The sequence below is a fragment of the Bacillus sp. JJ1503 genome (assembly GCF_036965125.1).
GTDB lineage: Bacteria > Bacillota > Bacilli > Bacillales > Cytobacillaceae > Cytobacillus.
Genome location: NZ_JBALOZ010000013.1, coordinates 1 through 53,474 on the forward strand (window position 1 = coordinate 1; position 53,474 = coordinate 53,474).

The following is a 53,474-nucleotide window of genomic DNA, read 5'->3' on the forward strand; positions in this document are numbered from 1 at the left end:
CAACTAACAATCAGTGGGAGATGAGGCAGACTATGAACGCGATGTCCTGTTGCGATGTGTGCACTAGCTTGTACTGAGCGTTGAACCACCCCACTGATTGAAGTTTCACTTTATGTGCTTAGTTCTGTCTTCGGTTTAGGTAAAAAATTGATATGTTGTTGCCTTTTAGATATGATGTTAACTGAATGAGAAAACGGATGATGTAACTTAAAGTTTATTAATAGGATGATGGGTATGAAAAGAGCAAGAATTATTTATAATCCAACTTCCGGTCGGGAAATTTTTAAAAAACATTTGGCGGAAGTATTACAAAAGCTGGAAACAGCAGGTTATGAGACATCTTGCCATGCGACAACAGGACCAGGAGATGCAACAAAGGCTGCACGAATGGCTGTCGAACGTAAATATGACCTTGTCGTGGCTGCAGGGGGAGACGGTACGATTAATGAGGTTGTCAACGGACTGGCAGAACAAGCTTACCGGCCGAAGCTCGGAATCATTCCAGTAGGTACAACGAATGATTTTGCACGGGCTCTGCATATTCCGAGGGATATTGAAGCTGCAGCAGATATCATCGTTAAAGGTGATAGGATCCCTGTCGACATTGGACGGATTAATGATAAGTATTTTATTAATATTGCCGGCGGTGGCAGGCTGACAGAGCTTACTTATGAAGTGCCAAGCAAGCTGAAAACGATGCTTGGGCAGCTCGCCTATTATTTAAAAGGGATTGAAATGCTTCCATCCATTCGATCAACGGAAGTGAGTATTGAGTATGATGGGAAGCTTTTTGAAGGGGAGGCGATGCTTTTCCTTGTTGGGTTAACCAATTCAGTCGGTGGATTTGAAAAGCTCGCTCCAGATTCATCGATTAATGACGGCTTGTTTTCCTTATTAATTTTGAAAAAGACAAACCTAGCTGATTTTATCCGAATTGCAACACTGGCAGTCCGCGGTGAGCATATCAATGATCCGCAAGTCATTTATACACAAGCGAACCGGATAAAAGTACAGTCTAGCGAAAAACTCCAACTAAATCTTGATGGCGAATTCGGCGGATTGCTGCCAGCCGAATTTGTGAATCTTTATCGCCATTTAGAAGTCTTTGTACCAATTGATCAAATCCGTGATGAGGACCGCCCGAGGGATTGGGCAAGTTCCTTATAAGAAAGAGGAGCTCGTTCCTATTGGGGGCGGGCTTTTTGCATACTAAGCATATGAAATGTGATAAACTTTAAGAGAATTTTATAAAAGGGGTGATGTTAAACATGAGTATTAGTGAAAGGATTGTGAACGAACTGATCGAAAAGATGAATCAAATGAATCAAAACCACAGTGAAAGTGAAATCTTTGTCCCTGGAAAGGGGAAATTCAAGATTATTTTACAGACAGAAAATGAAATGTCAATAAACGAAGAGGTAAATGCTGATCCCACATTGGCGGAAAAGTTTGAGAAGAGTCGAGATGCCTATCGTCATCAAAGATTTATGACATCCAAAGAATTAATAAACAGGATAAAAGAAACGGACTTTAATGATGAGAAATAAAAGAAGAGTCATATGGCCAGAACCTATCTTGAAAAACTTTTTACCCTTCAAAGTATTCATTTTACACCGGAAGAAACCAAAGATTTTTTAATAAACCTCGTACTAGAAGTTGAAGACCTGTTATTAAACCCAATACTATCTAAATCATATATGGAGGAATTCGGACGATTCATTGGCATCTCAAGAGTTATTGTCAGGAAGTTTTGTATTTATTATGAGTTTCATGGCTCTGACATTGTTATATTGAACATTAAATTCCCAGGTGAATACTCCGGTTAACTTTTTATCTTATTTTCTTCGTTTGTTAATACCCCTCAAAAAACTAACGATAATATCCTCTTTTGTTTCTAACACAAAAGGTTCGTCAGTATTTCGTATTCCCCCAATAATATGATACAATTTCCCTTATTAATGCTGAAAAAAAGGACGAAACGAATGAGTAAAACATTACCAGTACAAAAAAACGATTATATAGATGTGATTTTTGAAGATTTAACTCATGATGGGGCTGGGGTAGCTAAGGTTGAGGGCTATCCGTTATTTATTCCGAACGGGCTTCCCGGTGAAAAGGCAAAAGTTAAAGTAATTAAGGTGAATAAAGGCTATGGATTCGGCCGGATTGTTGAAATGTATGAAAAAAGCCCATATCGGGTTGAGGCGGCATGCCCTATTTACAAAGAATGCGGCGGATGCCAGCTTCAACACTTAAGCTATGAAGGGCAGCTGAAAGCGAAGGAAAAGCAAGTTAGGGACGTGCTAGAGCGGATTGGAAAACTCGAAAATGTTAAGGTTCACCCTGTCTTAGGCATGAAAGAGCCTTGGCGCTATCGCAATAAGGCCCAGGTTCCGGTTGGCGAGCAAGAGGGAGGCCTCATCGGCGGCTTTTATCAGCAGCGTACCCATCAAATTATTGATATGAAAGAATGCATCATTCAGCAGGAAAAAAATGATGAAGTTGTTCAGACTGTAATTGATATCTGCAGTCGTTACGGTGTTCGTGCATACAATGAGGGCAAGCATAAAGGAGATCTACGCCATATTATGGCCCGACACGGTCTCGTAACTGGAGAAGTAATGGTTGTGCTCATTACCAGAACGAATGACCTTCCGAATAAAAATAAGATTGTAGAGGAAATTGCTTCACGAATAAAAGGCATCAAATCCATTGTTCACAACGTCAACTCAAAGAAAACGAATGTCATCTTTGGTGACCATACAAAGGTTCTTTGGGGTGAGGAAGTCATCTATGATTTCATCGGAGATATTAAATTTGCAATCTCTGCCCGTTCCTTTTATCAAGTCAACCCAGAGCAGACAAAGGTTCTATATGATAAAGCGTTGCAATACGCAGATTTAAGCGGTGAAGAAAACGTGATTGACGCTTATTGTGGGATCGGAACCATTTCTTTATTCCTTGCTCAAAAGGCTAAGAAGGTTTTCGGTGTCGAAATTGTGCCGGAAGCAATTGAGGATGCAAAGCGGAATGCGGAACTCAATGGGATTACTAATGCAGAGTTTGCTGTTGGGGAAGCGGAAGTGGTGATACCTAAATGGTATGAGCAGGGCAATTCTGCAGATGTGTTAGTCGTTGATCCTCCACGAAAGGGCTGCGATGAAGCACTTTTGAACACAATTATTGAAATGAGGCCGAAGAAAGTCGTTTATGTCAGCTGCAATCCGGGGACGTTGGCGAGAGATTTGCGGATACTGGAGGATGGCGGGTATAAGACAGTGGAAGTGCAGCCGGTGGATATGTTTCCGCAGACGATGCACGTGGAAGCAGTAGCAAAATTAACCTTGATATAACAAGGTTTTGATGCAAGGTATGTTGGCATTGACCACATTTTAACCACATACCTTGCAAAATCCTTAATTTGAAATGTATTTTTCGAACAAATCAACTGACTTTTCCTTCATTGATTCAGTTACGTGAGCATATACATCACCAGTTGTTTTTATACTGCTGTGGCCGAGACGATCTTGCACCTCTTTCAAAGACATTCCAGCTTCGAGACACATAGTAGCGTGTGTGTGTCGCAAATCGTGGAAACGAATTTTTGTTACATTGGTGTTTTTTATTGCTCTGTTAAAATCAGAAGTTAAGCTTCTAGGGAAGATCGGCTTACCAGTATGAGTTGAGAAAATTATATCAATATCTTCAAAAACATTACGATATGCCATTTTAATTTTATTTTGATGGGCTTTCCATTCTTTTAATTCTTTTATTAGTGAATCTCCAATTTTAATTTTTCTAATAGAGGATTCAGATTTAGGAGTAGTAAACCGAAATCCATCTTTGTCATATACAAGAGTTCGTTCAACAGTGAGATTTTTGCTTTCCTCATCTAAATCAGACCATTTTAAAGATAAGATCTCACCCCTTCTGCAACCAGTGTTAAGCGCTAGGTTAACAATTGAGTGCGTTCTAAAATCATTTAACCTAGTAGTCAGTAAAAAAAGGTTCATCTCATCAATCGACCATGTTTTTTGTTCAACTCTCCTTGGTCGCGGCTTTTCGACATCTACTAGAGGGTTAACTTGAATGACTTTCCACTTACGGGCAGTTTCTAAGGCTCCATACAATATTGTACTAATGTATTCAACGTATCTAGGTGATAAGCCTTCGTCTGATAGGTCGTTTACAAACTTTTGTAGGTTAATAGGGTTTAATTGAGTTAATTTAAATTTACCTAAGACAGGTTTAATTCGATAATTATAAGCGTTAGTATACTCTTTGAATGTAGTTTCTTTTACTTTTCTCTTCATAATTAACTCAAACCATTTTACAAATAAGCCTTCGACTGTGATTTCGGCAAGATCGCTTGAAACTCCATTTGCATCCTTTGCCTTTATCTTTTCAATTGCCGCATCTACTTTCTCTTGTGCTTCTTTTTTTGTATCAGCTCTTCTTGTAACTTGTCTCCTCTTACCTGTAATTGGATCACGAGGTCCATCTTCTGTACATTTCCATTTGTATCCTTGTTTATTTTTAGCAGGGACCTTTTGAAAATAAGCCATTATGTTTCCTCCTTAATAATGAACATAACTACTGCAATTTTTTAGTTTAATTTTGTATTAACAGAGTCATATTTCTTTCCTTTGACAGCAAAGGAATAAATTCATCTAATTCATTTGCAGAGATAATTAATTGACGAACTATATACGGATCAATTCCATTTCTTTCAATCCTCTTTCGAATAGTACTTAAATGAAGACCAATTTTATCTGGAAGGTCACCATTAATAACTAAATCTGAAAGATAAATCGGCATGCTGATGATTGATTCATCAAATTCATCCCTTCCTATATATTCAAAAGGTTTAATTGCGTTGTAGTAAAATACATGCTTGTCCCAGTTTAGTTCACAAGAGGAAAAAGTAAGGACATACCAATATGGAACGAGTTTTCGGTCAACATATTCATAATAAAGTCGCTGCTGCGGCATTGAAGCTCAACTCCTTACTAAATAGTGAAAGACTTTCTTCGATATCAGACATTAAAAATATTAGTTGACGAACTTGAAGAGGATTAGCTTCATGTTCAATTATTCGTTTTTTAATATTTTTCAACGTGATTCCTAGAGTTGAGATATGAGTATTTGATCGGATAATATCAGCGGAATCAATAGACACCCCCATCAGATATTCATCAAAGTCAAATCTACTAAACTTTTCAAATGGGGCCTTTACCTCAAAATAAAAGGTATCATTATCCCAATCTATTTCTCCGTTTTCAACAGTAATTACAAACCAATAAGGATATTCATTTCCGTCAATTTCTTCGTAATAAACAGCCTGTCTAGACACTTGTTAGCACCCTTTCTGTTTTCTTTTGTTTCAGTTGATTCTCTAATTGCTGTAAGAGTGTTTTTGTTTCCTCTGACCAGTCCTGAGCAACCTTTGAGTACCTGTTTTGTTCTTTTTCAATTATTGCTATATCAATTTTGTTCCTTAATACTCTCTGCTTAATTTGTTCCATCCTTTTTGCAGCCAAAGAAAAAGGAATATTAAATATTTCTTCTATTGCTTTTATTGCATAAAACTCATTATTCGGTAGTTCAATAGAATTCAACATAAAAGAAGGTATTGCTGCGTAAAGTTGGAATTGATTTGCTTGAGTTTCTTGTAGATCAATAAACAATTTACACTCCATTTCTTCTTGAGCTCCTATATGCCTAAAGGGATGACCAATTTCATGAAAAAAAATGGCTCGTTGTTTTTTTTCGGGTAATGATGGGTCCAAAAAGATCATTGCATCTTCCTCATCCCATAAAGCTCTAGAAGGAATTTTTTCTATGTATTTAATATGAAAATTAAAAGACTCACTTATATTCTTTATTGATAAATCAGAAGGAGTAAGAATGTCTTTGTCCTTATATAGTTTTTCTATCAGCATTTCTAAATCAGTTTTTTTATACAAAGTTAGCAACTAAATCACTCCAATGATTATGTTTGCGAATGTATGTTCTGTTTTTATCTAAAAATAAATAAGGCTTTGGCCTTTATTTATTTTTCTTCTTTTTCATATCTCTGAATAATTCTAGCTGCATGTCTAGAAACTCTTTTTCTTCATCGGTTAATTTTTCATAATTGTAAAATGCAGAATTGATTTCTTCCTTTTTAGAAGACGGCTGTGGATCATTGGTCCTTCCTAGTAGAAAATCGATAGTTGTATCAAATAAATCTGCTATTTTTAATAGCGTTTCCTCTCTGGGAGTCCTATTTTTCTCTTCTGATTCATAACCGGCAATTGTAGGACGCGATAACCCTAATTTTTCAGCGACATCTTCTTGAGTCCAACCCATTTTTTCCCTAAGGTATTTAAACCTTTGAGCAAATGTTTCCATAAAAATCACCACCGGAACAATATACCTCAATTGTACAAAAATATGTTCCTAAAAGAAACGTAGATTTTCGGAACAAAATGTATTGACATAGTTCCGTATAGGAACTATAATGAAAGCAAATGTAGTTCCTAATCGGAACTAAAAGGAGGGTTAGTAATTGTCTCATCAAAGAAAAGACCTTATTAATCGAAGAAATGAACTTAAATTAACACACGACTCTGTTGCTTCTAGAGCAGAAATATCAAGAGCATACTATACAAATATTGAAGCTGGAAGAAAAGATCCTTCTATGAAGGTTATGAAACGAATTGCGGATGCTCTTGAGACAACAGTAGATGCTATTTTTTTTACTTATCAAGTTCCGAAAGGGAACAAAGAGAAAACGGCCTAAAGTACCAAATCAAACAATAGAGGTGAACCTATGAAAGCAAGTATCAGCTTTATAAATGCAGAAGAGTTTCAAAAATTGTTAGAAAGAGCTGCCACTCTATCTGAGCAACTACAGGAAACTCTTCAGCAAATTAATGATTTTGAACTAGATATAGAAGTGAACAAAACAGCCACCGCGACAATGGAGGTTGAGATGAACAAATACTCGAATCCAAAAACATTTTTCGAGAACTCTAAATTAAGTAAATCCGAACGTGCATTTTTAGTTGCTGCTAATCAAGTTCGTCAATATTAATTCCGTGTTTTTTTAACTTTTGAGTTAACTCTTCATGATAGAGTTTTACAGTTTCAATAGCGACTTGTGCACTGAACTTTTGCATTAATTTAATTCCTTGAACCTCATCGTAAAGCTCTGGATCACTTAACTTTAACTTTTCTGACTCTGAGCTATCTTTTTCAAAGATTGATTGAATTGATTTATTGATGGCCTTACTTAATGATTCGCTATAAATTTTCTCGAAATCCAAAATTTCCACCTCCTTCCATAGTCACATTTCGACAGGAAGAGAGGAAAACCTTCTAGGAGGTAAATCAATGTACGTTTTCGATTTCGTCAAACAAGAAAGAGAGAAATTGGGATTAACTAGGCAACAACTAGCTGACAAAGCAGACGTCTCAATCTACGTTGTGAAAAGAATCGAAACAAACAAACCTTATAATCCATCGGCATTAAAAATTAGCAAAGTTGCCAAAGCGATAGGCTTTGATTGGGATTACTTAAATGATCACTGCTTATGGCCATAATCTTTGAACCCAGGAGGTGCAGTCGTGCTCAAATTAGACATGTTGGTTAGTGATGATTTTGTTGATGCAATTGCTCAAAAGATTGCAGATCGGGCAACAGATATTATTACTGAAAGAATTAGCTCATTAAATAATTTGCCTCTTGTTTTAACAAGGGAAGAGGCAATGAATATTCTCAGATGTGGACCTACTAAGATGGCGGAGTTAATGGCTAGACCAGACTTTCCGGTAAATCGCGAATTTGGCGTTAAAATTCCAACTCACATGTTAATGAAGTGGATTGAAAAGAACACCAACTGGATAGAGCAAAACACCAACTATTTTAGTAAGGAGGCAATTTAATGAACGAGTTACAAAGAGTATTTGATTTTAACGGTCAAGAATTAAGAACAATAATTCATGAGAACCAACCTTGGTTTGTTGCAAAAGATGTTTGTGAAATCTTTAGTCAAGTCAGTAAGGCGGTCGAACGCTTAGATGATGATGAAAAGCTGATGGGAACATTATTCCTATCAGGTCAAAACCGCCAAACTTGGTTTGTTAATGAAAGTGGCCTTTACGAGTTAATTCTTACTAGCCGCAAACTAGAAGCAAAGATGTTCAAAAAATGGGTGAAACAAGAAGTTCTGCCATCTATTCGAAAACACGGTATGTATGCAACTCCACAAACTATTGAAAATATTTTAAACGATCCAGACTTCGGTATAAAACTACTTACCACTATTAAAGAAGAACGGTTGTTACGAGAACAAGCTGAACAGCAGAGAGATAGAGTGATTGCTCAACAGCAAGCAGATCTTCCTTATACCAATTTCGGAAAAGTGGTGTCTAATTCATCTGGTGCGATTAGTATAGGAGTTTTCGCAAAGATGATGTACGACAAGCACGGTATCAAAATTGGCCGCAACAAAATGTTCGAATGGCTTCGTGAAAATGGTTACTTAATCAAACAAGGCCGTGAGTATAACAACCCTAAACAGATTTATATCGAGCAAGGTCTATTTGATGTAAGACTAACCATTGTTGCCAGAACAGAGGGGGATGTAGAGAAATTAACCACACTGATTACTGGTAAAGGCCAAGTAAAACTAGCAGAAATTCTATTAAAAAACGTAAAGGTAGCAATTTGAAAGAGACTTGCATCGAAGAAGCCGCCAAGCAAAAAAATCGGTGCTAGTTCCTTCATATATAAATTTTAAATCTATTTATTCATCAATTCTGTTCAATGCTAGAACATGTTCTAAATTAGAACATTTGAAAGGGGGTGATGATCATGCAGTTGGGTTCAATTTTTAGAAAAACTCGTATGTTATCAGGTTTAAGTCAAGAAGCGTTAGCTGAACAATTGTACATGCCACGTAGCACAATATCAAAAGTTGAAAACAACAAGATGGAATTAAAAATATCGGATGCAATTAGATGGTTTCAAGTTACTCAAGCCCCAGAGGCATTGGCTGCTCTTCTGTGTGGAGTCGATATAACAACAGTTGTCCATACACTATCAAAGCTAATCGGAGGGTTTATAAGCTATGTAGCTTAATTGGAGGGAAGCAGATGTTTGGACTAACACCAAAGCAATATTTTTTATTCTTATCAATTCACGTAAAGCATCTAAAGTCTATGGGATTTGAAATACAAAAAGAATATTGCCTATCAAAAGTAAAAGAAGTTGTTTGGGATAAGCAAGAGGATTGTCTAAAAGTCTACTATGACGACACTTGGTGGCATTACGACAAGAGTGGTCGTTGGTACTAAAAGGAGGATGAAAACGAATGAGAATTAAAGCTGGAGTATGGCTAATGCTACCTAGCAATTCAAAGCATGAACTACTAAAATTGTTTGCTAATCAAACCAGAAAAGAAAAAGCAGCAAGCTAAGCTGGCACTTAACTTACTGCTCAGAATCAACAACCAATACAACGTTTAACTATATTTTACCTCAATTAGAATATAGCGGCAAGAACTTTTGTTCTTACCGTTGAGGCTAGGAAGGTTTCCCCTCCACATCTACCTTTACCTTTCTAGCTTCAACGGTGCGAATGAAAGCACCAACTGATCTTTGAAAAATACATAGGAAGGAGGTTTAGATCATGGTTGAAAATCCTATGGTCGTAGATCGTCTTTGGAATGATCAACAGGATCCAGAAGTTGTTGGTGAATGTGAAGGTTGTCGTGAAGATATTTATGAAGGTGACGACATTTACGAATTTGATGAGGGTTGGGTCCATCAAGACTCTGAGTGTTGTCAGCAATACATTGCGAATATGTCTATGTGTAAAGTAGCTGGGTAATGAAAAAACTCCTGCTGGGAACAGGAGTTAATGGATTTGAAAATCAATTAATTACCGTCATTGTAGCATATCAAATTGTGGCGGTAAAGGGAGGATTAAAATGCAAGCACAAGTATTAACACTAACAGTTGATATGTCTCGTGAAGAATGGTTGAAGGCTCGAAAAGCTGGTATCGGTGGATCAGATGCAGCTGCTATTGCTGGTCTTAATAAATGGAAGTCTCCAGTAGGTGTTTATTTAGATAAAACGGGACAGGCTCCGGATGTAGATATGGCAGGGGAGGCTGCATATTGGGGCAATATGATGGAAGATATTGTTGCTCAAGAGTTTTCGAAGCGTACTGGCCTGAAAGTCCGGAGAAGAAACGCCATTCTAAAACATCCAGAACATCATTTTATGCTAGCTAATGTTGATAGATTGATTGTCGGTGCAAGAGAAGGACTTGAGTGCAAAACGGCTTCGGAATACCTAAAGGACTTATGGGAAGGCGAAGAAATACCGGCTTCTTATCTCTTACAATGTCAGCACTACATGGCTGTCACAGGGTATGTAGCTTGGCATATAGCAGTTCTAATTGGTGGAAATAAATTCGTTTATAAAAAAGTCGAACGGGACGAAGAGTTAATTCAATACCTTATCGATATTGAAAAGAATTTTTGGGAAGAGCATGTATTAAAACAAATTCCTCCTGCGTTCGATGGTTCTGATGCTTCTGTTGATCTTTTAAAGGTTATGTACCCGGAATCAATTCCAAATACAGAGATAACCTTACCTCCTGAAACAAGTACTTATTTAGATGCACTTGATCAAGTAAATGAGGAATTAAAGGAACTGGAAACTCAAAAGAAAGAGTATGAGAACAAGATAAAGGTGTTAATGGGTGAGAACGAAAAGGCAATTGCTGGTGAGAGGCTAATTACTTGGAAGTCTATTACATCCAACAGATTTGATAGTAAACGCTTTTCATCCGAGTACCCTGACTTATTTAACAAGTTCACCCAACCATCAAGCTATCGCCGTTTTGCGGTGAAATAAGGAGGAATCTATAAATGGCTACTAATCAAGATGTTAAAAATCAATTAGCAAACAAAGCTAATAACAAACCAGCTTCGCCAGCAACCACTATTGCTGCATATCTAAAGAAGATGGGACCTGAAATAGAGAAGGCTTTACCTAAGCATATGGACGCGGACAGGCTTGGAAGAATTGCTCTTACCACAATAAGAACTACCCCTAAGTTGCTAGAGTGCAATGTTCCTTCTTTAATGGGTGCGGTCATGCAAGCTGCACAATTAGGCCTTGAACCAGGTCTTATCGGTCACTGTTATATCATTCCATATGGAAAAGAAGCCACTTTTATTATTGGCTACAAAGGAATGATTGATCTTGCTAGGAGATCTGGACAGATTCAAAACATTTACGCTCATGCAGTTTATGAAAATGATGAGTTTGAATACGAATTAGGGCTTGAACCCAAGCTTAAACACAAGCCAGCAACAGGTGAGCGAGGAAAGATGCAATATGTATATGCAGTTGCTCATTTTAAAGATGGTGGGTATCAATTTGAAGTAATGGATATGCAGGAAATTGAGAAGCGAAGAGGACGTTCAAAAGCTTCAAAAAACGGCCCATGGGTAACAGATTTTGAGGAAATGGCCAAGAAAACTGTTATTCGTCATATGTGGAAGTACTTGCCTATAAGTGTAGAGATCCAGCAGCAGGCAACTCAGGATGAAGTAATAAGAAAAGATGTCACTGCTGAGCCGGAATACATTGAAATGGATGCCATTCATGTTGAAGAACAGCAGGAAGGAAAGCCTTCTGCACTTGAACAGGAACAGATTGATTTTGAATGATCAACTTTAAAACAAATGTCCTTCTGCCTGCCTGGATATTCGAGCAGGCAAAGGATAAAGATCATTTAAAAAAGCTTGTACTAGAGTATATGAAAAAATATCCGGATTATACCATTAAATCAATAAAAAACGGAATGGCTATTTGTACTAAAAAGTGATTTTCGATAGGGAGGAGGTACAAGCGTGCAAGGATGGTTTAAATTACATCGAGAATTGTTTGAGTCGGATTTATGGCATGATGTTTCAACTTTTAGGCTCTTTCTTTACTTAATATCACAGGCAAGCCATAGGGACGGGGTTAAGACAAAAGGCATCGACTTAAAGCGCGGGCAGTACATCCGATCCTACCGAAAATTAGCAGATGACCTGTCTTATAAAGAAGGAAGAGGCTACAAAAAGTACTCACTCAGCACAATTAAGAGTTGCGTTAACAAACTAATTGAGTCCGAAAGGGTGAACGTTCAAGAAACGGAAGTAGGAACACTGTTCACCATAGTCAATTATGCGAAGTATCAAGATTTGGAGAGTGATTCAGAGGAAACTCCGAACACCCTAAACGAGGAAGTCCGAACTAATGCCGAACTAACTCCGAACGAAGTACGAACTAACTCCGAACAAGAACAAGAATTAAAGAATTTAAGAATTAAAGAATTTAAAAAAACTACTACTACCACGGCGATTGATAATCCCGTTCAGCTTTTTGAAAAGTTACTATGTCGTTTGTCGCCTAATCAGTCGCACTCTTTATTTCAGTGGGTGGATGATTTTGAAGGGAAAACGGAAATAGTAAATGAGGCTATTATCATTGCAGATAACAAAAATAAACGTTATTACGGATTTGTTGAGTACCTCCTAAAAGAATGGGCCAATAACAAACTTACTACCCTTGATAGAGTAAGAGCTTATGAGGTAGAGAAGTTTAATAAGACAAAAGTAAAGCCATACCCAAGGAGAGGTTCTATTCGTACAGAAAAGCTGCCTGATTGGTTCGATGAAGATAATCCCCAGCAGGAAGTGCCTAAACAGCCAGTAAATGACATAAGCCGCAAAAAAGCTGAACTAGAAGAAACACTAAAAAAATTGAAAGCAGGGAGTTGAAAAGATGGCGGTCCTTAAAAAGGCAGCTGTGGTCGAGATTAATATAAAGCATAACTTTGTTTTGGAGAGGTTACAGAAGTTAGGCATTACAGTTAGTCAGCAAGGAATCCCATTAAATCAACTAGATTACGAGGAACTGAAATATGAATTAGTCCTAGCATCATTTCGGCAAGTAGATGCTGAAAAGGATCAAAACAAGTGGTTCTGAAAGGAGAGATATGCATGCGCGCTTCAAATGTTAAACCCTTCACTCGGTGTCCTAAATGTCTCACTGCTGGAGTTGTTCGCAGGAAAGAGAAAACGCTTGTAGCCATGGAGTGTCCTGAATGTGACCACAATTGGAAAACATACTCAAAGCTTTGCAAGGATTGTGGCAAACCGAACGGTTATGTTGTGGAAGGACCGTGCATGGAATGTTATGCACAAAAGTATAAGTCGTCATGAGTAAGAATCCAGTTATTCAAAAGGCCCGAGAAGAAGGTTATCAGAAGGGGTTTGAAGTTGGTACTAAACATGGATTTCAGCAAGGAAAATACAGTGCTTGTATGTTTTTTGCTACCAAGTTTGATGATTTAGAAAAGGTTAAGGGGATAGGACCCAAAACAATGAAAATAATTGTTGAACACTTTGGTAAGGAATACTTTGAGGTAAAATGATGGGTTTACATTTAATCAATGCTCGAAAAAACAGAATCATAGTTTGCGAGAATTTAAATTACTTTTGGGATGAAGAAGAGCTTTTCGATATATCGAGCATGTGGCATGAAGGCAATACTGTTGAAGAAATAGCAGAGTACTTTAAGAGAGATCCGGATGAGGTATTGATTGCTCTTATCCATCTTGCTCGAGAAGACAAGATTACCAGACGTGAAGGAGGGCTACTCCTTGAACATTGATCTTAATAAAGCAAACCTTGGTCAGCTACAGTACATAAGTCGGTATACAGAACTAAAGACAGCTGCTATAGAGGAATTGCAAAGGAGGCTAACCTATGTTTCCGGTCACAATTCGTAGACAAAGGAAATACGAGGCTGAACAGGCTATCAAAGATTTGGAAGCAAGGGGATTTAAAGTGATTTATCCTCTTACTGAGCATTCAAGAGAGGGAAAGCTTTTCGATAGGGATAGCTTTAACAGGAAAATCTTTGTGGAAAATACGCAAAGCAGTTGCTGGATAGCCAAGTTGAGAAAGGTTGATTGACGTGGATTTAAAAAAGTTATTTGAAATACAAAAAGTGCTTCGTGATCGGATTAATTACAATGAGCCGGATCGGTTTAATAAATTGGTGCTTGCTCTCCTAGTTGAGCTTGGAGAATGTGCGAACGAATGGCGAGGATTTAAATTTTGGAGTGTAAATCAATTGCCGCATACCTCTGCTGTGAGGGTGCCTTGCATGATGGATGAGGACAAAGAATTTTATAATCCCTTGCTTGAAGAATATGTGGACGGCTTGCATTTTGTTTTTGAAATTGGCATTGAAATAGCAGAAGAAATTCAATTTGATGTTGAAGATTATTTTAAAGAAATTGCCGATGAGATCCGTGGCAAGAGTCAAAAAAGTAGAACGATCACAGAACAATTTAGTTATATTTTTTACCTTACTACATCCGTTAATTACGATTTCAATTTCCCTTATTTATTCGCTGCTTACTATCACTTAGGTGAAATGCTTGGATTCACTTGGGAACAAATCGAACAAGCCTATTTCGAAAAGAACAAGATAAATCATCAAAGGCAGGAGAGTGGATACTGATGATTCACTTCACAGTCTTCGGGGAACCAGTGGCGCAAGGAAGGCCTCGAGCAACAACCATAAATGGGCAAGTAAGAATGTATGACCCGGCAAAATCAAAGGATTTCAAAAAATATGTAAAGCTGGTTGCTTCACAGTATCGTCCACCAACATTAATTACTGGTCCAGTTGAAATGAAGGTAAAAATATATAAACCATCCCTAAAAAGTTTTAGTAAAAAGAAAACTTTAGCTGCTGAGAGGGGGGAGTTAAGACCCTTAACAAAGCCAGACGTTGATAACTACGTCAAAGGGATTAAAGATGCTCTCAAATCAGTCATTTGGAAAGACGATAGCCAGGTCGTGGATTTACATATTAGCAAATGGTACAGCGAGACACCACGAATTGAAGTAACAATTACAGAAATATAGGAGGTTATTATATTGCCGAAAATTATTGATTTAAACACTTTTGCAGACGGTGCTCTTGCTGAGAGAGCAAATGTTGAACTTCAAAAAATCCTTGAAAATATTGCCGATCCTAACACAGATGCTACGAAGAAAAGAAAACTAACATTAACAATCACTTTATCAGCTGATGATAAAAGGGATGTCGTTCTATCGACAGTGGTTGCAAAAAGTGTACTAGCCCCAGCTAAACAAATCGAAGCAAAATTCATTAAGGATATGGATAGTAGGGGGAACATCACTGGTGCCGAACTCAAATCAGGTATCAAAGGTCAGACTTATATCGATATGGAAACTGGTGAAATACAAGATGACCGCGGATCTAAAATTGTTAATTTCAAAAACTAATAAACTACTAATTGGAGGAATGAAAAATGATTAAAGAAGCTATTAAATACATTGTTGGTTTAGGAAATACTCGAGTCGAGGAAGTTGGTGGCCAGGATTATTCCACTCAACCAATACACTTAATTAAAGAGCCAACGCCAGCACCTTTGCAGGTTAGAAGCCTTTCAGGGTTGGTTGAGTATTTAAAGTCAGAATTTGATGAAGATGAATTTGATCAAAGGATGGTCCATGTTTTAAGTCCAACAGAAGTTGTAGTCTTTAGCTCTTTTAATGGTAATTACAACCGAAATGAGTATATCCAAGCGAAGGCGATGTTGCCATCATTTTCATTTGACCGTTTTTACGATTCAGAGGATTTCAATATCAAATTGCAGTCAGCATTCGTAAAAAATGAGGACAGAGACATCATGCTAAAGGTTGTTGGCAACATCAAAGAGGAGGCTGTACAGACGGTTGGTGATGATGGAGTGAGTCAATCGGTAGTTGCCAAAACTGGTGTTGCAACAGTAGGAAATGTGCTTGTTCCCAATCCTGTCGTTCTTGCCCCGTACCGGACTTTTGTTGAGGTAGAACAACCTGAGTCAGAATTTATTTTCAGAATGCAAAAAGGGCCTTCATGCGCTTTATTCGAAGCTGATGGAGGAGCATGGAAGCTGAGTGCTATGAGAAATATCAAAGATTATTTACAAGCTGCACTAGAATTGGAAATTGAAAAAGGGCAGATCGTTATTATTGCTTAATTAAATAAAGGGCGTTTCTCGTTATGAGAGGCGCCTGACTATTAAGGAGTGAACGATAGTGGCTAGAAGAGTTGTCGAAGCAAACGGAGTTAGCCTTGATCGAGAACTACTTCAGGTATTAGTCATTTATGAGGAAGGCGTGTCAAAGCAGGATATTAGAAAAGAAAGCCGGCTTACTAAAAAGCATGCTGTGCTCTATAAAAAAGACAGCAGGTGAATACGAGTTTAAGTAACTGACTTTGTATTAAGTTTAATAAAAAAAAGCACTTCATTATGAAATGCGAACTAAATAAATAATTTTCTAACTGCTGGAACCAGCTCATTAAAATAGGGCTTGACAATAAAGTCTTTTGCTCCAGAGTTTATCGCTTCCACTATCAACCTGTTTTGACCCATTGCAGAACAAATAATTACATTTGCTTTTGGATCATAATCAATAATTTTTTTTAGTGCATCAATACCATTCAAGGTAGGCATAGTTAAATCTAATAACACAATGTCTGGAGACTTTTCTTTATATAAAGAGACGGCACTTGTACCATCAGAAGCTTCATAAAAAACTTGGAAGCCTTCTTCATATAAGAGGTTCTTGATTAAATTTCTTAGAAACCTTGAATCATCAGCAATTAATACGGTTTTATTCATTTAAAACACCTTTCACTAAATACTAAGGCAAATTAGGAAAGGGAATCCTCTAGATGTTATTTAGATTTTTTGCAACCCGGCTACCATTACATGAATTGTTTTAGGCCCGTGGCTTTGCGTCTTTTACTTTCGTAAAATTTGCCCTAATAAAGATTAACATACTTTGTCACATTGGGAAAATTATGTTTGGCTTTTAACTTCAATTGGCTTCTTTTGATAATCAATATCTCGTTTATGAAGCTCAGTCTCTAAAATCTTTATAAAGTCCTGCGAAAGATTAAGGCTACAAGCCTTTCTATAGGTGCAAAGCAACATACTGTTTGTCAATACTTTTAATGAGCACAAATTAATCCTCTCTTTTCACAACCATTGGAAAATTAAACCATAGATTATATTAACGTAAATTCTATTTTATTCCAATGGGAAATTAGTTGTGCAAATGGTATGAGAACTTAGTAACACAAGAATTATTAAGTTTACTAGAAAATAAAAAAGAAAGAGTTAATTACTCTTCCTTCTTTATAAAGTTATCACCATCTAATTTTGACGAGATTTCTCTTAAAATTTGATTTCTTTCTTTTTGTGCCTTGATTAGGCTAATACAAAACCAAACAGTAAAGCCGATAATTACCAAATAAATAACAAGCATAAATAAAAGTGGAATCAATGCAAAAGCTTCCATAATAATTATAACTCCTTTGTGCAAAATTAATGTAATTATAACACATTGTATTAAGTTTCCTAGGTTAGGAGGATAGTAATGCAGCTTGACCTATTCAGAGAAATTATAGTCGATAACTTTGCAGGCGGTGGCGGTGCCAGTACGGGAATTGAAATGGCTACCGGCTTATCGGTAGACATAGCAATCAATCATGACCCAGTAGCCATTGCTATGCATAAAGCAAATCATCCTGATACTGAGCATTATTGTGAGAGTGTTTGGGATGTGGATCCGAAAGAAGCAGTCAAAGGGAGAAAGGTCGGTCTTGCGTGGTTCTCCCCTGACTGCAAGCATTTCAGCAAAGCTAAGGGCGGTAAGCCAGTTGAAAAGAAAATTAGAGGACTTGCTTGGATTGCTGTTAAATGGGCAATAGCAGTCAAGCCAAGGGCAATTATGCTCGAAAATGTCGAGGAATTCAAGACGTGGGGCCCGTTAAAAGATGGCTACCCAGATGAATCTAAAAAGGGCAAGACTTTCAAATCCTTTGTAAAGGCACTGGAAGCCTTGGGATACGAAGTTCAGTTTAAAGAACTTAGGGCCTGTGATTATGGGGCACCAACGACAAGAAAAAGATTTTTCATGATTGCCCGATGCGATGGTAGACCAATAAAATGGCCAGAACCAACACATGGGGATCCAGATAGCTTAGCTGTAAAAGCCGGTAAATTATTACCATGGAAAAGGTCAGCGGGGATAATAGATTGGAATATTGGTACTCCTTCTATTTTCGAGCGAAAGAAGCCACTAGCAAAAAACACTTTACTACGTATTGGCAGGGGAATACAAAAGTTTGTTATTGAAGCGCAGACCCCTTATATAGTCGAAAATAAAGCCTGTTTTATTCAGCATTATTACACTCACCAAGGTAAAGAGACAAGGGCAAGCAGCTTGGATGAGCCACTGGCGACAATACCTACTGCAAACAGGTTTGGCCTAGTAACTGCGTTTCTTGCCAAGCACTATGGAGGGAACTACTCAGGGGCAGGAATTAGTTTAGAGGAACCGTTGCACACAATTACGATGAAAGACCATCATGCTTTAGTAACTGCCTTTTTAATCAAGTATTACGGGTCCGATATAGGACAATCATTGCTGGATCCACTTCATACAATTACAACGAAAGATCGATTCGGTTTAGTGACAGTTAAAGGGCAAGACTACAGGATTGTAGATATTGGCATGAGGATGTTGCAACCAAGAGAGCTGTTCAACGGAAATGGATTTCCTAGCAACTATATTATCGACAAGGATTATTACGGAAAAACATATCCGAAAACAGAACAGGTGGCCAGATGCGGCAATGCAGTTCCTCCGCCATTTGCTGAGGCATTAGTACGGGCTAATCTTCCAGATTTTTGCGTTAAACATAATCGCTATAAACCGGCAGTTTCTTATTAAGAGTAAAGGAGTGAACTAGATGGCTATTTATTGGTGCGAGAAATGCAGAAATTACTCAAACTTTATATGGAATGGTGTTATAAGTGTTTGTGAGAAATGTGATAAGAAGGAATCCAAATAAGCATTTTTTATACAGGGCAAGGCATGCGTTAAGGTATCAATTGGATTTTTAGGACCCTGCCCTGTAGAGCTTCAAATAGGGGTTTGATATAGCAGCTCTAAGTATAAAATACCCATGACTTATGGATTAAATGCAGGATAGGAGAATTTTAATGAAATTAGTAAGCTGCAGTGAAGAAATGCAAATGGCTTCTTCACAAAGTATGAAGGTTAATACACAGTTCGAAATAAACCTGAAGCGAGTGAAATTTTTATGAATTTTATCAAATTGGTAGGAAAGATGTTATGCTAATTTAGCAGTCTATCAAATTTTGCGGAGGAAATTAAAATGTTTCCAAGATTTAAGGATAGAAGTTTTTTCGTTAATGGAAAATATGTTCGCGTAGAGGAAGTAACCGGAGGTCAAGGTTGCATAGGATTTATTATATTGCTTGCATTGATATTCGCAGGGTTTAATTGGATTTCTGACAAGGTTCATGAATGGAGATATAGTGATGAATTATATACTTCAAGTAATGAACAATTAGCATGGGATTCCTTTAAAAATTATGTATTAACAACTTATGAGATCCCGAAGGAATTATTTGATGGGAAGTATCCTTCATTAGTTTATACCTCAAAATTAACTTCAAATAATACTGAAGAAATGGAATCTAAATATTGGGGTAACGGAACATATCAATTTACTACATACTTTAATTATGATAGCGCCTATGGAGGTAGCATAAAAATAAGTGTATATATGATTAAAAAAGGAAATGAATGGATTTTGGATAGAGTATCATACTTCAAACGGGAAAAAGGGCAAAGTCAAATTGAAGAAAAAAAGCAGCAGATAGATAGGTGGAAAGAAGAGTTAAATATAAGTATAAATAAGAATAAGAATGAAGGCCTTATAAATACATATATTCATGATATTAATTCCTTACAATTTTATGTTTCAGTTTATGAAGGTTTAAAAAGTAAAGCAGAAAAGGTGGAAGAGGTGATTGAATGATTTTTACTTGTCACCGACTTTGCGTAAATCAGCAGCCCCTAGTACTGTAAATTAAATAAACAAAATGATAGAGCCAGTTAATTAAATAATGGATGAGAAAAGCTAAATGCTCTTCTTCATCCCACAGTTACTACACTCTCTAATTAATTTGCCTGCGCTTATTGAGCTTTGAAAATGCGCTTTGTCACAGTTGTTGCAACGGCCACTATTTTTGTCTGGATACTCATTAAAATCATAAATGATGCTTACATCAATCTGATTGTCTATGATATATTCCCACCTTTCACATGAAAAAAGCCAGGACTTCTCCTGGCAACTCAAATTTAAGTATATCATTGGAGGGTCCTATGCGGTTACAAAGTTTAGAAATAAATCCTAGTACGAATCTACTAGAAATTGATATAATTGGTAAAAAAGGAAGCTTTGCTATTGTGGTGTGTGACGGAAGAGCCCGCCTTACGGAGCTACCTGAACATGGAGAGACTAAAATTGTCACTCATCAAGGCAAGGTAAAGAGGGTAAAGTTTGATGAGGGGGAAGATTTTTGAATTCAAGTGAGTTGGAAGATAAAATAAATGAATTGAGTGATAAGTATAAAATTCCTTTAAATCCAAATAATGCATACAAAATAGCCCTAGTTTCTAGTAAATTGGAACATGAAAAAGCAAAAACAATTATTTTTACATTAATAGGATTTTTTTTAGCATTAGGAATATTTTTTACTAACCAATTTCTCGAGTTTAATAAAACACTAGGGATTATATATATTTCACTAATTGTACTGTTTTTTGTTGTTGGGATTCTTTTTAAAATTGTTCCATCATATTTAAGAACCATTGGAGATCTTTCGTTCCTCAAAGAAATGCTTAATTATGTTATTAGTAAAGGGGAAAATACGCTGTCTGGTATTAATTTAGATAATTACCATAACAATAAGGTTAATATTAATAGTGACAATATTAATCAAGTTACGAGTGTGAAAAAGGTGAATAATATAAAATTACATTTAATATATCTTATTATCATTTTTTTAGCAGTATGTTTAGGATTACTATCTTTAATTTTTGTAGAAAGCAATACCGCAATTGGAACATTATCCTATGCGTCTACTCTTTTATCCATTGTATTAGCAGTAATTGCTATTCTTATAACACTATGGGATGTAGCTGGACAAAAAAATTCTATCCAAGAATTAAAAGAACAATCAAAGTTATTAAAAGATACAGTAGACGATTTTCAGAAATCAAATGCGAATGCTGAAACAATAGTGAATACAATTAAAGAATTACAGGATTTCTTACTTCAGGAAATAAGAAAAACTCAACAACTTAGCTTTAAAACATTAGATGGATTAGAAAAGATAAAGCAAAGTAGTAGTGAAGAAGAGAAACAGAAAATTGTAGATGAATTAGAAAATGATATTAAATTAAAACTAACTCAAGAGCAAATGAACAATACAGCAAGAGCAATTAGCTTTTTTAATAATAATATTCATAAAGAAATAAAAGAATTTATTTATAATTACTTTAGTAACAGATATTTTACTTTAGAGGAAGTTGAACAGAAGTATTATGGTATTACTCGGGATAAGTTAGCAACCTCATACATTGAGGTTGTCATTCAAAAGATGCTTGATAAAATTGAACTTTATGTTAAGAAAGAAAATGATACATTGTTCTTTAAGTTGAAATAATCCTACCAGTCATCTGGAGGACACTGAATGACGCATTAAGCGTTGCTTGGTGTCCTTTTTATTATATATAAGGAGAGATGAATAATGAAAAAAGCCGCCAAGCTAATAAATGTATCAGAATTAATTCGAGATTATCGGATGATGAAACGTGAAATTGATCGCCTCCAAAAAGTAATTTTTGGTCAATCCGTTCCAATGCGTTCCTGGGGAGTTGCTCAGTATGGGGAAGAATCAACGTTGCCAAAAGGATCATCTGGAAAGAGCCAGGCCGAGTTAAGAGATATGGATATAAGAGAACAAAAGCAAATAGTGCGCCTTGAGGAATACCAACGTAGAGTTTTTGCAATTGAAAGTGCTGGAGATTATTTAGATAAAGAAATCCTTAAAATTGTATATGATTGCATGCTAAGCGGTATGACAAGGCAGGAAATAGCAATCCATTTAGAAATATCACGTGATTCAGTTGATAAATTGCGTTCCGACATAAAGGCGCAAATCGGCTCAAATACGACTTTTTCCAAACTTTTGCATGGAGAAAAATTGGCAGTGTAAAATGGGAGGCAGGACGGCGCGGCAAATTCCCTTCTCGGTCGTTCTGCTATGTAATTGCATGAGCGTCACCTTTCGGTGGCGTTTTTTAAATTCCCGAAATTAGGTGATGATATGAAAATTATTGATCATCTTTCTTCTGCAGAATTACATCAAATGAAAAACCTCAAGGATAAAGATAAATCCACTAATAATAAATCGAATGAAAAATTATCTGATCGTGACCTTGCTGAATTGATGGGTACTAATAGGCCGACTTATAGGCGAGTTCGGGGCGCGATTAGGAGAAATTAGGAAAAAATCTGCAGGATAATATCTCCTTTTGTCGAATATCAAAATAAGAGGGGGATGACTTAAAATGAAATATTTTAATACTGCTGGACTAATAAAGGGATATATACCAGATGCTGCAGTTATAGACGGTTACACAATGTTTTTTATAGTGGAAGATCAACCTGCCCTACAATTAAATATCTCAGGCAGTGCAGTTGCAAGCCAAAATTGTGGAGTCGATAGGGATAAAGTTTTTGAATGGTTATGGGAAGAGGGAAATGAAATATTTTTAAGAGAATCAATTCTGTCAGGTACCAATATTACAATTACCTCTAGAGACGTTATAAACGGTCAAATAATTACACCGTTTGAAAACTTAAGAAAAAGTGAAGACATGCACCTTTAAAATGGGTGCTTTTTCTTTTGTCCAAAACAACTCAATTAGTAGGAGGTGGTGTTGATGCTGCATGGCAAGGCCAAGAGATCCAAGAAGAGATGAAGCTAAAGAAATATGGCTGAAAAGCAATGGTAAGCTAAAGTTAGTTGACCTTGCTGAACAGTTCGAAGTAACGAGTAGCACTATCAGAAAATGGAAAGCTACAGACAAATGGGATAATGAATTAAAAGGAAGCGCTCCTAAATCTAAAAGGAGCGCTCCTAATCGTTCTAGGGGACAACCAGGAGCACCAAAAGGAAATAAAAATGCTCTAGGCAATGAAGGTGGGGCTCCCAAAGGGAATCAAAACGCAGTAACACACGGTTTCTTCTCCAAGTTCCTCCCTGCCGAAACCTTAGAGATCATGGAGCAAATGCAGGAGCACTCCCCATCTGATTTAATCTGGGATCAAATACAAATTCAGTATGCTGCCATTATTCGTGCTCAACAAATTATGTTTGTCACTGGTAAAGACGAAATGATTAAAGAGCTTAAGAAAGCAAAATATGAGTACTTTGAGTTACCTAAAGATCAAGGTGGGGGTTTTGAAAAACAAATTGCTGAGGAAGAATACGAGTTCCAATTCGCCTGGGAGCGTCATGCTACATTCTTAAATGCCCAATCACGGGCCATGAGCGAACTTAGAAGCTTAATAAAGCAATTCGATGAAATGGCCCATATTGATGACGAACGAAGACTTAAACTTGAAGGTATGCGTTTGAATATCGAAAAGACTAAAGCTGAAGTCGAAAAGATATCGTCCGGATCCGATGACAAACCAATTGAAATTCTTATTAAACGCAAAACAAAAGGTGAGGGCACATGATTGAAAAAGAAGTGAATCCCCACTTTGAAAATTTCTTGTTTGATTGGAGTACCAAGTTTCAGTTCTTAGTTGGTGGCTACGGTTCAAGTAAAAGCTATCATGTTGCCTTAAAACTTATCCTTAAGCTTTTGGAAGAAAAGCGTACAGCCTTAGTTGTTCGTGAGGTTTATGACACTCATAGGGATTCCACTTTTTCTTTACTGGAAGAGCTGGTCATTGATTTAGGTCTAGATGAACGTATAAAGTGCCTTTCCTCTCCTATGCAGCTACGCTTTCCGAATGGCAGCAAGATCATTTTTAAAGGGATGGACAAGCCTGCTAAGTTAAAATCTATCAATAACGTTTCTATCATTTGGATTGAAGAGTGTTCAGAAGTTAAGTATGCAGGATTTAAGGAGCTTCTGGGGCGTCTAAGGCATCCTAAGTTAAAGCTTCATATGCTATTGTCTACAAACCCTGTAGGCGAGGATAATTGGTCATTCAAACATTTCTTTAAGGATGAGGTAACCAATAGAGTTATTATGGATGACCAGGTGCTTTACGAAAAAAGAACAGTAGTAACAAATGACACTTATTATCATCATTCAACTGCTGATGATAATTTATTTTTGCCCGAAAGTTATATTGCTCAACTTGAGGAAATGAAAGATTATGATCCAGACCTTTACCGTATAGCCCGGAAAGGTCGTTTTGGCGTGAATGGAGTTAGAGTGCTTCCACAGTTTGAGGAATGGCCGCATGATGAAGTTATGGCTGCCATAAAGAGTATTAGAAACCCTATAAAACGTGTTGGAATGGACTTTGGTTTTGAGGATTCGTTTAATGCGGTTGTACGATTTGCTGTAGATCATAACGAAAAGATTCTCTATATCTATTGGCAATACTACAAAAACAAAATGACCGATGACAAAACTGCTGAGGAACTTATCGAATTTAAACAGTCAAAAGAACTGATTCTTGCTGATAGTGCTGAGCCGAAAGCTATCCAATATTACAAACAGTGCGGTTTTAGGATGAAGGGAGCTAAGAAATTTCAAGGATCCCGTTTAGCTAATACAAAAAAGGTTAAGCGATTCAAGAAAATTATTTGTTCTTCTGATTGCAAAGATGTCATCAGAGAATTGAAGTACCTAACTTACAAAGTAGACAGTGACGGACATATCATTCCAGATGAATTTAAAATTGACCCTCATACATTTAGTGCTATTTGGTATGGGTTAGATGGTTATGAGGTTTCAGATCTTAAAGGCGGTTCAGTTTCCGTACTGAAATGAGGTGTCTAAGTGCTAATTGAAGACTTGTTTCGTGCGCCGTGGCATGAACAGATGAAAGGGGTGATACAAGCAATGGTGGACAGCGTCATTACGGATGAGGAAATTTTGCTACTAGAGATTAAAGAATGGGAAAATAGCGAAACTCGAAAAAATATGCTAATAGGTGAGCGCTATTATAAAAACAAAGTCGATATCCGAGATAAGAAGCAAAAAATCTCTTGGAAATCTAATCAAAAACTAGCACACGCATTTACAAGAAAATTAGTAGACCAAAAGGTCGGATACTTATTATCTAAAGAGCCAACATTTGGAACTGAGAATAAAGCATATCGTGAAATAATAAAAAACACCTTTGACCGTGGACTACTAAGAAAAATTAAGAACATCGGAAAAGAAGCAATCAATAAAGGGATTGCTTATCTATATCCATATATTAATGAGCAGGGTGCGCTATCTTTCATGAAATTCCCATCTGAACAAATCATCCCGTTTTGGGGCGATAGTGAGCATATGGAGGTAATCTCGTTTCTGCGAGTCTATGAGACTAGTTTTTATGAGGATGGAAAGAAGAAAAAACAAAAGAAGGTAGAGTACTATCATCCAGCCGGCATAAGTTTCTATATTCTAGAAGCTGGCGGGTTAATTTCTGATGTACCTGCAGGAGTGGAGCAGAATTATCACTTTCTCATTGACGGAGAACCGTACTTGTGGGAAAAGACTCCTCTAATACACTTCAAGTATAACGAAGAAGAACAGCCGTTAATTGATATCATTAAGTCGCTCGTAGACAATTACAATTTACAAGCTTCTACAAATGCGGATTTACTAGCTGATATCCCAAAATTTATTTATAAACTCATCAACTACGGCGGTGTGGATCTTGCGGAATTCCTTTCTGATTTAAACGAATACATGGCAGTAAAGTTAGATCAAGACGGCGATGTAGACAAGCTGCAAGCAGAAATTCAAACTGAAGCTGTAGAAAAGGAAATTGAACGTAACCGTAAAGCTATTTATGAGTTTGGGCGCGGTGTTGATACTCAAGACGATGAGCTTGGAAATGCTTCTGGAGTAGCATTACGTTATCGTTATACAGATTTAGACCTAGACTGTAATATTCTTGAATCTGAATTCCAGTCGAGTATTGAGCACATGTTGTGGTTCGTTGATAGGTATCTACTAATGACTGGGCAAGGTAATTTCATTGATGAGTCTATTAATATCATTTTTAATAAAGATATTATCATTGTTGAATCAGAGGCTATCCAAGATTGTCAAAATTCAGTTGGGATTCTTGATGATAAAACAATCCGCGAAAATCATCCTTGGTATAACGAGGAAGTGGAGCAGCGCCTTGAGGAGCAAATGCAAAAAGAAATGGATAATTACGATAATTACATGTCTACTTTCAAGAAAAAGCATGGTGGTCTAGATGGCCAAGAGTCGTGATTACTGGCGCACGCGTTTTGAGTTGTTGCTTAATGCGGAGTTAAATAGAAGCGAAACGTATCTCATCGATATGGAAAAAGCTTATATTCAAACGATGTCTGAGATCGAAAAGGATATAGCCAAATGGTATGGTCGCTTTGCTGCAAATAATGAAATATCACTGACTGAAGCAAAACGTCTTTTAAAATCAGATGAGTTAAAAGAATTTAGATGGACAGTTGAAGAATACATTAAATATGGTGAAAAGAATGCAATCAATCAAGTCTGGATGAAACAGCTTGAAAACGCTTCTGCTCGGGTTCATATTAGCCGTTTAGAAAGCTTGCAGATACAACTACAACAACATGTCGAAAAGCTGTATGGAGGTCAAATAGAAGCCGTTGAACGCTTGATGAAAGAAACATATCAAAGCACTTTTCTTCATACAGCATTCGAAATTCAAAGTACTTTCGGTATTGGTTTTACAATGCACTCTATCGATGAAACGAAATTAACTAAAATCATTAGCAAACCATGGACGGTAGATGGACAGACATTCAGTGATAAAATTTGGCGCGATAAGCAGCTATTGGTCAATACACTGCATACAGAACTAACTCAGTCGATTGCCAGAGGACAAGCTCCAGATAAAGTAATTACCACAATATCAAAGAAACTAAATACATCCCGATCTAACGCTGCACGTCTTGTCATGACAGAATCAGCGTTTTTTAGTGCTTCAGCTCAAAAGGAAACATTTGGTGAGTTAGATGTGGAACGTTATGAGATTGTTGCAACGCTAGATAGTAAGACAAGCGATATATGCCAGTTAATGGATGGGAAAGTGTTTAAAATGAGTGAGTTTGACCCTGGTGTGACGGCTAATCCATTTCATCCTTACTGCCGAACTACTACAGTTCCCTATTTTGAAGATGATTATAGCCAACGGATTGCGCGAGGCAGGGATGGCAAGGTTTATTACATTGATAGCAAGATTAAATTCCCTGAATGGGAAAAGAGGTTTGTTGCATAACATTCGTCTTTTTCGAGCTTGTAGACGTTAAAGAATAAGCTTTTATTACCTAACAGGGCGTTGCCTGTAAAATACGAATTAGGAGGCAGATAAGCATGAATAAGGAACAATTAATTACATTAGGTTTAACAGAAGAGCAAGCGGATAAGGTGGTCAGTGGTTTCGGTCAAATGATACCGAAATCACGTTTGGACGATAAAATAACAGAATTAAATGAAGCAAAGAAAGAAATTACAACACGTGATACACAACTTGAGGAACTGAAGAAAGTGGATGCTGCAGGTCTTCAAACGAAAATTACCGAACTGCAACAAGCTAATGAAACAACAAAAACTGAGTATGAGGGTAAATTAAAAGAAACTCAACTGACTGGAGCTCTTAAACTAGCCCTTGCTGGTAAGGTCCATGATGCGGATTTGGTATCTGGTCTTATAGACAAAACCAAAATTGAATTAGGTACGGACGGAAACGTCACTAAAGGGCTTGATGAGCAGATTAAAGAACTGCAAACATCGAAGTCCTTTTTATTTGTTACAGAAACTAACATACCAGGAATAAAAGGAGCTACTCCACCAGGGGGAGATCCCAATGCTGGGAATAATGGAAATGCTAATAGCTTTGGAAAAAAACTTGCTGAAGAAGCAGCAAAAAGCAATACAGGCTTAGAAGAAGCTCGTAAATCTTACTTTGAATAAGGAGGAAAAAATCAATGAGTAAATTTGTTGAAACAACATTCACTAATAAAAAAAGAATTGTAAAGTTTCCTGATCATTACGTCAACCTTACTGTTACGGTGAGTGATGCTGGTGTAACGGCGAATGCAGAGGGCAAAAAGATCGTCCCAGCAGGCACTATTGTAGGTGGGGGATTTTTAGCAAGTGAATCTGTACTGGCCGTTAAAAAGAATGATGCCGGAGCAGAAGGTGTCCTTTTTAATGATGTAGATGTCACTTATGGGCCAGCTCCGGGTGCAGCTATGATTCATGGCTTTGTTGCTCTAGATAAATTGCCAGAAGCACCTGCAGCGGAAGCGATTACCGCACTAAAGCAAATCACATTTTTGAAATAAGAGAGGAATGATATAAATGCCAACAATTTTTGATTTAGTAAACGCCAAAGAAATTGCTACTTATTTTGAAAATAATCCATCCAACAAGATCCCTTACCTAGGATCTACGCTTTTTCCGGCGAAGAAGCAGTTAGGATTAGATCTATCTTGGATTAAAGGCTCAAATGGGTTACCGGTTGCTCTTATGCCGTCTGAATTCGATACAAAAGCGACTGTTCGTGATCGAATTGGATTTAGCAAGATTCAAACGGAAATGCCATTTTTCAGGGAGTCAATGAGAATTGGGGAAAAGGACCGTCAAGAGTTAAATAGACTTCTCGCATCTAATCTTGAAGAAGCCTACAAAACCATTGTAAATAATATCTATGATGATGTGACAACCTTGGTCAACGGTGCTGCAGTTCAGCCTGAACGAATGATCATGCAACTTCTGTCAACGGGTAAAATAGCAGTTACAGCCAATCGAGTAAACCTTGATTATGATTACAAAATGAAGGATGACCATAAAGAAACCTTGACTGCTGGGGCAGAATGGAGCTCACCGGATTCTACACCAATTCAAGATATTTTAACTTGGATGGATACCGTGGAAGATAACACTGGTGTTCGCCCAACAAATGCTATTATGACAAGAAAAACACTTGGATATCTATTAGACCATAAGAGCATACGTTTAGATATGAACCCACTTGGTGGCCAGAATGTCATTATGACAGAGTCTATGCTTAAACAGTACTTAACTACTAAACTAGGTCTCAAAGTTGCCGTTTACAACAAAAAGTATCGTGCAGAAAATGGATCTCTTAACAATTTCTATCCGGATGATCATTTTACTCTCATCCCTGATGGTAAGTTGGGACAAACATATTACGGTACAACTCCAGAGGAATCTGATTTAATGACGGGAGCAACAAAAGCTGAGGTAAATATTGTTAACACTGGTGTAGCAATTACTTCAATTAAAGAAGAACACCCTGTTAACGTAATGACCGTAGTTTCCGAGATTGTCCTACCAAGCTTTGAAACTATCGATAATATCTTTATTGCAAAAGTAGCAGGTAACTAAGGAGAGGGAAACCTCTCCTTGTTTCTTTGAAAGGGGTGTTCTAAGTGTCCGAAAAGAAAACAACTAAAAAACAAGAGCTATATAAAATTACTTTAATAAAAAATGTTAAACATAATGACTTGCGTTATAAAAAAGGTGAGAAGACTGAAGTTTCCGCAGAAGATTATGAAGTCTTTTTAAAGGCGGAGGTTATTGCTGCTGGAGATGATGATTAACTATGGATGTATTAGAAATCGTTAAAGCAAAGGTACCAGCAGAAAAACTTCCGGATGATACGTTGTTGGCTATGTACGTTAAAGAGGTAAGGCAAGCCGTCCTAATACACTGTAACCGCAATGATATTCCGCCTGAACTCTCTTTTGTTCATGCCAATATGGTTGTTGATTTGATCAGCGAGGAAAATCGTAGAATAGATCCTGAGAACTCAAAAGTTGCTACTTCAATTCAAGAGGGAGATACTCGAGTGGAACTTGGTAACGTGAGGACATCTGCCAGTGAAATGTCCACTCAAAAAGTTATATACAATTATCAATCTCAATTAAATCGTTTTAGAAAATTGAGGTGGAAATAAGTGAATGCGGTTAGAAAAGCCATTGAAAGCCAGTACCATGGTATTTGTACCGTTAAAGAGTATCAGTCGGTAAAAGACCCGATTACTCATATAACAAGTAAAAAAGAGGTAGTTGTCCTTGAAAACCAACCTTGCAAGCTATCATTTGAAAAGCAAACAGCAGCTACTAATAAAAGTGCTCCTGCAGTCATTGCACAGTCTACAAAACTATTTGTTGCTCCCGAAATTGAAATCAAGCCCGGATCAAAGATTATCGTCACTCAAAATAGTAGGACAACTAAATACTCTCGAAGCGGAGAGCCTGCAGTTTATACCAATCATCAAGAAATCATGCTCGAATTGTTTAAAGGGTATGCTTGATGGCTAGTTGGGGCAGTGTGAATTTCGAGCAATTAAAACGGCTACAGAAAAGAATGCAACAGTTGGAACGTGTTGAATATGAAAAGTTTTGTGAAGAGTGTTCAAAAGAACTAGCAGCAAGATTATTAGCGAAGGTTATTCGAAGGACACCTGTTGGACTTTACAGCAAAGAGGTCAACTTTGTTACAAAAGATGGGAAACAAGTGTCCTTTACCGCTAGTACTGAAAAAATAGGTGGAACACTTAGACGTGGATGGACAACGAAAACACATCAAGAAGCTGAAGCTAGTAGCAAAGGCAAGAACGCAAAAGCTTTTGCAGACACATTGAAAGTGACCAAGCAAGGGAATTTGTATATATTAGAAGTCATTAATCCAGTGGAATATGCTTCATATGTTGAATTTGGACATAGGACAAGAAATAAAAAAGGCTGGGTAAAAGGTCGCTTTATGATGACGATTTCTGCTGATGAAGTGGAGCGCCAAGCGCCAAAAATAATCGAAAAGAAACTTAAGAAGTTGTTAGGAGAGGCTTTTGATGGAGATCAATGATATCATCACTGCTATTTCCATTAAACTTCACGAGGCCTTTGGAGATAGCTATGAAAAATATGTTGATGATGTTCCGCAGGGGTTTAAGACTCCTGCTTTTTTTATTCAATTTTTATCCCTAGAGCATATTAGGCAGATTTGCAATAGATGGAGGGTGACGACTCTATTCAACGTTCAATATTTTCCCTCTAGTGGTGCGTCAGAGAGCGCAAATATGACTTTGAAGGTACAACAATCTTTAAAGGAAATAACGCAGTTAAACGGCTCGGTAATGCTTGGTACAGGTGCAAATAGTGAGATTGTTGATGGCGTAGCTCACAACTTTATTCATTTCAACTTCTTTCTCCAAGAACAAGAAGAAAAAACATTCATGGGCTCATTAGAACAACGCTCTAAAAAGAAAGGGTGAGGATATGGCTACCAATAAGGAAAAAGCAGTTGCAGGTGCCGAAGACTCAGAAATTAAATTTTCTAAATCACAAATCGTCAAAAGTAAAAGATATGCAGTTAGACGCGATGCATTAAACGCATTGCTAAAAGATGACAAGAAATATTCATTTTCTGAAGTAGAAAAGATTTTGGATAAATTTGATAAAGGAGGCAAGAAGTAATGGCATTAGGTGGCGGAACGTTCTTAACTCAAAACAAAGTACTTCCAGGTACTTATCATAATTTCATTAGTAAGGCTCGTGCGTTTGTGAATCTTAGTAATCGTGGTTACGTCGGCTTACCGATTGTCCTTGATTGGGGTGTAGACGGTGATGTTTTCACAGTCACTCAAGAGGATTTACAGAAGAGTTCTCGTAAAATCTTTGGTTACGATTATACTGATCCCAAATTAAAAGGAATTCGTGATGTATTTAAAAATGCTATCACTGTGTATTTTTATAGACTTGTAGTTGGTGCAGCGGCAGCTACTAATACTTTTGCAATTGCAAAATACAAAGGTGTTCGTGGAAACGATATTAAAATTGTCATTCATGCGAACGTAGACGAACCAACAAAATTTGATGTACAAACACTTTTGGACAACGTATTAGTGGACGAGCAAACAGCTGTTACTGATGCTAAAGGACTCACCGAAAATGATTATGTAATGTTTAAATCAGATGCAACACTTGCTGAAACTGCTGGAACAGCATTAACTGGTGGTTCAAACGGCAGCGCTGTTACTGGCGGTGCACACCAAGAAGCATTGGATTCATTAGAAGCGTATGGATTTAATACGATTGGCTGCCTATCATCAGAGCCTACAATTAAATCGCTGTACGTTGAGTATACAAAACGGTTACGTGATCAAGTGGGTGCAAAATTACAAATCGTTGGACATAAGCTAGGAGCTGCTGATCACGAGGGAATTATCGATGTACAGAACGATGCTAATGGTACTGATGAGGAAATCTTTGGTGCCGTTTATTGGACAGTTGGAGCTCAGGCTGGTGTAGCTGTAAATAAATCAAATACAAACAAAAAATATGATGGTGAACACACACTTGTTATGAGTGAAACCATGACCCAACCACAGCTTACTGCTTTACTTAAGGCAGGGAAATATGTTTTCCATCGTGTTGGAGATGAAATTCGTGTTCTTGAAGATGTGAATACATTCACTTCATTTACACCGGTTAAAAACGAGGATTTTAGCATGAATCAAGTCATTCGTGTATTAGATCAAATCGCAATTGATACAGCAACACTATTTAACACGCGCTACCTAGGTAAAGTTCCAAATGACCAAAGTGGGCGTGTTTCTTTATGGGGTGACATTGTGACACATCGTAGAGAATTGCAAGGTATTAGAGCTATTCAAAATTTTGATCCAGAGCAAGTTGTAGTTGAACAAGGAAACTCAAAAAAATCTGTTGTTGTAGATGAAGTGATTGAGCCTACAGTGGCTATGTCACAACTCTATATTACAACTACAGTAGCGTAAGGGAGGTATCTCAATGAATGAAACAATGCATGCTAAAGATTCAGTTCATGGTGCACAAGGCGAAGCTTTTGTAACCATTGCAGGCAATCGCTATAAATTTGCGAATGTTATCAACTTAGAAGCTCGATATGAGAAATCCAAAACGAAAGTCCCTATTATGGGTCAAGTTTCGAAAGGAAACAAATCAGCAGGAGGAGAAGGAACTGGATCAGCAACATTTCATTACAACACTACTATTTTCAGAGAATTACTTTATCGATATCAAGAAACTGGTGAGGACATTTACTTCGATATTCAAGTAACGAATGAGGATGCTTCCTCAGATGTAGGTCGACAAACTACCATTTTGAAAGACTGCAATATGGATGGAGGTATTGTAGCCCTGATTGATGCGGATGCAGAATATCTCGAGGATTCATTCGACTTTACTTTTGAACGCTTTGAATTCCCAGAGAAATTCTCTATTTTACAGGCAATGCAATCCTAATTTAGAGCTCATTTCTGTGAGCTATTTTAATTAAAATTAAAGGAATGGTGATATAAATGAGTAGTTTACAAGCATTTTTCGCGCAAAATGTAGAGAAAGCAACGATGAAAGAAGTTTTTGTTTCTAATAGATTCAAAGGGGAAGACGGGAACCCAATCAAATGGAAGATAGCACCGGTCACTGCAGATGAAGATGCAGCGTATCGTAAAAGTGCTACAAAACGAGTACCTATTCCTGGTAAGAAGAATATCTATCAACCTGAAACAGATTATGATCTTTATGTTTTGAAGTTGACTACTGCTTGTGTCAAATTCCCTGACCTTAATAACTCCGAACTTCAAAATAGCTACGGTGTTATGGGGGCTGAAAATTTGCTTAAAAAGATGCTCCTTCCAGGTGAATATGCAGAATTAACTAAGTTTATCCAAGAGGTAAACAACTTTGATGTTACTATGGAAGAGTTGGTGGAAGAGGCAAAAAACTAATTGAAGACGGTGACTCAGAAGCAAATGTCGTTCATTATTGTTTGCATAAGCTTCGAAAGTGGCCGTCTGAATATCTCAATTTGCCAAAAGAGGAAAAAGCCTTTGTTATAGCTTCAGTTCAAATAAAAATTGACTCAGAGAAAAAGCAGCAAAAAGAAGCTGAGCGAATAAGAAACAAAGGTAAAGGGAAAAGAAGGAAAAGATAGTTGAAGCTCAGCTTTTTTGATGTTCGAATCTAGCAATTAGTATAGATATCCTCCTTCCCTTTCTGTATATTTATGGTAAGGGAGGGATTGTCTATGGCTAAAAATAAAGTTATTGCTGGAGATTATGAAGGAAATAAAGTGACCATCTTTCTAGGTAGTCCAAGTATTGCATTGAATTTATCCAAATCAATACCACTAGATAAGACGACTGTGGAATCTTATGAGTTAGTTACTGAAGAACATCGTAAAAGCGCTGTTAGTGGTATCGCAAGAGGGTTAGTAGGGGGCGCCTTGTTAGGGCCAGTTGGTTTATTAGCCGGTTTATCTGCAAAAAATAAGGGGACTCATCTATTAGCTATTGAATTTAAAAATGAGAAGAAAAGTCTGATTGAAATAGATGAAAAAATTTATAAAGCCTTTATTAAGAAAATGTTTTAACATGATAAAAAGACTATTTTCAGTAATATTTAAAAAAGAATTCCCGAAAAATAATCCTATTAATGAAAATGGAAAAATTTCTTCTTATTACATTCACCTAATAAGGGATATAGAGGACAGCAAATATTGTTCTATTTCTGATAATGAAGAAATTTTCATAAAAAATCTTCTTATTAAATTGAATCAAAGCAATGAACATGGAGCATTAAAATTAAGAAGAATGAGTGATAAGGCGATTGATTTTTCCTATAACGGTTTCCCTATAGGAAGAATTAAAATGCATGGAAATAATACGTGGATGCAAATTCTATTAAGTTTGTATGATTTTAAACAAATAGAAAATGTTAGCCTAGAAGAATATATTGAGAACATCGATTTATGGATCAAATATATTAAAAAGGTTAAAAATATATAGACACGAAGAGAGTACATCTACACGATGTATTCTTTTTTTGTTTAAAAGGGCGGTGATTTTGTGGCTACTATCAGAACAGTAGTACAAGTACAAGACAACATGTCTCGTGCTTTTCAATCAATGAATAACGCCATGAACATTGTCATCAATAGTTTTGAGCAATTACAAATGCAATCAAGTAACGCTGTTGATACGGCAAGTATACAAGCAGCTAGACAGCAATTAGCTCTAGCAGAAAACTCTTTTAATCAAATCGAACAACAAATTCATCAAGCTAATAACCAGCAACAACAGCTGAATAATAGTATTAATCAAGGCTCATCTGCTGCTAGTGGATTTTTATCAAAGTTGGTTGCAATTGTTGGTACGTACCTTTCCCTTCAGGCTGGGAAATCGATAATCGAACTGTCGGATCAAATGACCAACATTACTGCGCGCTTAAAAATGGTAAATGACGGATTACAAACTACAGCTGAATTACAACAAATGATATTTGATAGTGCTCAGCGTTCATACGGATCTTATGCGGATACAGCAGATTTAGTTGGGAAACTGAGCATGAATGCTAAAGATGCTTTCGGTTCCAATAGAGAAGCCATTGCTTTTGCTGAATTGTTAAATAAACAGTATAGCATTGCTGGAACAAATGCCGATGGTGTAAAGAATGCAACAATACAATTAACACAAGCACTAGGCAGTGGAGTATTACGAGGACAGGAATTAAACAGTATTTTTCAACATGCTCCTAATATTATTCAAAATATTGCAGATTACTTAGAAATTCCAATAGGGAAAATTCGAGAATTATCAGCAGATGGAAAACTGTCGGCAGATGTAATAAAGCAAGCCATGTTCGCGGCAGCAGATCAAATAAACAAGGACTTTGCATCAATGCCTTTGACCTTTGAGCAAATATGGACCAGTTTTAAAAACGAAGCGTTATGGGCCTTTCAGCCAGTTCTTCAAAAATTAAATGAAATAGCAAACAATGAAAAGTTTCAAAGTGTAATAAACAGCACAGTTAATTCATTGCATATACTTTCAAACATTGCATTATCCACTCTTTCAGTTCTAATGTCCATCGGTGGATTTGTTTATGATACTTGGTCATATGCAGAACCAGCCATAGTTGCAGCAACAATTGCGTTAGTAGCATATGGAATAGCGCTTCTATGGATAAACCGTCAACAAATTATTGCTGCAGCTCTAACTGCAACAGCAACTATTAGAAAATGGGCTTATGTAGCTGCAACAATCGTTTCAACGGCAGCTACTTACGGGTTGACTGCGGCTATGGCTGCACTTAGTGTCGCTATTGCTGCTAATCCTATTGCCTGGTTAATAGGTGCGATTGTTGTATTAATCCTAATTGTTTATGGTGCTGTAGCTGCGGTAAATCACTTCGCTGGAACTTCATACAGTGCCACAGGTATTATCGCAGGTGCCTTTGCAGTTTTAGGTGCTTTCATTTGGAATACAGTAGTTGGTGTAATCAATGCAATTATTCAAATCTTATGGACAAATTTTGCAGAGCCTTGGATAGGGATAATTGAATGGGTTTTGAATGTTTTCAATGGTGGCTTCAACAGTTTTGGTGATGCTGTTGCAAATTTACTAGGACAAATAATTTCATGGTTTTTATCTCTTGGAAAAGTAGTTACTAATATAATAGATTCTATTTTTGGAACAAATTGGACTGCAGGTCTTTCTTCCTTACAAGACAGCGTACTTGCTTGGGGCAAAAATGATAGCGCAATAACCCTTAGTAGAAATGCACCAGCTATCAAATCAAGGATTGAGTATAGCGGAGCTTGGGATGCTGGGTACAATTGGGGTTCCAATTTATTTTCTGGGGATAAAAATAACCCTACATCTACCATGAAAGATGCTCTATCTGGATTAGAAGGCATAAAAAGCGCGGTTAACGAAACAGGAAAAGAAACAGCTGGAAACACTAAAAAGATGGCAGATTCGATGGAAATGGCAGAAGAAGATTTAAAATATCTTCGTGATCTAGCTGAGAGAGATGTAATTAATAGATTTACGACTGCCGAGGTTAAAGTTGATATGACCAACCATAATACGGTTAACTCTGATCTTGATTTAGATGGAATCATTGACCGTTTCGGAGAAAAGCTTGAGGAAACTTTAGATGTAATTGCGGAAGGGGCAGATTAGATGGCATATAACTTCTTTATAGACGATGTACAGCTTCCAGTCGCTCCTTCTAGCTTAGAAACAAAGATTAGAAATAAAAATACAACGATGACCTTAATCAATGAGGGTGAGGTTAATATGCTTAAAAAAGCGGGGTTAACCGAACTTTCTTTCGATTTGTTGCTGCCAAATTCAAAATATCCTTTTGCTATTTATCCCGATGGCTTTCAACCGGCTACCTTTTATTTGGAGAAGCTTGAAAAATTAAAGGTTGATAATAAATCCTTTCAATTTATTGTCTCTCGATTAAAGCCGAGTGGCGATTTATTATTCGATACAAATATAAAGGTATCTTTGGAAGAGTATTCAATTAAAGAAAATGCAGATCAGGGATTTGATGTAGTTGTTACAATTCTTTTAAAACAGTATCGGGAGTACGGCACTAAGGTTATTGAAATTAAAAAGCCGAGTGCTTCTGCGGCGGCCGCAAGTGCTAAGCCAGTTGCAAAAACCACTAAACCAAGACCAACAACAAATGCTCCGCCTCCCCCTAAGTCTCACAAAGTTGTTAAAGGTGATACATTATGGGCTTTATGCAAGAAGTATTATGGAAAAGCAACTAAAGCTATGACTGATGAGTTAGCTGCTAAAAATGGGATCAATAATCCTAATCTTATCTTTCCGGGGCAGGTGATTAAATTTTGAGCTTTGAGTTAATCATTCAAAATGGTTCTAAATTAATGGCACCTTCCGTGGAAGAGGGAATAGTTTGGGAAACAGTTCGAAAGGGTGCTCCCGGTAAACTGACTTTCAGTGTTGTAAAAGATCAAGCATTAGAGTTCGAAGAGGGAAATGCTGTCAGCCTAAAAAAGGATGGAAAGAATATCTTTTATGGGTTTGTTTTTACTAAAAAACGAACAAAAGATGGCCATATAAATGTGACAGCTTATGACCAGCTACGCTATTTAAAAAACAAAGATACTTATGTTTACACTAACAAAACAGCATCCGAATTTATTAAAATGGTTGCTGCCGATTTTAGGCTGAACACGGGTACTATTGAAGATACAGGCTATAAGATTGCCAGTCGAGTAGAGGATAACAAAACGCTATTTGATATGTTTCAGAACGCGCTAGATCTTACAATGGATAACACTAAAAAAATGTATATCCTATACGATAACTTTGGAAAATTGACTCTCAGAGACATTGAAAAAATGAAACTAGACGTGCTAGTTGACGAAGAAACTGGTGAAAGTTTTGATTACACCTCATCAATTGATTCAAATACTTACAACAAAATAAAACTATCTTATGAGAACGAAAAGACTGGTAAGCGTGAAATCTATATTGCTCAAGATAGTAATAACATCAACCGTTTTGGCCTATTGCAGTATTTTGAAACGATTAAGGAATCAACGAACGGTAAGGTTAAGGCAGATGCCCTTTTGTCTTTGTACAATCGAAAAACAAGGAATTTAAGCATTAAAAAGGCTTTCGGAAATATTTATGTTCGCGGTGGTAACATGGTAGTCGTAAACCTTGATTTAGATGATATTAAAGTGATGAACTATATGCTTGTAGATAATGTTAAGCATACCTTTAAAGAAAACGAGCATTTCATGGACTTAAAGTTATTGGGAGGTGATTTCGTTGCGTGATATGAATGACATAGTAAGGGCAATAAAAAAAGCTGCTATGGAATCGATAGCAGCAGCTGATCCGACTGCAATTCAATTCGGTCATGTAACTAGCACATCTCCCCTTAAAATACTTGTTGAGCAAAAGAAGGAATTAACGGTTGCGCAACTAATATTGACAAGAAATGTTCGAGATTATGAGATTGAAATGAGCGTTAATCATGTTACTGAAGTCTCGGAAGCTCACACTCATGAATATAAAGGCCGGAAAAAGTTCACTGTGCATAATGCTCTTAAAGTTGGAGACACAGTGATGCTGGTAAAAATGCAAGGTGGCCAAAAATACATTGTATGGGATAAAGAGGTGGTCAAATGATTCCACAGGTGAATGATGGTTTAATAGCTGACTTCGAAGAGTCGTCACCACCTCCAACAAAAAACTTTAAATTATATATGGATAAAGATCGCTGTTTAGGCTTTGTTGATGAAATAGAAGCCTTAAAACAAGCGATTTTTTTAATGCTTAATATTGAAAGATATGATCACATCATATATTCATGGAATTTCGGTGTTGAATTGAAGGACTTATTTGGTAAGCCAACAGCTTATGTTTTACCTGAAATAAAGAGACGAATTACTGAATGCCTATTGCAGGATGACCGTATTAATGCTGTTGATAGCTTTGTTTTTGTTGTGAAAAAGAAGAAAGTTGATGTCACATTTACAGTCCATAACATCTATGGAGAATTTGAGAGTGAGAGAGAGGTGGAATACTGATGGCTGAGCCTTTAAATTTGGATATAACTTATGAAGATTTAATGGCTCAGAAGCTCTCTGGAGTAGATCCATCTCTTGATACTCGTGAGGGAACTTCATTAATCTATAATGCTACTGCAGCGAATAGTATAGAAACTGTCCAAATGTTGGCCACTATTCAAGCAAACAATGACCGAGTTTTTGCAGATACTGCTCCTAGAGAGGATTTAATTCGTATTGCGGTGGAACGAGGACTGAAACCTTTCCCAGCCACAAAGGCAAAATGGAAAGGTGTATTTAATATGGATGTGCCAATCAGCTCTCGCTTCAGTTTAGATGAATTAAATTATGTCGTAATTGAACGTACAGCACAGGGGGAATTTACTCTTGAATGTGAAACATATGGAAATATCGGAAATTTATTTTCAGGTCCCTTAATTCCAATTGAATATATTGACGGGCTAACAAATGCTGAACTAACAGTATTGTTAATACCAGCTAGAGATGAAGAAGAAACTGAAGCATTCAGAGAACGTTACTTTAATTCATTTGAATCTGTCGCATACGGTGGTAATCGTGCTGACTATAAACAAAAAGTCGGTGAGCTAGATGGTGTTGGGGGAGTGCGTGTCTATCGCGCTAAGTATGGCGCTAGTACAGTAGGTCTTACAATTATCAACTCCTTATTTGGAAAGCCCACACAAACGCTAATCGATGCTATTCAAGAGAGAGTGGATCCATTAGGTATGCAAGGTGAAGGTATAGGGATTGCACCAATAGACCATATTGTTACAATTTCAGGAGTGGATAATACGGTTATTGATATCGTATTAAATATCACTTATCAAGACGGTTGGACTTGGCGTGACATTGAAGTAAATGTGCAATCCACCGTAGATGCCTATTTTAAAGAGCTCGCAGAAGAGTGGGCAAAATCAATTGATTATACTGGCGATCACACGGGGGTAGTCGTTCGTATTAGCCAAATCGAAACTAGACTGCTAGGAGTACCAGGTGTACTTGATATAGCTAATACTTTACTTAATGGTGCAGCATCAAACATTCAACTAGATAAGGAGTCCATTCCAGTAAGGGGTGTTTTAGTTGCCTAGAGAAGTAGATATACTAAGCTATTTACCGCCAGTTTTGCATGAAATTAAAGAGTTAGTTGAAATCGCAAACGTGGAAAACAAACTGTTAGAAGCTACTTGGCAAGCAATTGAGGATAGCTTTAATAATCGGTTTATAATGTTAGCTACCGAAGAAGGGTTAGCACGAAGGGAAAAAATGTTGAAAATAAAAGTTCCTGCAACGGACTCAATTGAAACGAGAAGATTCCGTTTATTAACCCGTTATCAAGAGCAAGCACCTTATACAAATCGTGTTTTAAAACAGCTACTCGATAGTTTACTAGGTGAAGGGCAATATGAGTTGAAACGAGATGTAGCAGCCAAAACAATAAATGTAAAAATCGAACTTACCGTTAAAGGGCAGTTTGATGCTGTAGTTGTCATGTTGGAGCGAATTACACCACAAAACATGATCCTTACAGTTGAACTTCGATTTAATCAGAATTCAAAATTAGCCAATTATACCCACGCTCAATTAGCAGCATTTACACATAGGCATTTAAGGGAAGAGGTGTTGAACTAATGCCTACTAAGACAACCAATTTCAATTTAATTAAGCCTGGTCAAGATGATTTTTATAATGTTAATGATCAAAATGCAAATATGGACACTATAGATGAGGTATTAAAAGTCCTGCAAGATGCTATAAATTCAGGTGCAACAGAGCAAGAATTGGCACAAATCCGACAGGACCTTGCTACGCATTTGGCGGATAAAGCGAATCCTCATGGCGTCACCAAAACCCAAGTCGGTTTATCGAATGTGGATAACCTTCAACAAATCCCTATGACCCAAAAGGGGGCGGCTAACGGGGTGGCTACCCTTGGAAGTGATGGGATTCTGACCGCTTCCCAGAGACCACCCGCCTCGGTTCCTTTTGAAGCGGGGAACGATGTTTTGGTTAAACATGCGAACGCAGCAACCGCTAGTACTACTTATACGAATGTATGGAGTTGTAAAACCAATCGTCCGGGAGTCTTACGAATTAAATTCACCCCCAATTCACAAGTGGGTGGGGTCAGTGCTTATGGAAGAATTTATGTAAATGGGGTAGCCCGTGGGACTGAACGGGTTCATACACAAGGAACCGGAGCAGTTACTTATACCGAGGACATTACCGTTAATAAAGGCGATACGATTCAAATTTATCTTCGAACTACTAATGGCTCCTATGGGGCACAAACGGGTGAAATCTCAGTTAGTCACAGGGGGGATATTTACGATGTTATTGCCTTATAGTCATAAGGATGAAATACCTTCACTTGTTCAAGAACAAAAAGAGAAGGGTTTGACTTTGTTAGAAGTCATGAACATAACGGAAGGAAATTTTCTTTTGTTTGGTATTCCCATCCCTAAAGTCCCGACCTCGGAGGAACGCATAAAAGCTCTGGAAGAGGAAAGGTTAGGTCTACAACTGGCCCTAGCAGAAAGTATTGAAAAACAGGAAATTGATAAAATCAATAATCAACTTGCAATGGCAGAATTAATAGAAACTTTAACAATAAAAGGAGTGTTGTAGAATGGTAGCATTGTATGCGGACTTAGTAGAATTAGGATTAAGGGTATTAGAAAACCCACAAGAAGGTGAAATTGCAGTACCAGCTTTTCTAAAAGCAGATGTTAAAAAGGAATTAGAAAGACGCGCTGCAATGAGTGCTTAAGCTAGGTATATCTTTATGCAGGAATTCCCTTCTATTTGTCGAAATTAGTAGACAAATGGAGGTGGAATGAATGGACTACTGCGAAAAGAATATGTATGTGAGAGAAGCTCTGTTGGCAAATCCTCATAAATATGGTGAAGGAGATAAAGCGCCTTTAAGAGAGCATGTTGCAGAGTGTGAAATTTGTCAGGCATCTGTTGATGAAGCAAGAAACTTTGCTGAAATGATGGGTAATGAATTTGAATATTAATTGAGAGCATCCTGAAGGGTGCTTTTCTTTATGTCGTTTTCGGACGAGATTGTTCAACAAGGACAGTCGCTTTTCACTAAAGGAGCAGAATAGTGGAAAAGTGAAACCTATATTATTGTTTGACGTAATATAAATAAGGGAGGGGATGTTATGAGATATTTATTTATAGGGATTTTTTTATCTTTAATAGGTGTCTTAATATCCATAGTTGTGTGGGGGAATGAAAAGGCATATTTGATATCAGGTATTATAGGCATGATTTTTATTAGCATATCAATTGTTTTATCAGGTTCAATGGTAAGCGGTGACCGTATGAGAGCAAATTTTGAAACAGAATCAGTTGAAGATAGACGAAATCGATATAGTATCACTTTACGTTCAGCTTTGATTGGAATACCGAATCTTGTTATTTCATTATTGTGTTACATGTTTATCTGATGGGTGCTTTAGTTTAATAAAAAGTGTTTAAGCCAACAGACTCCTGTTGGCTTTTTATGTAGCAATCGGATAATAATGTGCAGCAACTAACACCCAGCGAGGTGTATTTTTTATGCAATAAAGCAGGTATATTACTACTTACTTAGCAAGTAATTAAAATGTAAAGCGATTGTCATTAGAATATCCTTGTTGTTAGGATTTTTTACGTATAAACTTTACCTACTATTAAGGAGTGGTAAAGTTGAAAGAAGTAACTGCAAACAAACTAGTATTTAAGAAAAGTTTATCAATAATTGAACAAATGAAATTGAAAGATTTCATGTTTAAGTGGCTCGATAGACCGGAAGAAGGAATAGATGATATTCTTCCACTTGAATACACACAATCTGTCTTTGCAAAGATGGAGACACCTTCGGATACAAACTTTATGACCGAAGGTGATGAAACTTTAAGGTATGTCACATTGACTGAAGATAATCAGATTGTCATTGGGGTTTTAGATGCTAATGACGAGTTGAAATTTAGAATATTATATCTAGAAGATTATTAATTACCTTTTCTAAGAATTAACGGCATTAAAAGTAATTGTGTATAAAGAGTTATATTAATAAATGTGTGGGGACTGAGAAATTCAGTCCTCTTTTTATTTCATGATGACCACAGTTTTCCCCGAACCGATCGGGAACATTTTTGATACTTTTTAACTATGCCTATTTACCCATTCAAAAAACAAGGTTATCATTTTATTAAAAAGAGATACTTTTGGAGAGTGAATGGGAGATGGGTAAATGAAATTGGATGAGCTGGTAAATAAAATAAATCAATGTGTTGATGAATTTGATTATGTTTCAGCAAGAAAATACATTGAGGAAAATATTGGTGTTCTAGAAGGGAGAATGCAATTACTGAAAGGTAATGCAAGAGTGATTCTAAATTTCCTAATAGAACAATTAAACTCCGGCGTTGAACCCTTATCCAGAAAGGAACTCACCGTTATTAATGCAATTAATGCATATGCCTATAAATTTGATTTAAGAGGAATAAAGGTAATGCTTAAAGAAAATGCAAAGTTATTTTTGAGAGAAGACATCATTGTTTATTTAAATAGCGATGCCAAAATTATACTAACTGGAATGAAGGTAATAAATAATTAATTGGTTTGAGTCCTTTTCAAGGGCTCTTTTTATATTGTCATCAAGATCTAAGCTTGCCCCGAACCGATCGGGCCTATTAATTTTAAGTAGGTGATAGTTTGGACACTCAAGTCGTAGCAGTTATTGGATTATTATGTACCTTGCTAGGTGCAGTGATTGGAATTTTAACATTTAGCCGTAATCGAGATAAAGATGTCAGAACAGATGCGTCTGAATCTGCTGTCATCAAAACCAAATTGGACAATATCAATGCAGGAGTTGAATCGATTAGGATTGATATAAAAGCAAATGAAAAACAGACTCTTGCATTAAGTGAACGGGTTACGAGGGTTGAGGAATCTAGCAAACAAGCTCATAAGAGGCTTGATAAAATTGAAAAGGAGAATGATAAATAATGTTTGAAATTGCTATTGTAATCGCTGTTGTTTTGGCTCTTACTGAATTAATAAAAAGATTGGGCTTTATGCCGGAAAAATATTTACCTGCTGTTTCCGTTTTACTTGGAATAATAGCGGGTATTTTTTATGTAGATGTAGTGACTCTTCAGGACAAAATTATGTTTGGATTAATGATTGGTTTGTCAGCTTCTGGTTTGTTTGATCAATCAAAAATAGTTACAAAAAAATAAGAAGGTGAATCGAAATGATTAAAATATTCATTGATCCTGGACACGGCGGCACGGACCCGGGCGCGGTTGGCAATGGCTTGTTAGAAAAAATGCTAACATTAACAATCTCCAAAAGAATTAAGGAGATGCTCGCATCATATGAAAATGTACTTGTTAAACTAAGCCGTGAATCAGATCAGACACTTTCTCTTAGGCAGCGGACAGACATGGCGAATGAATGGAAAGCCGATTTTCTATTGTCCGTCCACATTAACGCAGGGGGCGGTACCGGCTATGAGGATTTTAGACATTCATCACAGTCAATTAGTTCAGTTTCTGGGATTATACAGGCAGCTATCCACTCTGCTGTAATGAAGGAGATTAAAGATTATGGTGTAGTTGACCGTAAAGCAAAGGCTGAAAACTTCCACATGTTAAGAGAGTCTTATATGCCAGCTGTATTGTCTGAGACTTTATTTATAGATAGAGCAGCAGACGCAGCATTACTCAAAGATGATGATTTTTTGAATGCAATAGCACAAGGTCATGTAAATGGATTAGTACAAGCATTAAACCTAAAGACAAAAGCTCAATCAGTCCTAATGTGGGGAAAAACGGAATTTAAAAAGGGGCAGATTGGCCGCATATCAATTCTTAAACCAATAAATTTGTGGACCGAAGATGCAGCTGGTAAATTGCAAATGGTCCGTATCCTACAACCCGATGAGCAATACAGGGTGTACGGTTATCGTGATAAGCATGACGGCCAATATGATGTGGGTGCCAACCATTGGGTCACTAAGATGGATGGCTACATTAAATATGAAACCCCATCTAAGGCTCTTTTAGCAAAAGCCGCAGAAGTTTTATAAGTAATAAAAAGCCCTTACTCAATGTGTAGGGGCTTCTTTAAATGTATATATTGCTTTGCCGGTTGCTACTATAAGTTCAAGTGCTGACATAGTTGTAATGTTCTCTGCAAAATCGTCCGCTTGCTGCTTTGTGAAAAATTGGAATGATTGGAGATGCTGAGTTATTTTTAGATTTTCTTCATTTTCAGGGTCAGTTTCAGCGGCGTAAAAATGTAACAAAGTATTCTCTTCACCTATTATTACAATTGCTTTATCTGTATAAGGGCTAGTGATGACATCAACAATTTCGTGTTCTTCTAACATGCGACTCATAAAACAATCCCTCCTTTACCCATATATTAGGCAAATAGGAGGGAAGTCCTTGTGACAGATTTGTGAAGTGGAATATTCTTATTCTTCTTATGAAACGTATGCTACCTCAAAGTCTATCGACTGAAGTAAACTTTTTGCATCAGCATATTTATCAAAAATTATTTTTTCGGTTGTATTGATAATAAGCAATTGTTTTATCAGTTCCTTATCGGAGTTAAAGAAGTACTTGTCTTGTACAGAAGTGTTATAAGCTGTTGTAAATTCAATGGTTAACAATTCCATTCCATCCGTTTTGCTAATGTAGAAGTGTTTTTTCTCATTTACTGCTTTGGCGATAAGGTCTGTAATCCTTGGTCCCTCATACATTAACAGTTTAGCCACTTTTTCGAGTGAATTTTTCATTTAACTCAACCCTTCGATTTTAGTTTTTAGTCTAGATATCAGTTCAGGAAGTATCTTTTCAGCCAATTCAAAATCATAAGTTTCCCATTCATCAATTCCACGTTTTAACCTTGTTTTAAGGTTATTATTTATATACTTTCTGCAATAACCAATATTTGTACCTGAGTTTTTTAGGAAAGCACTGGTTGTACTATTAGGTAATTCGTTACCGTCAAGTTCAAGTCCTGTTTCCCTTAACAATTTTTCAACACATTCTATAATACGTTCTGTATGAGCGTCATGCAATTCTTCTCGTAATAAATCTTCTCGTAATTTTTCCCGCTTTTTATTTATGTCTTGTTCCAGATCACGTTTTCTGCTTTCGATAAATTCATCTATATATTTAGAAGGAACATTGGCATCCTGCATTCTTTGTATTGTTTCATCTGTTTCTTGCTTGTAGGAAATGATACTATCTTGAATTTCATTCATGTATCGATTACCAACACCGTCTGATAAAAATTCTTTTGTTGTACTTATTATTTCGCCTTCTGTAACAACTTCTCCTACACCAAGGTTTTTTTCAAAATCTTTTGGAGAAAAGTCTAATCTTATTATTTTTTTTCGTTCAGCTATTTCCTTCTCTTTAGTGTAATATAACCATAAATCGTCAAGGTCTAATTCTTTATGATAGATAACGTGTGCTATGTTGTCTATGTTTTCAATAGTTTGAGGTTCTTGAATTGATCGTAATGCTCTACCGATAAATTGAGCATAAGGTCCTAACGTTCTAAAAGGTCTAAAAATCGCTGCAATACTGATATTAGGATGATCAAAGCCTTCACCAAGCATATTAACGTTTACTACAACGTCAATTTGCCCTTTTTTATATTCTATTATCACTTTTTCTGACTCATCTGGCCGATCACTTGAGACATAGTCAGCTGTTAACCCTGCTTTTCTGTATAAATCCATGATATCCTGCGCATGTTGTATACTGCATGCAACAGCAATTATCTGATGATGAGCATTTCCGTGAGTTCTTTTTTCCATAAGTTTTTTAATACTCATATCTACAATTGTTTTATTACATTCCGGTGCATATGCAACTGTTCTAGTTAGCCAATTCTTGTCCATTTTCTCCAGTGCTTCATCTTTGTTAACGGTCTCTCCATCTATTATGAATTCAAGTTTTTGATTGGTATAATCCTCTGCGACAAGGTTTTTTACATACTTATCCCTAATGGCATCAGATAACGAAAATTCATAAACAATATCACCTTCAAGTTGTTTATTATCAGCACGTGAGGGTGTGGCGGTTAATTTGATTATCTTATCGGCAGCAAAATGATTCAATGCCTCTTTCCAAGAGTCAGCTTCTGCATGATGGGCTTCATCAATAATAATCATGTCAAAAAAATCTTTATCTAGTAAGTTAACCAATGCTTTCCGGGAAGTAGAACTATAAACTTTATGTATGTTTGCAATAACTATATTAGAATCTGATAAATTGCCCAATATTCTCCTTTTGTCTGCGGGGGTTTTATAACCGACATAGCGATATACTTTTGGTAAATCGTTATCGTCAAAAATTACATTTCGTTTAGTCCAAAAATTAAATTGGCTTCTTGTATCAAAATCATCAGATATACCTTCTCTAATGATTAAACTAGGTGTGATTATTAAAACTCTTCCTTCAGATAAACCGTATGGTGTTATACCAATCACTCCTGTTTTACCTGTACCGGTCGGTAAAACAACTATTTTATGAGTATCAGGATTCTCAGAAAAAGCGCTGAGTAATTTTCTATAAGCTGCTCTTTGAGGAGCCCTAAGGTTTAAATTTCCTTGGATAAAGGCATTAGTTTTTTTAAAATATGTATGCATAGATTTTCCCCCCATTTTTTCTATATTTAGACAAGTGCTATGATAATAGTACCATGTTTGTATAACAAAAAAGTAATTTAATTGGTAGTTTATTAGAAATTCCATTCTATACATACATATATAAAGTTGTTTCTTTGTATAAGCTAACCCTTATGCCCACCAACCAATTTACTCCTATGCAAAGCAGTACCAGCACCTGTAAAAGACACCGCCCTTAATATAGAAGCAGCTCCATATTTATTTCGAATTTTATCTACCACATACCCGATCTCACGTTTTTTCCATCCATTGATATCGAACAAATCCAACTGCATTTGGTAATCATCGACTAGTTTAGTTATAGAAATTGAAATTTGCCTTACTGTCTGCCCTCTGTAATTTTCCTTCATCAGCTGCAAGCACACATTATAAATATCGATTGTAATATTGGTAGGATTCTCAATAGTTCTTGAACGTAGGAAACCTCCGCCGAATTCATCATTGCTGTAACCAAGACCAAAACTAATGGTTCTCCCAGCTTTTCGGGCATCCCTTGCTCTTTTAGCGACTTCCTCCGCCATTTCAAGAATAACTGTCTTAATTTCATTAACCTCTTTGTAATCTCTCATTAGGATTTGGCTTTTCCCAAAACTAATCTGACCTTGCATGATAGGGGCGCCTATTTCGGAAAGATCGATTCCCCATGCGTGATGATAAAGTTGGTTTCCCATGATTCCAAACTTCTTCTCAAGTATTTCAAGATCATACTTAGCCAGCTGGCCAACATTAAAAATCCCCATACCATTTAACGTTTTTTCCACACGCCTCCCGATACCCCACATTTCCCTTAATGGTGAGACGGGCCATAATTTCTTTGGTATATCATCATATGTCCACATAGCAATGCCGTTGGGTGCCTTTTTAGATTCAAGATCCAGAGCAAGTTTAGCGATCAACATGTTTGGTCCAATTCCCACTGTACATGGTAGGCCAAAATCATTTTTTATATCAGATTGAATCATATATGCAACTGTTTCAGGTTCACCCCATATCTTTTCAAGGCCTTTTACATTAAGAAATGATTCGTCCACTGAGTAGGTATGGACCGCATTAGGGGGGACGTATCGATAAAAAAGCTTTGTTATCTCTGTTGAGACTTTGATAAATAACCCCATTTTAGGATTAACTACTTTAATCCTTGGATCATTCGGTAATTCAAATAAGCGGTTTGTGGTTTTTATGCCAAATTCTTTCTTTAATCTAGGCGATGCAGCAAGCACAACACTACCTGGTCGGTCTGTACTCCCAACAACCGCAAGGTAGCATGTAAGTGGATCCAAACCTAGATCAACTGCAGCCACGCTTGCATAAAAGCTTTTCATATCGATGCATAAAATTTGACGATTTGGAAATTGGGTATAGTCAATCATGTTGTTTACCTCACTCTTGGTGTACATTAACTAGATTTTTGAAAGGTATATGGTGAAAATAATCTTGATCATCTTTTAAAATTAATTGACTTTTCAAGTGGTTAATATAGTGAACGGTGCCTGTTATCGTATTAAAAAGGCCATTTTCAAAGACTTCAATGATAATAGTTCTGTGAAATTCCATTGCTTCACAGATGGTTAATTCAAATTCTTCAATTGCTTGTTCATCCAGTTCGGGCTTCTTCAATTTTTGTTCATCTAGCATAATTTCTTTTAAAGACTGTACATGTTCTGGTAGCATCATTGCGGTCCATTTAATAGTTCCTCGATCTTTAATCATCCATTCCATCTCCTTTTTTATTTATTATATGCGAACATTAGTTCTTTGTTCAATTGAAATCGAACAAATGTCCTTGTATAATTATGGTAAAGGAGGTCAGATTGATGAGAAGTTTACTATTAAAGGCGGCAGCAAGTGGAGGAATATTAGAAATGATATACTTGGACTGTAAGGGGAATATTAGCCAGCGTAGAATTAAGGTGTTATCAGTAAATGAGGAGTCATTTAGAACCTATTGTTACGTCCGAAAGCAACAGAGAACCTTTAAAATAAGTAACATCTTATCGGTCGGACCAGTACGAAGTATGAGGAGAGGGGCATAATTATGTCTAAAGTTAAGAAAAAACGACCAACGAGAGACGAATTCGAGCTAGAAGAGATTGGTAATTCACTTGTAGAAGCGCATGATGAAAAATCAGAAGTAATATTAGATATCTGGGAAAAAGAGGTGATTCAAGGGCAGATTATAAAAATGGATAGTCGCACAAGATTAATTCATATCGAAAAGGATTCTAACATTACCAAAGTTCCGTTTATGGACATAATGAAAGTTTCTATATTGTAACTAAAAGTTGAAAGCGCTCCTCAATAACGAGGGCGCTTTTCATTTTTCTTCAAACGGATCGCCATCCATCACAACTTTATGTGTCTCAAGCGTTAAGTCGTAAAACAAAAGGACTTTTCGTACCTCAATAGGGGTAATCTCTACCTTCTGCAAATCCTCAATTAACATTTGCCAGTCATCAGCTATAGTCAATTAAATCACCTCAAATTTACATATCCCAGAAATCACTCATTTTTGCATTTGGTTCAATCTCTCTAATTGCTTTCAATAATTTCTTCATAACATCTGCTCTTGGAATATAATCCTTTTCGTTGCATGCCTTCGTAACGGTATTTTTACTTACCTTGGCAGTCCTAGCTAAATCTTGTTGGTCTAAACCATTCCGATCCATCCATTTCCCTAATTTACTTCGTGGTTTGCCTAATCCCCACATATTTTAATACCTCCAAAAAGTAGTTGTATCAGCATTCTTGACCATGAATCCCAAAATTATACGATCGGATTTAAAAAAGTTGGGAATTATGTACAAGCCGTATGTCATAACATCTACTATTCACTTAGTTATTCGCTAACTTATTCGTAGAAACCTTCGTTTGTAATTTCGCAAAATGAACGATTAGGCGAAGCTTACAAATTCAGTTGTAGCAAGCCGTTAACCAATTATTTATCTATTCGTTGTCAGGTTAACTATTTATTATTAAATAATAAATTTGGGGTGATGAAATGCTGTTTGAAATTGTTACAACTTCCCTTGCTACTGGATTGGTGGGATTTAGTTATTTAAAACGATCAGAGTTAGATGACGGAGAAAAGATTAAGAAAATTGCTTTGAATTGTGGCTTATATGTAAAGGAAGGAAAAGAAATTCGTACCATGCAACTTTATCGGAAGAAAAAACATGAATGGGGTACGGAATATGTATATCGCATTCCACTAGGTATGTCTTTGACCGATTTCGAGAAGAAGATTGAGCATTTAAGGGATGGTCTTAATAATAGAAAAAAACCAATAAACTTTAGAAGGTTAGTACAAATGGACTTTAAAGAAAAGCTTTTACCTCAAATTAAGCAAATATTAAGGGATCGTTATGTATCGGATAAAGATATCGAATTAAATTATGATGGAATGCTCAATATCAAAGTTTTAGATAGACATATTCCAAATAAGATTAATTTCAACTTAGGTATGCTAGGAGAATGCATTGATTGGGAAATTCCTCTTGGGGAAACCAGATTTGGCTTTGTAAATCATGATATGGAACGTGGCCACATCACATTAGCAGGGGCGACAAGAAAAGGAAAAACAGTTCTCTTAAAGATCATAATTACATCATTAATACACCAACAACCCGAAAATACAAGGCTAACACTCATTGATCTAAAAGGCGGTTTAGCGTTCACCCGTTTTAAAAATGCTAAACAAGTGCAGGAGGTTGCTACAAACTTAGATGAGGCTTTATCAGCATTGCAAAAGGTAAAAAGTGAGATGGACCAAATGAAATGTTGGTTTGATAAGAATGGTTCCGAAGATATTAAAGAAGCTGGGATTGATACTAGACATTTCATTTTCGTTGATGAAGCAGCGCAAATCTCGCCCAACATCATCACGGGGAAAGAAGAAAAGGAAAAAGCACGCAAATGTGAAGAAACGCTTTCGGAAATAGCTAGAATAGGGGCCGGGTTAGGATACAGGCTTATTTATTGCAGCCAATACCCGACAGCAGATGTCATGAATAAGCAGATCAAGCAGAATTGCGATACAGTTATTACTTATAAGCTAAGGGATGCGGTTGCATCAAGAGTAGTGCTGGATGAATCAGGTGCAGAAAAACTAGAAGTACCTGGTCGTGCTATTTATAAAACACCAGATGGAGTTCGAATAGTTCAAACTCCATTTATTGAAAATGATCAAATAGAAAAGATGATTGCCCCTCATATCACCATAAAACCTCGAAGGGAGGAGTTGATCATTGAAGAAACAACAAAGAGTGGAGGAAATACTTTTAAGCTTGAAGAACTGTGATTATCTTTCAAGGGAACAGTTGCAAAAAATGCACAACCTTGGTCAAACTCGTAACGCTCAACGGATTCTGTTTAGCTTAAGTGAATATATTTCCTACTTTAATGAAGAAAAAAAGAAAATCTACTACTTAAATGCAGCTGGTCGAGAAATGGTGCAAGCTGAAAAGATCAGAAAGAAAACACCACAGGTAAATCACTTTTTAATGAGAAATGATTTATACATCACCAAAGGTCGACCTTCAAATTGGAAGAACGAAGTAAAAGTATCCGTAAATGACATATCCCTCATAGCAGATGCAGCCTACATCTTCAATAAACTCCATCATTTTGTAGAAATCGATTATAAACAATCCATGTCAAAAAATATCCAAAAGATTAAAAGATATAAAAAGTTATCCACATATAATCCACAATTTGCATTAGTTTGGGTGACAACCACCCCTTACAGAAAAAAGAGAATTGCGGATCTGTGCAAGGAAATGGACTGCAAAGTGTATTTGTGGAATGAAATTAAATAGGAGGGATATTATGTCCTGGAAGAATGCAGCGTTACAGATTGGTTTATTAGCGATTGATTACGGGTTAAAGCAGAAAAAGAAGAAGAACAAAATCAAAAAGAAAAGAAAAAACACTAAAAAGAAAGGGTGATTGAGATGGCAAAGGTACAAACAATGTCAATTAGTGAATTTATGTCGTGTGATTATAGGCAGCCTAAAAGAAAGAAAAACCTTGGTAAAATAGTCAAAAGAGTAGGAACAACAATTGCGATACCATTAATTATGGCTAAACCCGTATATGCGG

Annotated in this window: 88 protein-coding genes and 1 riboswitch (1 of these 89 running past the window's edge); of the genes, 71 read left to right on the forward strand and 17 right to left on the reverse strand. The window is 36.8% G+C overall.

Translation table 11 applies throughout. From position 1 onward, the window contains the following. Positions 1–234: 234 nt before the first annotated feature. The 3 genes from V7149_RS01550 to rlmD all read left to right on the forward strand — a co-directional run bounded on the left by V7149_RS01550 (position 235) and on the right by rlmD (position 3,353). Positions 235–1,167: a diacylglycerol kinase gene (locus V7149_RS01550; RefSeq protein ID WP_335343904.1), complete on the forward strand. Its 933-nt coding sequence runs from the start codon at positions 235–237 to the stop codon at positions 1,165–1,167. Positions 1,168–1,268: 101 nt separating this feature from the next. Next, complete coding sequence (locus V7149_RS01555; protein WP_335343905.1) at positions 1,269–1,547, forward strand: hypothetical protein; 279 nt, start codon at positions 1,269–1,271, stop codon at positions 1,545–1,547. A 435-nt stretch (positions 1,548–1,982) separates the two neighbouring features. After that, positions 1,983–3,353, forward strand: a complete 1,371-nt coding sequence (rlmD, locus tag V7149_RS01560) for a 23S rRNA (uracil(1939)-C(5))-methyltransferase RlmD (RefSeq protein ID WP_335343906.1) — start codon at positions 1,983–1,985, stop codon at positions 3,351–3,353. Between the two features lie 63 nt (positions 3,354–3,416). On the opposite strand, the gene V7149_RS01565 is transcribed toward rlmD, so the two are convergent. The 5 genes from V7149_RS01565 to V7149_RS01585 form a co-directional block, all read right to left on the reverse strand. Then, the gene (locus V7149_RS01565) at positions 3,417–4,565 is read right to left on the reverse strand and encodes a tyrosine-type recombinase/integrase (protein ID WP_335343907.1); all 1,149 of its coding nucleotides are present in this window, start codon (positions 4,563–4,565) and stop codon (positions 3,417–3,419) included. Between the two features lie 46 nt (positions 4,566–4,611). Next, on the reverse strand, positions 4,612–4,992 hold the full coding sequence (locus V7149_RS01570; protein ID WP_335343908.1) for a hypothetical protein: 381 nt from the start codon (positions 4,990–4,992) through the stop codon (positions 4,612–4,614). Next, the gene (locus tag V7149_RS01575) at positions 4,967–5,353 is read right to left on the reverse strand and encodes a hypothetical protein (RefSeq protein ID WP_335343909.1); all 387 of its coding nucleotides are present in this window, start codon (positions 5,351–5,353) and stop codon (positions 4,967–4,969) included. Before V7149_RS01575 ends, V7149_RS01570 begins: the two co-directional genes overlap by 26 nt. Then, entirely contained in the window at positions 5,346–5,975 is a 630-nt protein-coding gene (locus V7149_RS01580) for an ImmA/IrrE family metallo-endopeptidase (RefSeq protein WP_335343910.1), read from the reverse strand. Before V7149_RS01580 ends, V7149_RS01575 begins: the two co-directional genes overlap by 8 nt. Positions 5,976–6,048: 73 nt before the next feature. Further along, positions 6,049–6,393 (reverse strand): helix-turn-helix domain-containing protein, encoded by a 345-nt coding sequence (locus tag V7149_RS01585; protein WP_335343911.1) that lies wholly within the window; start codon positions 6,391–6,393, stop codon positions 6,049–6,051. Between the two features lie 157 nt (positions 6,394–6,550). On the opposite strand from V7149_RS01585, the gene V7149_RS01590 reads away from it, so the two are divergent. Together V7149_RS01590 and V7149_RS01595 are read left to right on the forward strand one after the other, a co-directional pair. Beyond that, complete coding sequence (locus V7149_RS01590) at positions 6,551–6,784, forward strand: helix-turn-helix transcriptional regulator (protein ID WP_335343912.1); 234 nt, start codon at positions 6,551–6,553, stop codon at positions 6,782–6,784. 30 nt (positions 6,785–6,814) lie between these two features. Next, positions 6,815–7,078 carry a hypothetical protein gene (locus V7149_RS01595; protein ID WP_335343913.1) on the forward strand — a complete coding sequence of 88 codons (264 nt, stop codon included), beginning with the start codon at positions 6,815–6,817 and terminating at the stop codon, positions 7,076–7,078. On the opposite strand, the gene V7149_RS01600 is transcribed toward V7149_RS01595, so the two are convergent. Then, entirely contained in the window at positions 7,056–7,310 is a 255-nt protein-coding gene (locus V7149_RS01600) for a hypothetical protein (RefSeq protein ID WP_335343914.1), read from the reverse strand. The genes V7149_RS01595 and V7149_RS01600 overlap by 23 nt on opposite strands. A 67-nt stretch (positions 7,311–7,377) precedes the next feature. On the opposite strand from V7149_RS01600, the gene V7149_RS01605 reads away from it, so the two are divergent. The 19 genes from V7149_RS01605 to V7149_RS01695 all read left to right on the forward strand — a co-directional run bounded on the left by V7149_RS01605 (position 7,378) and on the right by V7149_RS01695 (position 16,336). Continuing rightward, positions 7,378–7,587 (forward strand): helix-turn-helix domain-containing protein, encoded by a 210-nt coding sequence (locus V7149_RS01605; protein WP_335343915.1) that lies wholly within the window; start codon positions 7,378–7,380, stop codon positions 7,585–7,587. A gap of 39 nt (positions 7,588–7,626) precedes the next feature. Next, on the forward strand, positions 7,627–7,929 hold the full coding sequence (locus V7149_RS01610) for a hypothetical protein (protein ID WP_438824075.1): 303 nt from the start codon (positions 7,627–7,629) through the stop codon (positions 7,927–7,929). Further along, on the forward strand, positions 7,929–8,717 hold the full coding sequence (locus V7149_RS01615) for a phage antirepressor (protein ID WP_335343917.1): 789 nt from the start codon (positions 7,929–7,931) through the stop codon (positions 8,715–8,717). Before V7149_RS01610 ends, V7149_RS01615 begins: the two co-directional genes overlap by 1 nt. Positions 8,718–8,860: 143 nt before the next feature. Next, on the forward strand, positions 8,861–9,127 hold the full coding sequence (locus V7149_RS01620; protein WP_335343918.1) for a helix-turn-helix domain-containing protein: 267 nt from the start codon (positions 8,861–8,863) through the stop codon (positions 9,125–9,127). Between the two features lie 14 nt (positions 9,128–9,141). Continuing rightward, positions 9,142–9,342 carry a hypothetical protein gene (locus V7149_RS01625; RefSeq protein ID WP_335343919.1) on the forward strand — a complete coding sequence of 67 codons (201 nt, stop codon included), beginning with the start codon at positions 9,142–9,144 and terminating at the stop codon, positions 9,340–9,342. Positions 9,343–9,676: 334 nt separating this feature from the next. Then, complete coding sequence (locus tag V7149_RS01630; protein ID WP_335343920.1) at positions 9,677–9,877, forward strand: hypothetical protein; 201 nt, start codon at positions 9,677–9,679, stop codon at positions 9,875–9,877. A gap of 100 nt (positions 9,878–9,977) precedes the next feature. Then, entirely contained in the window at positions 9,978–10,913 is a 936-nt protein-coding gene (locus V7149_RS01635) for a YqaJ viral recombinase family protein (protein WP_335343921.1), read from the forward strand. A 14-nt stretch (positions 10,914–10,927) separates the two neighbouring features. Further along, on the forward strand, positions 10,928–11,734 hold the full coding sequence (gene recT / locus V7149_RS01640; RefSeq protein ID WP_335343922.1) for a recombination protein RecT: 807 nt from the start codon (positions 10,928–10,930) through the stop codon (positions 11,732–11,734). Beyond that, complete coding sequence (locus V7149_RS01645) at positions 11,731–11,892, forward strand: hypothetical protein (RefSeq protein WP_335343923.1); 162 nt, start codon at positions 11,731–11,733, stop codon at positions 11,890–11,892. Before recT ends, V7149_RS01645 begins: the two co-directional genes overlap by 4 nt. Positions 11,893–11,917: 25 nt before the next feature. Further along, on the forward strand, positions 11,918–12,832 hold the full coding sequence (locus V7149_RS01650) for a DnaD domain protein (RefSeq protein WP_335343924.1): 915 nt from the start codon (positions 11,918–11,920) through the stop codon (positions 12,830–12,832). Positions 12,833–12,836: 4 nt separating this feature from the next. Next, the gene (locus V7149_RS01655; RefSeq protein ID WP_335343925.1) at positions 12,837–13,040 is read left to right on the forward strand and encodes a hypothetical protein; all 204 of its coding nucleotides are present in this window, start codon (positions 12,837–12,839) and stop codon (positions 13,038–13,040) included. 232 nt (positions 13,041–13,272) lie between these two features. Next, positions 13,273–13,488 (forward strand): hypothetical protein, encoded by a 216-nt coding sequence (locus V7149_RS01660; RefSeq protein ID WP_335343926.1) that lies wholly within the window; start codon positions 13,273–13,275, stop codon positions 13,486–13,488. Then, the gene (locus V7149_RS01665) at positions 13,485–13,727 is read left to right on the forward strand and encodes a hypothetical protein (RefSeq protein ID WP_335343927.1); all 243 of its coding nucleotides are present in this window, start codon (positions 13,485–13,487) and stop codon (positions 13,725–13,727) included. The genes V7149_RS01660 and V7149_RS01665 overlap by 4 nt, the downstream gene beginning before the upstream one ends. 95 nt (positions 13,728–13,822) lie before the next feature. Further along, the gene (locus V7149_RS01670) at positions 13,823–14,032 is read left to right on the forward strand and encodes a hypothetical protein (protein ID WP_335343928.1); all 210 of its coding nucleotides are present in this window, start codon (positions 13,823–13,825) and stop codon (positions 14,030–14,032) included. A 1-nt stretch (position 14,033) separates the two neighbouring features. After that, the gene (locus V7149_RS01675) at positions 14,034–14,585 is read left to right on the forward strand and encodes a dUTP diphosphatase (protein WP_335343929.1); all 552 of its coding nucleotides are present in this window, start codon (positions 14,034–14,036) and stop codon (positions 14,583–14,585) included. Continuing rightward, a complete protein-coding gene (locus V7149_RS01680; RefSeq protein WP_335343930.1) occupies positions 14,585–14,995 on the forward strand; it encodes a RusA family crossover junction endodeoxyribonuclease in 411 nt (136 codons plus the stop codon). The genes V7149_RS01675 and V7149_RS01680 overlap by 1 nt, the downstream gene beginning before the upstream one ends. 12 nt (positions 14,996–15,007) lie before the next feature. Next, the gene (locus tag V7149_RS01685; RefSeq protein WP_335343931.1) at positions 15,008–15,379 is read left to right on the forward strand and encodes a replication terminator protein; all 372 of its coding nucleotides are present in this window, start codon (positions 15,008–15,010) and stop codon (positions 15,377–15,379) included. A 26-nt stretch (positions 15,380–15,405) separates the two neighbouring features. After that, positions 15,406–16,119: a hypothetical protein gene (locus V7149_RS01690; protein WP_335343932.1), complete on the forward strand. Its 714-nt coding sequence runs from the start codon at positions 15,406–15,408 to the stop codon at positions 16,117–16,119. 58 nt (positions 16,120–16,177) lie between these two features. Beyond that, positions 16,178–16,336, forward strand: a complete 159-nt coding sequence (locus V7149_RS01695) for a hypothetical protein (RefSeq protein ID WP_335343933.1) — start codon at positions 16,178–16,180, stop codon at positions 16,334–16,336. Between the two features lie 68 nt (positions 16,337–16,404). Here V7149_RS01695 and V7149_RS01700 read toward each other — a convergent pair whose 3' ends face one another. The 3 genes from V7149_RS01700 to V7149_RS01705 form a co-directional block, all read right to left on the reverse strand. After that, positions 16,405–16,764: a response regulator gene (locus tag V7149_RS01700; RefSeq protein WP_335343934.1), complete on the reverse strand. Its 360-nt coding sequence runs from the start codon at positions 16,762–16,764 to the stop codon at positions 16,405–16,407. Between the two features lie 67 nt (positions 16,765–16,831). Further along, positions 16,832–16,917: riboswitch (cyclic di-GMP riboswitch) on the reverse strand. A 27-nt stretch (positions 16,918–16,944) separates the two neighbouring features. After that, positions 16,945–17,109, reverse strand: a complete 165-nt coding sequence (gene sda, locus V7149_RS26435) for a sporulation histidine kinase inhibitor Sda (RefSeq protein ID WP_438824074.1) — start codon at positions 17,107–17,109, stop codon at positions 16,945–16,947. 160 nt (positions 17,110–17,269) lie between these two features. Continuing rightward, a complete protein-coding gene (locus V7149_RS01705; protein ID WP_335343935.1) occupies positions 17,270–17,446 on the reverse strand; it encodes a hypothetical protein in 177 nt (58 codons plus the stop codon). Positions 17,447–17,524: 78 nt separating this feature from the next. Here V7149_RS01705 and V7149_RS01710 point away from each other — a divergent pair, with 78 nt between their 5' ends. Together V7149_RS01710 and V7149_RS01715 are read left to right on the forward strand one after the other, a co-directional pair. Next, positions 17,525–18,883 (forward strand): DNA cytosine methyltransferase, encoded by a 1,359-nt coding sequence (locus V7149_RS01710; protein ID WP_335343936.1) that lies wholly within the window; start codon positions 17,525–17,527, stop codon positions 18,881–18,883. 448 nt (positions 18,884–19,331) lie between these two features. Next, positions 19,332–20,000: a hypothetical protein gene (locus V7149_RS01715; protein ID WP_335343937.1), complete on the forward strand. Its 669-nt coding sequence runs from the start codon at positions 19,332–19,334 to the stop codon at positions 19,998–20,000. 102 nt (positions 20,001–20,102) lie between these two features. On the opposite strand, the gene V7149_RS01720 is transcribed toward V7149_RS01715, so the two are convergent. After that, a complete protein-coding gene (locus tag V7149_RS01720) occupies positions 20,103–20,270 on the reverse strand; it encodes a hypothetical protein (RefSeq protein ID WP_335343989.1) in 168 nt (55 codons plus the stop codon). 77 nt (positions 20,271–20,347) lie between these two features. Between V7149_RS01720 and V7149_RS01725 the strand changes: the two genes are divergently transcribed. The 40 genes from V7149_RS01725 (at position 20,348) to V7149_RS01920 (ending at position 45,758) form a co-directional block, all read left to right on the forward strand. Next, complete coding sequence (locus tag V7149_RS01725) at positions 20,348–20,548, forward strand: XtrA/YqaO family protein (protein ID WP_335343938.1); 201 nt, start codon at positions 20,348–20,350, stop codon at positions 20,546–20,548. After that, complete coding sequence (locus V7149_RS01730) at positions 20,545–21,693, forward strand: hypothetical protein (protein WP_335343939.1); 1,149 nt, start codon at positions 20,545–20,547, stop codon at positions 21,691–21,693. The genes V7149_RS01725 and V7149_RS01730 overlap by 4 nt, the downstream gene beginning before the upstream one ends. An 84-nt stretch (positions 21,694–21,777) precedes the next feature. Continuing rightward, a complete protein-coding gene (locus V7149_RS01735) occupies positions 21,778–22,245 on the forward strand; it encodes a sigma-70 family RNA polymerase sigma factor (RefSeq protein ID WP_335343940.1) in 468 nt (155 codons plus the stop codon). 75 nt (positions 22,246–22,320) lie between these two features. Next, positions 22,321–22,536: a hypothetical protein gene (locus V7149_RS01740; RefSeq protein WP_335343941.1), complete on the forward strand. Its 216-nt coding sequence runs from the start codon at positions 22,321–22,323 to the stop codon at positions 22,534–22,536. A 64-nt stretch (positions 22,537–22,600) separates the two neighbouring features. Then, on the forward strand, positions 22,601–22,921 hold the full coding sequence (locus tag V7149_RS01745) for a hypothetical protein (protein ID WP_335343942.1): 321 nt from the start codon (positions 22,601–22,603) through the stop codon (positions 22,919–22,921). 61 nt (positions 22,922–22,982) lie between these two features. Beyond that, positions 22,983–23,777 carry a phage terminase small subunit gene (terS, locus tag V7149_RS01750; RefSeq protein WP_335343943.1) on the forward strand — a complete coding sequence of 265 codons (795 nt, stop codon included), beginning with the start codon at positions 22,983–22,985 and terminating at the stop codon, positions 23,775–23,777. After that, positions 23,777–25,051: a PBSX family phage terminase large subunit gene (locus V7149_RS01755; RefSeq protein WP_335343990.1), complete on the forward strand. Its 1,275-nt coding sequence runs from the start codon at positions 23,777–23,779 to the stop codon at positions 25,049–25,051. The genes terS and V7149_RS01755 overlap by 1 nt, the downstream gene beginning before the upstream one ends. A 9-nt stretch (positions 25,052–25,060) precedes the next feature. Further along, positions 25,061–26,500 (forward strand): phage portal protein, encoded by a 1,440-nt coding sequence (locus V7149_RS01760; protein ID WP_335343944.1) that lies wholly within the window; start codon positions 25,061–25,063, stop codon positions 26,498–26,500. Between the two features lie 22 nt (positions 26,501–26,522). Next, positions 26,523–27,512: a minor capsid protein gene (locus V7149_RS01765; protein ID WP_335343945.1), complete on the forward strand. Its 990-nt coding sequence runs from the start codon at positions 26,523–26,525 to the stop codon at positions 27,510–27,512. Between the two features lie 95 nt (positions 27,513–27,607). After that, positions 27,608–28,207, forward strand: coding sequence for a phage scaffolding protein (locus tag V7149_RS01770; RefSeq protein WP_335343946.1), 600 nt, complete (start codon positions 27,608–27,610; stop codon positions 28,205–28,207). A 14-nt stretch (positions 28,208–28,221) separates the two neighbouring features. Further along, positions 28,222–28,581, forward strand: coding sequence for a hypothetical protein (locus V7149_RS01775; RefSeq protein WP_335343947.1), 360 nt, complete (start codon positions 28,222–28,224; stop codon positions 28,579–28,581). Positions 28,582–28,597: 16 nt separating this feature from the next. Beyond that, positions 28,598–29,647, forward strand: a complete 1,050-nt coding sequence (locus V7149_RS01780) for a major capsid protein (RefSeq protein WP_335343948.1) — start codon at positions 28,598–28,600, stop codon at positions 29,645–29,647. 44 nt (positions 29,648–29,691) lie between these two features. Beyond that, on the forward strand, positions 29,692–29,862 hold the full coding sequence (locus V7149_RS01785; RefSeq protein ID WP_335343949.1) for a DUF7210 family protein: 171 nt from the start codon (positions 29,692–29,694) through the stop codon (positions 29,860–29,862). A 2-nt stretch (positions 29,863–29,864) separates the two neighbouring features. After that, positions 29,865–30,218 carry a hypothetical protein gene (locus V7149_RS01790; RefSeq protein ID WP_335343950.1) on the forward strand — a complete coding sequence of 118 codons (354 nt, stop codon included), beginning with the start codon at positions 29,865–29,867 and terminating at the stop codon, positions 30,216–30,218. Further along, the gene (locus V7149_RS01795; RefSeq protein WP_335343951.1) at positions 30,219–30,578 is read left to right on the forward strand and encodes a hypothetical protein; all 360 of its coding nucleotides are present in this window, start codon (positions 30,219–30,221) and stop codon (positions 30,576–30,578) included. Continuing rightward, a complete protein-coding gene (locus V7149_RS01800; RefSeq protein WP_335343952.1) occupies positions 30,578–31,129 on the forward strand; it encodes an HK97 gp10 family phage protein in 552 nt (183 codons plus the stop codon). The genes V7149_RS01795 and V7149_RS01800 overlap by 1 nt, the downstream gene beginning before the upstream one ends. Beyond that, positions 31,116–31,538: a phage tail terminator family protein gene (locus V7149_RS01805; RefSeq protein WP_335343953.1), complete on the forward strand. Its 423-nt coding sequence runs from the start codon at positions 31,116–31,118 to the stop codon at positions 31,536–31,538. The genes V7149_RS01800 and V7149_RS01805 overlap by 14 nt, the downstream gene beginning before the upstream one ends. Before the next feature lie 4 nt (positions 31,539–31,542). Further along, positions 31,543–31,740: a hypothetical protein gene (locus tag V7149_RS01810; protein ID WP_335343954.1), complete on the forward strand. Its 198-nt coding sequence runs from the start codon at positions 31,543–31,545 to the stop codon at positions 31,738–31,740. 86 nt (positions 31,741–31,826) lie between these two features. Beyond that, on the forward strand, positions 31,827–33,062 hold the full coding sequence (locus tag V7149_RS01815) for a phage tail sheath family protein (RefSeq protein ID WP_335343955.1): 1,236 nt from the start codon (positions 31,827–31,829) through the stop codon (positions 33,060–33,062). 13 nt (positions 33,063–33,075) lie between these two features. Then, complete coding sequence (locus V7149_RS01820; RefSeq protein WP_335343956.1) at positions 33,076–33,549, forward strand: phage tail tube protein; 474 nt, start codon at positions 33,076–33,078, stop codon at positions 33,547–33,549. Between the two features lie 56 nt (positions 33,550–33,605). Next, entirely contained in the window at positions 33,606–34,034 is a 429-nt protein-coding gene (locus tag V7149_RS01825; protein ID WP_335343957.1) for a phage tail assembly chaperone, read from the forward strand. 299 nt (positions 34,035–34,333) lie between these two features. Then, on the forward strand, positions 34,334–34,678 hold the full coding sequence (locus V7149_RS01830; RefSeq protein WP_335343958.1) for a hypothetical protein: 345 nt from the start codon (positions 34,334–34,336) through the stop codon (positions 34,676–34,678). 1 nt (position 34,679) lies between these two features. After that, positions 34,680–35,093 carry a hypothetical protein gene (locus V7149_RS01835; protein ID WP_335343959.1) on the forward strand — a complete coding sequence of 138 codons (414 nt, stop codon included), beginning with the start codon at positions 34,680–34,682 and terminating at the stop codon, positions 35,091–35,093. 60 nt (positions 35,094–35,153) lie between these two features. Beyond that, on the forward strand, positions 35,154–37,271 hold the full coding sequence (locus tag V7149_RS01840) for a tape measure protein (RefSeq protein ID WP_335343960.1): 2,118 nt from the start codon (positions 35,154–35,156) through the stop codon (positions 37,269–37,271). After that, a complete protein-coding gene (locus tag V7149_RS01845; protein WP_335343961.1) occupies positions 37,272–37,955 on the forward strand; it encodes a LysM peptidoglycan-binding domain-containing protein in 684 nt (227 codons plus the stop codon). Further along, positions 37,952–38,911: an XkdQ/YqbQ family protein gene (locus V7149_RS01850; RefSeq protein ID WP_335343962.1), complete on the forward strand. Its 960-nt coding sequence runs from the start codon at positions 37,952–37,954 to the stop codon at positions 38,909–38,911. The genes V7149_RS01845 and V7149_RS01850 overlap by 4 nt, the downstream gene beginning before the upstream one ends. A 1-nt stretch (position 38,912) precedes the next feature. Then, a complete protein-coding gene (locus tag V7149_RS01855; protein WP_335343991.1) occupies positions 38,913–39,266 on the forward strand; it encodes a DUF2577 domain-containing protein in 354 nt (117 codons plus the stop codon). Continuing rightward, a complete protein-coding gene (locus V7149_RS01860; RefSeq protein WP_335343963.1) occupies positions 39,263–39,667 on the forward strand; it encodes a DUF2634 domain-containing protein in 405 nt (134 codons plus the stop codon). Before V7149_RS01855 ends, V7149_RS01860 begins: the two co-directional genes overlap by 4 nt. Continuing rightward, positions 39,667–40,758, forward strand: coding sequence for a baseplate J/gp47 family protein (locus tag V7149_RS01865; protein WP_335343964.1), 1,092 nt, complete (start codon positions 39,667–39,669; stop codon positions 40,756–40,758). The genes V7149_RS01860 and V7149_RS01865 overlap by 1 nt, the downstream gene beginning before the upstream one ends. Beyond that, a complete protein-coding gene (locus V7149_RS01870; protein WP_335343965.1) occupies positions 40,751–41,299 on the forward strand; it encodes a putative phage tail protein in 549 nt (182 codons plus the stop codon). The genes V7149_RS01865 and V7149_RS01870 overlap by 8 nt, the downstream gene beginning before the upstream one ends. Then, on the forward strand, positions 41,299–42,015 hold the full coding sequence (locus tag V7149_RS01875) for a hypothetical protein (RefSeq protein ID WP_335343966.1): 717 nt from the start codon (positions 41,299–41,301) through the stop codon (positions 42,013–42,015). Before V7149_RS01870 ends, V7149_RS01875 begins: the two co-directional genes overlap by 1 nt. Continuing rightward, a complete protein-coding gene (locus tag V7149_RS01880; RefSeq protein ID WP_335343967.1) occupies positions 41,999–42,295 on the forward strand; it encodes a hypothetical protein in 297 nt (98 codons plus the stop codon). Before V7149_RS01875 ends, V7149_RS01880 begins: the two co-directional genes overlap by 17 nt. Position 42,296: 1 nt before the next feature. After that, the gene (locus V7149_RS01885) at positions 42,297–42,437 is read left to right on the forward strand and encodes a CD1375 family protein (protein WP_335343968.1); all 141 of its coding nucleotides are present in this window, start codon (positions 42,297–42,299) and stop codon (positions 42,435–42,437) included. Positions 42,438–42,507: 70 nt separating this feature from the next. Further along, positions 42,508–42,687 carry a hypothetical protein gene (locus V7149_RS01890; RefSeq protein WP_335343969.1) on the forward strand — a complete coding sequence of 60 codons (180 nt, stop codon included), beginning with the start codon at positions 42,508–42,510 and terminating at the stop codon, positions 42,685–42,687. A 150-nt stretch (positions 42,688–42,837) separates the two neighbouring features. Then, positions 42,838–43,125: a DUF5316 domain-containing protein gene (locus tag V7149_RS01895; protein ID WP_335343970.1), complete on the forward strand. Its 288-nt coding sequence runs from the start codon at positions 42,838–42,840 to the stop codon at positions 43,123–43,125. A gap of 241 nt (positions 43,126–43,366) precedes the next feature. Beyond that, positions 43,367–43,675, forward strand: a complete 309-nt coding sequence (locus tag V7149_RS01900) for a hypothetical protein (RefSeq protein ID WP_335343971.1) — start codon at positions 43,367–43,369, stop codon at positions 43,673–43,675. A gap of 238 nt (positions 43,676–43,913) precedes the next feature. Continuing rightward, positions 43,914–44,279: a hypothetical protein gene (locus V7149_RS01905; protein WP_335343972.1), complete on the forward strand. Its 366-nt coding sequence runs from the start codon at positions 43,914–43,916 to the stop codon at positions 44,277–44,279. A gap of 98 nt (positions 44,280–44,377) precedes the next feature. After that, entirely contained in the window at positions 44,378–44,674 is a 297-nt protein-coding gene (locus V7149_RS01910; RefSeq protein WP_335343973.1) for a hypothetical protein, read from the forward strand. Next, positions 44,674–44,907 (forward strand): holin, encoded by a 234-nt coding sequence (locus V7149_RS01915; protein WP_335343974.1) that lies wholly within the window; start codon positions 44,674–44,676, stop codon positions 44,905–44,907. The genes V7149_RS01910 and V7149_RS01915 overlap by 1 nt, the downstream gene beginning before the upstream one ends. Before the next feature lie 14 nt (positions 44,908–44,921). Next, positions 44,922–45,758, forward strand: a complete 837-nt coding sequence (locus V7149_RS01920; RefSeq protein WP_335343975.1) for an N-acetylmuramoyl-L-alanine amidase family protein — start codon at positions 44,922–44,924, stop codon at positions 45,756–45,758. Positions 45,759–45,776: 18 nt separating this feature from the next. Here V7149_RS01920 and V7149_RS01925 read toward each other — a convergent pair whose 3' ends face one another. The 5 genes from V7149_RS01925 to V7149_RS01945 all read right to left on the reverse strand — a co-directional run bounded on the left by V7149_RS01925 (position 45,777) and on the right by V7149_RS01945 (position 50,087). Next, positions 45,777–46,070: a hypothetical protein gene (locus V7149_RS01925; protein ID WP_335343976.1), complete on the reverse strand. Its 294-nt coding sequence runs from the start codon at positions 46,068–46,070 to the stop codon at positions 45,777–45,779. Between the two features lie 87 nt (positions 46,071–46,157). Then, positions 46,158–46,472, reverse strand: a complete 315-nt coding sequence (locus tag V7149_RS01930; RefSeq protein WP_335343977.1) for a hypothetical protein — start codon at positions 46,470–46,472, stop codon at positions 46,158–46,160. Then, positions 46,473–48,338 carry a DEAD/DEAH box helicase gene (locus tag V7149_RS01935; RefSeq protein ID WP_335343978.1) on the reverse strand — a complete coding sequence of 622 codons (1,866 nt, stop codon included), beginning with the start codon at positions 48,336–48,338 and terminating at the stop codon, positions 46,473–46,475. A 143-nt stretch (positions 48,339–48,481) separates the two neighbouring features. Further along, positions 48,482–49,747, reverse strand: coding sequence for a DinB/UmuC family translesion DNA polymerase (locus V7149_RS01940; protein WP_335343979.1), 1,266 nt, complete (start codon positions 49,745–49,747; stop codon positions 48,482–48,484). Between the two features lie 10 nt (positions 49,748–49,757). After that, a complete protein-coding gene (locus tag V7149_RS01945) occupies positions 49,758–50,087 on the reverse strand; it encodes a YolD-like family protein (protein ID WP_335343980.1) in 330 nt (109 codons plus the stop codon). 104 nt (positions 50,088–50,191) lie between these two features. Between V7149_RS01945 and V7149_RS01950 the strand changes: the two genes are divergently transcribed. Both V7149_RS01950 and V7149_RS01955 read left to right on the forward strand, forming a co-directional pair. After that, a complete protein-coding gene (locus tag V7149_RS01950) occupies positions 50,192–50,410 on the forward strand; it encodes a hypothetical protein (RefSeq protein ID WP_335343981.1) in 219 nt (72 codons plus the stop codon). 2 nt (positions 50,411–50,412) lie between these two features. Beyond that, positions 50,413–50,652 carry a YolD-like family protein gene (locus V7149_RS01955; protein WP_335343982.1) on the forward strand — a complete coding sequence of 80 codons (240 nt, stop codon included), beginning with the start codon at positions 50,413–50,415 and terminating at the stop codon, positions 50,650–50,652. A 39-nt stretch (positions 50,653–50,691) separates the two neighbouring features. On the opposite strand, the gene V7149_RS01960 is transcribed toward V7149_RS01955, so the two are convergent. Next, positions 50,692–50,844: a hypothetical protein gene (locus tag V7149_RS01960; RefSeq protein ID WP_335343983.1), complete on the reverse strand. Its 153-nt coding sequence runs from the start codon at positions 50,842–50,844 to the stop codon at positions 50,692–50,694. Between the two features lie 16 nt (positions 50,845–50,860). Beyond that, positions 50,861–51,085 carry a helix-turn-helix domain-containing protein gene (locus tag V7149_RS01965; RefSeq protein ID WP_335343984.1) on the reverse strand — a complete coding sequence of 75 codons (225 nt, stop codon included), beginning with the start codon at positions 51,083–51,085 and terminating at the stop codon, positions 50,861–50,863. A 290-nt stretch (positions 51,086–51,375) separates the two neighbouring features. On the opposite strand from V7149_RS01965, the gene V7149_RS01970 reads away from it, so the two are divergent. From V7149_RS01970 to V7149_RS01980, 3 genes are all read left to right on the forward strand, one after another. Continuing rightward, the gene (locus tag V7149_RS01970; RefSeq protein WP_335343985.1) at positions 51,376–52,674 is read left to right on the forward strand and encodes an FtsK/SpoIIIE domain-containing protein; all 1,299 of its coding nucleotides are present in this window, start codon (positions 51,376–51,378) and stop codon (positions 52,672–52,674) included. Next, complete coding sequence (locus V7149_RS01975) at positions 52,622–53,191, forward strand: replication-relaxation family protein (RefSeq protein ID WP_335343986.1); 570 nt, start codon at positions 52,622–52,624, stop codon at positions 53,189–53,191. The genes V7149_RS01970 and V7149_RS01975 overlap by 53 nt, the downstream gene beginning before the upstream one ends. A 135-nt stretch (positions 53,192–53,326) precedes the next feature. Further along, positions 53,327–53,474, forward strand: partial view of a hypothetical protein gene (locus V7149_RS01980; protein ID WP_335343987.1) — the 5' end (the start) only. 269 nt of this gene lie beyond the right edge of the window; 148 of the gene's 417 nt are visible here — the first part of the coding sequence; it begins with the start codon at positions 53,327–53,329; its stop codon lies beyond the right edge, outside the window.

Coding starts and splice junctions, on each gene's coding strand:
- V7149_RS01895 (WP_335343970.1), top strand. CDS start 42,838: ATGAGATATTTATTTATAGGGATTTTTTTATCTTTAATAGGTGTCTTA.
- V7149_RS01665 (WP_335343927.1), top strand. CDS start 13,485: ATGATGGGTTTACATTTAATCAATGCTCGAAAAAACAGAATCATAGTT.
- V7149_RS01835 (WP_335343959.1), top strand. CDS start 34,680: ATGATAAAAAGACTATTTTCAGTAATATTTAAAAAAGAATTCCCGAAA.
- V7149_RS01770 (WP_335343946.1), top strand. CDS start 27,608: ATGAATAAGGAACAATTAATTACATTAGGTTTAACAGAAGAGCAAGCG.
- V7149_RS01605 (WP_335343915.1), top strand. CDS start 7,378: ATGTACGTTTTCGATTTCGTCAAACAAGAAAGAGAGAAATTGGGATTA.
- V7149_RS01920 (WP_335343975.1), top strand. CDS start 44,922: ATGATTAAAATATTCATTGATCCTGGACACGGCGGCACGGACCCGGGC.
- V7149_RS01715 (WP_335343937.1), top strand. CDS start 19,332: ATGTTTCCAAGATTTAAGGATAGAAGTTTTTTCGTTAATGGAAAATAT.
- V7149_RS01595 (WP_335343913.1), top strand. CDS start 6,815: ATGAAAGCAAGTATCAGCTTTATAAATGCAGAAGAGTTTCAAAAATTG.
- V7149_RS01800 (WP_335343952.1), top strand. CDS start 30,578: ATGGCTAGTTGGGGCAGTGTGAATTTCGAGCAATTAAAACGGCTACAG.
- V7149_RS01950 (WP_335343981.1), top strand. CDS start 50,192: ATGAGAAGTTTACTATTAAAGGCGGCAGCAAGTGGAGGAATATTAGAA.
- V7149_RS01585 (WP_335343911.1), bottom strand. CDS start 6,393: ATGGAAACATTTGCTCAAAGGTTTAAATACCTTAGGGAAAAAATGGGT.
- V7149_RS01855 (WP_335343991.1), top strand. CDS start 38,913: ATGAATGACATAGTAAGGGCAATAAAAAAAGCTGCTATGGAATCGATA.
- V7149_RS01930 (WP_335343977.1), bottom strand. CDS start 46,472: ATGAAAAATTCACTCGAAAAAGTGGCTAAACTGTTAATGTATGAGGGA.
- V7149_RS01925 (WP_335343976.1), bottom strand. CDS start 46,070: ATGAGTCGCATGTTAGAAGAACACGAAATTGTTGATGTCATCACTAGC.
- V7149_RS01710 (WP_335343936.1), top strand. CDS start 17,525: ATGCAGCTTGACCTATTCAGAGAAATTATAGTCGATAACTTTGCAGGC.
- V7149_RS01615 (WP_335343917.1), top strand. CDS start 7,929: ATGAACGAGTTACAAAGAGTATTTGATTTTAACGGTCAAGAATTAAGA.
- V7149_RS01555 (WP_335343905.1), top strand. CDS start 1,269: ATGAGTATTAGTGAAAGGATTGTGAACGAACTGATCGAAAAGATGAAT.
- V7149_RS01660 (WP_335343926.1), top strand. CDS start 13,273: ATGAGTAAGAATCCAGTTATTCAAAAGGCCCGAGAAGAAGGTTATCAG.
- V7149_RS01890 (WP_335343969.1), top strand. CDS start 42,508: ATGGACTACTGCGAAAAGAATATGTATGTGAGAGAAGCTCTGTTGGCA.
- V7149_RS01680 (WP_335343930.1), top strand. CDS start 14,585: ATGATTCACTTCACAGTCTTCGGGGAACCAGTGGCGCAAGGAAGGCCT.
- V7149_RS01635 (WP_335343921.1), top strand. CDS start 9,978: ATGCAAGCACAAGTATTAACACTAACAGTTGATATGTCTCGTGAAGAA.
- V7149_RS01955 (WP_335343982.1), top strand. CDS start 50,413: ATGTCTAAAGTTAAGAAAAAACGACCAACGAGAGACGAATTCGAGCTA.
- V7149_RS01550 (WP_335343904.1), top strand. CDS start 235: ATGAAAAGAGCAAGAATTATTTATAATCCAACTTCCGGTCGGGAAATT.
- V7149_RS01970 (WP_335343985.1), top strand. CDS start 51,376: ATGCTGTTTGAAATTGTTACAACTTCCCTTGCTACTGGATTGGTGGGA.
- V7149_RS01885 (WP_335343968.1), top strand. CDS start 42,297: ATGGTAGCATTGTATGCGGACTTAGTAGAATTAGGATTAAGGGTATTA.
- V7149_RS01745 (WP_335343942.1), top strand. CDS start 22,601: ATGAAATATTTTAATACTGCTGGACTAATAAAGGGATATATACCAGAT.
- V7149_RS01830 (WP_335343958.1), top strand. CDS start 34,334: ATGGCTAAAAATAAAGTTATTGCTGGAGATTATGAAGGAAATAAAGTG.
- terS (WP_335343943.1), top strand. CDS start 22,983: ATGGCAAGGCCAAGAGATCCAAGAAGAGATGAAGCTAAAGAAATATGG.
- V7149_RS01780 (WP_335343948.1), top strand. CDS start 28,598: ATGCCAACAATTTTTGATTTAGTAAACGCCAAAGAAATTGCTACTTAT.
- V7149_RS01945 (WP_335343980.1), bottom strand. CDS start 50,087: ATGATTAAAGATCGAGGAACTATTAAATGGACCGCAATGATGCTACCA.
- V7149_RS01705 (WP_335343935.1), bottom strand. CDS start 17,446: ATGGAAGCTTTTGCATTGATTCCACTTTTATTTATGCTTGTTATTTAT.
- V7149_RS01880 (WP_335343967.1), top strand. CDS start 41,999: ATGTTATTGCCTTATAGTCATAAGGATGAAATACCTTCACTTGTTCAA.
- V7149_RS01690 (WP_335343932.1), top strand. CDS start 15,406: ATGATTAAAGAAGCTATTAAATACATTGTTGGTTTAGGAAATACTCGA.
- V7149_RS01865 (WP_335343964.1), top strand. CDS start 39,667: ATGGCTGAGCCTTTAAATTTGGATATAACTTATGAAGATTTAATGGCT.
- V7149_RS01735 (WP_335343940.1), top strand. CDS start 21,778: ATGAAAAAAGCCGCCAAGCTAATAAATGTATCAGAATTAATTCGAGAT.
- V7149_RS01805 (WP_335343953.1), top strand. CDS start 31,116: ATGGAGATCAATGATATCATCACTGCTATTTCCATTAAACTTCACGAG.
- V7149_RS01860 (WP_335343963.1), top strand. CDS start 39,263: ATGATTCCACAGGTGAATGATGGTTTAATAGCTGACTTCGAAGAGTCG.
- V7149_RS01820 (WP_335343956.1), top strand. CDS start 33,076: ATGAATGAAACAATGCATGCTAAAGATTCAGTTCATGGTGCACAAGGC.
- V7149_RS01825 (WP_335343957.1), top strand. CDS start 33,606: ATGAGTAGTTTACAAGCATTTTTCGCGCAAAATGTAGAGAAAGCAACG.
- V7149_RS01700 (WP_335343934.1), bottom strand. CDS start 16,764: ATGAATAAAACCGTATTAATTGCTGATGATTCAAGGTTTCTAAGAAAT.
- V7149_RS01790 (WP_335343950.1), top strand. CDS start 29,865: ATGGATGTATTAGAAATCGTTAAAGCAAAGGTACCAGCAGAAAAACTT.
- V7149_RS01620 (WP_335343918.1), top strand. CDS start 8,861: ATGCAGTTGGGTTCAATTTTTAGAAAAACTCGTATGTTATCAGGTTTA.
- V7149_RS01565 (WP_335343907.1), bottom strand. CDS start 4,565: ATGGCTTATTTTCAAAAGGTCCCTGCTAAAAATAAACAAGGATACAAA.
- V7149_RS01630 (WP_335343920.1), top strand. CDS start 9,677: ATGGTTGAAAATCCTATGGTCGTAGATCGTCTTTGGAATGATCAACAG.
- V7149_RS01810 (WP_335343954.1), top strand. CDS start 31,543: ATGGCTACCAATAAGGAAAAAGCAGTTGCAGGTGCCGAAGACTCAGAA.
- V7149_RS01645 (WP_335343923.1), top strand. CDS start 11,731: ATGATCAACTTTAAAACAAATGTCCTTCTGCCTGCCTGGATATTCGAG.
- V7149_RS01905 (WP_335343972.1), top strand. CDS start 43,914: ATGAAATTGGATGAGCTGGTAAATAAAATAAATCAATGTGTTGATGAA.
- V7149_RS01625 (WP_335343919.1), top strand. CDS start 9,142: ATGTTTGGACTAACACCAAAGCAATATTTTTTATTCTTATCAATTCAC.
- V7149_RS01655 (WP_335343925.1), top strand. CDS start 12,837: ATGGCGGTCCTTAAAAAGGCAGCTGTGGTCGAGATTAATATAAAGCAT.
- V7149_RS01570 (WP_335343908.1), bottom strand. CDS start 4,992: ATGCCGCAGCAGCGACTTTATTATGAATATGTTGACCGAAAACTCGTT.
- V7149_RS01965 (WP_335343984.1), bottom strand. CDS start 51,085: ATGTGGGGATTAGGCAAACCACGAAGTAAATTAGGGAAATGGATGGAT.
- V7149_RS01725 (WP_335343938.1), top strand. CDS start 20,348: ATGCGGTTACAAAGTTTAGAAATAAATCCTAGTACGAATCTACTAGAA.
- V7149_RS01775 (WP_335343947.1), top strand. CDS start 28,222: ATGAGTAAATTTGTTGAAACAACATTCACTAATAAAAAAAGAATTGTA.
- V7149_RS01915 (WP_335343974.1), top strand. CDS start 44,674: ATGTTTGAAATTGCTATTGTAATCGCTGTTGTTTTGGCTCTTACTGAA.
- V7149_RS01935 (WP_335343978.1), bottom strand. CDS start 48,338: ATGCATACATATTTTAAAAAAACTAATGCCTTTATCCAAGGAAATTTA.
- recT (WP_335343922.1), top strand. CDS start 10,928: ATGGCTACTAATCAAGATGTTAAAAATCAATTAGCAAACAAAGCTAAT.
- V7149_RS01670 (WP_335343928.1), top strand. CDS start 13,823: ATGTTTCCGGTCACAATTCGTAGACAAAGGAAATACGAGGCTGAACAG.
- V7149_RS01875 (WP_335343966.1), top strand. CDS start 41,299: ATGCCTACTAAGACAACCAATTTCAATTTAATTAAGCCTGGTCAAGAT.
- rlmD (WP_335343906.1), top strand. CDS start 1,983: ATGAGTAAAACATTACCAGTACAAAAAAACGATTATATAGATGTGATT.
- V7149_RS01940 (WP_335343979.1), bottom strand. CDS start 49,747: ATGATTGACTATACCCAATTTCCAAATCGTCAAATTTTATGCATCGAT.
- V7149_RS01610 (WP_438824075.1), top strand. CDS start 7,627: ATGTTGGTTAGTGATGATTTTGTTGATGCAATTGCTCAAAAGATTGCA.
- V7149_RS01845 (WP_335343961.1), top strand. CDS start 37,272: ATGGCATATAACTTCTTTATAGACGATGTACAGCTTCCAGTCGCTCCT.